Genomic DNA, 54063 nt, shown 5'->3' with positions numbered 1-54063 from the left:
GAGATCCGCAGCATCTTGCGGTTCCGCATCTCCTTCGCCGTGTAGATATAGGGCACGATGGCGATGGGCGTGATGTCGATCCGCGCCAGTTCGGACGGGCGGCGGATGGTCTTGTTCATCAGTTCCAGCAGGATGATGAAGCCGAGCCCGGCGCCCACGCCGCCGACGGCGCCGGCCATCAGGATCATCGGCCGGTTGGGGCTGATCGGCCGCTCGGGCAGGGTCGCCTGTTCGACCACCTCGAACCGCTCCGCCTGCTGCTTGAGCTCGAGCTGCTCGCCGGTGGCGGCGGAGGCGAGCTTGGCGCGGGCGGCGGCGAATTCCTCGCGCAGGCCGTCATATTCGCGGTTCAGCGTGCGCAGGGCCATCTCGATGTTCGGCGTCTCGGCGATCGAGGAGGCGAGCTGGTCGATCTCGGTCGACAGCTCGGCGATCTGGCTGTCCAGCTCCTCGACCCGCTTGTCGATCATCGCCCGCTCGCGCTCCATCGGCGTGGTCGGGGCCGGGACCGCGCCCTCGGCGACGGCCTTCTCGGCGGCGGCGCGCTGCTCCTCGACCAGCCCCTCCAGCGCGGCGATGCGCGAATCGAGGGCCCGGATCTCGGGGTGGTTCTCGGACAGGATCGCCCGGCGCAGGGCGCGGGCGCGCCTGACCTCGGCCAGGGTCTTCTCCTCCGGCGTCATCTGCGCCTCGGGCTTGGTCTGGCTGGAGATCGCGGCCACCAGCAGCTCGCGCTGGTTCAGAAGCGACGCGCGCTCGCGCTGCTGCAGCTGGCGGGCCTGGGTGAGCAGGCCGAGCCGGTCGCGGCGATAGTTGAGCGTTTCGGGCAGCTTGCCGGCGTTCTCGCGCTTGAAGCTGACGATGTCGAGTTCGAGCTTGGTCAGCTCGGCCTCGAGCCGCGCGACCTGCTGTTCGAAGAACTCCGACGTGCCCGCGGCGGTGGTGGTGCGCAGCTGGACGTTGCGCTCCAGGATCCGGGTGACGAATTCATTGGTCACGCGCGCGGCGACCTGGGCCGAGTTGGCCGAGAAGCTGATGGTGAAGGCCAGCGCGCCGCCGCCGCCGCGGCGGGTGGCGCCGAGGCGGGCCTGTTCGAACCGGGTCGACTTGCGCATCGCCTCGACCACGGTCGAGGGCGACATGCTGGCGCGCTGCGGGAAAACCTGGAAGTCCTCCTCGATGGCCAGCAGCGTGTCGCGGACCATCAGCTGCTTCTCGATGACCTTGATGCGTTCGACCGCGTCGACGGTGACCGTGGACTGGGCCAGCGCCGAGGGGATCTGCTGCGAGATCACGAGCATGGTGGCCGAGGCCTTGTAGACCGGCGGCAGCACCACGGCGACGCCCGCGGCGGCGCCGAAGCACAGCACCGCGGTCAGGATGAAGATGGGGAACCGTCTCAGGAAAATCGAGAACAGGAACCGAATGTCAAAATCGTTCTGCATGGTTTCGCTCCGGCGGGGCGGGCCTGTCGCGGCTCAGACCTTCCGCTCTCCCCAAATTCCATAAAACACGTTCTCATCCACCGTCCCGTCCGGCCCAGGCCCGCCTGGCGCGGTCCCGTCTTGCGGCGGCGCGCCGTCCGCGGCCGGGGCCCCGCCGGGCTGCGCCTGCGGCGCAGCGGGCGCGTCCGGCGCCGGGGGCTGCCCGGCCTGGTCGAGCGCGGCCTGGTCGGGCGCGGCCTGGTGCGCGGCGGCCTCGCCGGGCGCGGGTTTCGGCGCGCGCGGCCGGGCCTGGGGCGCGTTCGGCCCCAGCACCACGTCGGGGTCCGAGAACACGCCGAATTCGCGCCGGTCCTCGAGCACCTCGCGCACCACGCCGGCGTCGACCATGTCGAGCTCTTCGGCGAAGGCGTAGACCAGCGCGTAGTCGCACAGCTGGTTGATCAGCCGCGGCACCCCGCGGCAGGCGGCGTGGACCAGGATGCAGGCGTCCTCGTCGAACACCTGCCGCTCGGCCCCGGCGACGGTCAGCCGGTGGTCGATATAGCCCTTCGTCTCGCCCTCGTTCAGCGCGCGCAGGTGGAATTCCGACGCGATCCGCTGGGCGAACTGGCTCAGGTGCGGGCGGTGGACCAGCTCGCGCAGCTCGGGCTGGCCGACGAGGATCAGCTGCAGCAGCTCGTCCTTGTCGGCATTGATGTTGGAGAACATCCGCAGCTCTTCGAGCGTCTCTTCCTGCAGGTTCTGCGCCTCGTCGAAGATCAGCGCGGTGCGGCGGCCCTGGCGGTATTCGTCGACCAGGAAGTCCTGGAACTGGCGGAAGGCCTGCACGTAGGTGGCGCCCTGCGGCACGTCCTGGCCGAGCGACATCATCACCCAGTGCAGCAGCTCGCCCCGCCCGCCGGTGGCGTTGGAGATCAGGCCGATCGAGTATTCGTCGGGGATCTCGGACAGCAGGCGGCGCAGCAGGGTGGTCTTGCCCGCCCCGACCTCGCCGGTGATGACGGTGATCGGCGCGTGGCTGGCGATGCCGTATTCAAGCATCGTGTAGGCCTTGGAATGCGGCCGGGCCCAGAACAGGAACTCCGGGTCGGGCACCAGCGTGAAGGGGCGTTCCTTCAGGCCGAAATGCTCCAGGTACATGCGGGAAAGATCACGCATGGCGCCGCTCCGCGTCGTTGGCGGAAATCTGGGGCGCGTCCGGAAGATGCGGTTCGCGGTTCAAGACGGTCCGTTTCCTGTCGTTCTGGGCGGGGCGCGCACGCCCCGGCACGGCGGCCGCGCGCGGCGGCCGGAAGGGGCGCCGCCGCCCGGGTCCGGGCGGCGGCGGTCGTTCGTCAGTCCTGCGCGGCGCCCCTGGCGGCCGCGGCGCCTTCGCGGGTCTGGCCGGCGCGGATCTTCTCCACCCGGGCCATGGCGTCGCGGGCCTTGTCCTGGCCGGGGAACGGGTCTTCCTCGGCGATGGCGATGGCCTTGGACAGGTAGTCGAAGGCGCGGTCGGTCTGGCCCATCGCCTCGTAGACGACGCCGGTGTGGAACTGGACCACGCCGTTCCTGGGCAGCTTCTCGGCCGCGCTCTGCAGGTGCGGGATCGCCTGTTCGTTCTTGCCCTGCAGGTGCAGCAGCCAGCCGTAGGTGTCCTGCATGTAGGGGTTGCCGGCGTTCTGGAACCGGCGGGCGATGTTGACCGCGCGCTCCACCGCCTCGGGGTCGTCGGCGCGGTGTTCGGCCAGCATCGAGGCGAGGTTGTTGGCGACGATGGCGCTGTCCGAGCGGCGGGCGTAGAGCGTCTCGTAGGTCTCGATCGCGCCGTCGATGTCGCCGGCGGCCTCGAGGCGCATGGCGAGCGCGAGGCGCAGGTTGTCGTTGCCGGTCTCTTCCAGCCCGCTGCGGATCTGGTCGAGCGCGGCGGCCTCGTCGCCCTTGCGCTGGTAGATGGTGGCGAGGCTGGCATAGGCGATGCCGGTCTCGGGCGATTTCTCGATCACCTCGAGGAACGACGCCTCGGCCTCGTCCAGCATCCCGCGGGCGGCCTGGAGCGAGCCGAGCAGCACGAGGCCCGCGGGGTTGCCCGGGTTCTCGGCGATGAACTGGTCGAGATACTGCTGCGCCTCGTCGACCTGGCCCGAGGCGATGTAGGTGCGCACGAGCGAGAGCATCGCGCCGACATCCTTGCCGCCGGACTGTTCGACCGCGCCCGAGAGCACGTCGATCGACTGGGTGAACATCTTCTGGCCGACCAGCGAGGCGGCCAGCAGGCGGTCGGCCGCCGGGTCCTCGGGGTTGGCGCGGCGCAGCTCCTCGCCGATGCGCTGGACCTCGCGCCAGTCCTCCTTCGCCAGGCGGCGCTGCGCGTAGGCGATCTTGAAGTCGCGGTTGTCGGGCTTGGCCTGGAGCGCGTCGCGCAGCAGGCTCTCGACCACCTCGGTCTTCCCTTCGGACAGCAGCTCCTGCACGTAGCGCATGGTCGCCTGGGGGTCGTATTTCGACACGGTCGCGGCCTGCGCGAGGCGCTCCATCGCCAGCTCGCGGTTGCCCGCGCGCTCATAGGCGGTGGCGAGCAGCTGCAGCAGGCGCACGTCCTCGGGGGCGCTGTCGAGCGCGGCGCGCAGGTCCTCGATGGCGAGGTCCGGGCGGTCCGCCTCGATGAAGCGGGCGGCGCGGATGCCCAGCGCGTCGACGTTGCGCGGGTCCTTCGACAGGACGTAGTCGATCTCGTCGAAGGCTTCCTCGCGCCGGTCGTTGCGGATCAGGAAGCGCGCGATCTCGATGCGGGCCTTGTAGCCGTCCTCGGTGTCGCCGGACTGCGAGGCGACCTCGCGCAGACGGTCGACCGCGCTGGCCTCGTCGCCGTCGCCCATGTCCAGCGCCGCGACGGCGAACTGGTACTCGGCATGCGGATGGTCGCTCGCGATTCGGGCCACCAGCTCCTCGCGCGCGGCGTCGCGGCCCTTCACCGAGGCCAGGAAGCGGGCGAGGTCGAGCGTCCAGGTCGGCTCCTCGGGGTTGTTGTCGGCGAGGGCGCGGAACTGGGCCTCGGCCTCGTCCGTATTGCCCTGGCCCATGTGCCACTGGGCCAGCGAGGTGCGGAACTGGTTGGTTTCGGGGAACATCTCGACCAGCGACTTGAGCTGGTCGCCGATGGCGTCCGAATCCTGCAGCTGCTCGGCGATGCCGAGCTTGACCACGTTCAGCGACAGGTCGTCGGGGTTCAGCGCGATGCCGGCGTCGACCTCCTCCATCGCCTTGCGCAGGTCGCCGCCATCCATGGCGTAGGCGACCTTGACGAGGCGGGCGGTGACGTTGTCGGGCGCCTCGAGCAGCACGCCGTCGGCGCGCTCCAGCGCGCGGTCGGTCTCGCCGCGCTTGAATTCGACGGTGGCCATCATCGCCCGGGCGCGCGGGTTGTCGGGCGCGAGCTTCATGGCGACGTCGATGTGCCGCTCGGCATCCTCGGCGCGGTTGGCCAGCAGGAAGATCTCGCCCAGGTCGAGGCGGGCGGGCACGAAGGTGTCGTCGATGTCGACGACGGCCAGCAGCTGGCCCACGGCGCCGCGGATATTCTCGGTGCGGCGCAGGGACTTGGCGAAAGCGTAACGCGCCTGCAGATGCTCCTTGTTGAGCTTCAGCGCGTTGCGGAATTCGAGCTGCGCCTTGATGTCCGCGCCCTGTTCGACCAGGTCGACGCCGCGGAAGTAATGCGCGTCGGCGCGTTCTTCGGCCGTGTCGAAGGCCATGAGCGCCAGCGCCGAGACGCCGGCGATGAACCCGATGCGGATCCGAGACTTGATGGTCATGGTTTTTTCACCCCAACGGCCGCGGGCCGGCGCTCGCGCCATGCAAGCTGCCAGGTCAGCGGCCCTGAACTCTCCTGCGGGCGCCACGCGACGCAGGGTCCTCCTTAATGCGCGACGCGGGCGCCGCACGACGATGCCAGGCCCCCCGAGCAGCCCGACCCCACATTTCACTCGGAGAATATAGTGGCAAAAAGATGATGGCGTAACCTCGGTTTGCGACGCGCGACGGGCCGCCGCAAGGCGCTGCCGGCATTCACGAAACGTACAGATGCGAACGCCCCGCCCCCGGGCCGCGCCAGCGGTCGGGACGGGGCGTCGCCAAGGGCCGAAGATCAAGTTCCCGCGATCACCCTGCGTTCGAGAGGAGCAGCCCGGCGGACGCGCCGGCGCCGACGCCGCCGCTCTGCAGCATGGTCAGCGCCGCCATGCCCCGCGTGGTCGCGTTCGGGCCGCTTTCAGCGGCGGTGCGCGCCAGGAACCGCGTCAGCGCCTTCTCCACCACCTCCGGGTCGTTGAACCCGGCGAGCGAGGACGTGCCGGACATGTCCCGCATCCGGTCCTTCATCTCGTCGCGCTGGCGATCGATATCCAGTTTTCCGAATTCCGTCGGCAGGCCGAAGGCCTTCTCCAGGACCGCGCGCACCGGGCGGTCGCCCAGCGCCTCGAACCAGGTGTAGCCGTCCGGCTGGGCGCCGTTGGCGTAGCGGGAGATCTCGCGGCGGAAGTTCAGGGCGAGGCGCAGGGAATCGTCGCTTTCGCCCACCGCGAGGTCGAACTGGCGGTCGAGATATTGTTTCGCGATCTTGTCGCCGAAGCCGATATAGCCGGTCTTGGCCCCGAGCAGGTCGCCATAGCCGAACCCGGCCGAGAACCGCTTCCAGCGCGGGTCGACCATCTTCACGGCGATCGAATTGGGGTCGGTGGAACCGTCTTCGAGGGCGCGCTGGATCAGGGCCTTCTTGAAGGCCTCCTCCTCGAGCCCGAAGGCGCCGAGCGCGACCTTGAGCAGCCGGGGATCGGAGACCAGCTTCTCGGCCGTGTCGGCCGAGGCGATGTTGTCCTTGAAATACTGGATGTCGCGCGCGATCTGCGGCGAGGTTTCGAAAGCGGCGCGCTGCGTCGCTTCCGTTCGTTGCAGGAGTTTCCAGCCCCCGATGCCCGAGAGCGGAACCGAGGGCTGAAAGCTCATTGTGCAGCCTCCGCAGCTTGCATGAGGCGCTGTTCGCGCCCGAGAAGCGCGCGCAGGGCCTTGAGGGTGGGGTACCAGCGATCCTCGGCCAGCGCCTCGGTCGCCTCGGTCAGTCGCCTGCGGCTGTCCGGGTCGGTGAAGACCTGGCTCAGCTGCTCGATCCCGGTGAGAAGCTGCCCGCGCGCCTCGGTCGGCTCGGCTTCGCCGGCGAGAACGAGCTGGGCGATGTAGCAGACGCGGCGCACCGGGGTGTTCGCCTCGTCCGGGTGGATCGCGTCGCGCAACCTCAGGACGTTGGCGTCCGGGGTGACGATGTTCAGCCGCGCGCGCCTGGGGCCGTTTTCGACCACCACGCCGTTGAGCATGAACCTTTCGCCCGGACAGAGTTTGAGAATGAGTCCGGGCATCAGGCGGCGCCTCCGTCGGTCGCCCCGGCGCGAAGGCCCTTCATGATCGCGGTGTTGATGTCGATCAGGGGGCGAACCTTGGCGTCGCCGGACAACACCTTGCGCGAATGCACCCGGGTGAACTCGGCGAGGTAGAAGATCCGGGCGCGAAGCTGTTGGGGAAGTTCGTTGTCGTCGCTGGCCACGTCCGCGGCGAGCAGGGTCCAGAGGCGCAGGTTGTCGTGCAGCGCCTCGGCCAGGGCGGCGAATCCGCCGGTGGTGTCCTCATTCGCGGCATCGGCGGCGCAGAGGCGGCGCGTCGCTTCGGCGAACGCGCGGTATTCGGTCTGTCGGGAGTCGTGAAGGGCGACCTGTGCGTCGCCATAACCTGTCGTGGCGAGAGCAGCGCTGTTCATCTCGTGTCCTTCGCATCGGCGACGCCTGGGCGATCCGGATCACGGGCCATTTCAGGCCTCCGGCGCGCAGGCGGGCGACTATCCTGGCCGTCCTGCGCCTTTCTGGGCGCCTGGCCGGCCGTCGGTGCCCGGGGCGCCCGCAAGGGCGCCCCGGACTGTCACATCACCGGAACAGCGACAGGACGTTCTGCGGCGCCTGGTTGGCGATCGAGAGCGCCTGGACGCCCAGCTGCTGCTGCACCTGCAGCGACTGGAGGCGAGCCGAGGCTTCCTCGAGATCCGCATCGACCAGCGCGCCGATGCCCGACTTCAGCGAGTCGGACAGCTTGCCGACGAAGTCCGACTGGATCTCGATCCGGCCCTGGACCGAACCGAACGCGGCGGCCGCGTCGATCGAGGTCTGGAGCAGGTTCTCGACGGTGCCGAGCGCGGTCTGGGCGCCGGAAGCGGTGGACACGTCCACGTTCGCCAGCGCGGTCAGGCCGCCGGTGCCGCGGGTCGCCGAGGAGGCGAACGCCACGTCTTCGTTGGTGTTGTTGGTGATCACCAGCTCGGTCGCGGTGGTGTCGACATCCAGGGTGAAGTCGTTGGTGTCGAGACCGGCCGAGATCAGGGCGTTCTTCATGCCCGCGGCCACGGCTTCGAGGGTGTCGCCTTCCTTGATGGTGTAGACGCCCTCGACCGAACCGACCGACAGGCGCAGCTCGTCGCCGGCCACCATGCCCGCATCGACGGTGGTGTCGACGCCGGCGGTGTCCGCACGCTCGGCCGCCGTCGCCGCGGCGGCGCCGGAGGTGTCGAGGAACTGCAGCGGGTTGAAGGTGATCGAGTCGTTGGTGCCGCCGTCGTTGGCGTCGATCACACCCGCGGTGCCGTTGTCGGTGCCGACCGTGACCGCGGCGGCGGTCAGGGTGGTGCCGGTGGTCAGCGACAGGTTCTGCGCGTCCACGCCGATCGAGGAGGAGGTCACCGAGCCCGAGCTGTCACGGTCGAGCGAGGCGAGCACGTCCACGCCGGTGTTGCCGTTCGTGTTCGTGGTCGACACGTCGCCGTTGATCAGGTTCAGGCCGTTGAACTGGGCGGCGCCGACCACCGAGGTGATCTGGTCGCGCAGCGCGACGATGTCCTGCTGGATCTTCGCACGGTCGACGTTGTCTTCCTGCGCGGCGACGATCTTGCCCTTCACCTCGGTGAGCAGGTCGGTCACGGTCTCAGCGGCCTGTCGGGCCACGGCGACGGTCGAGGAGCCGAGCGAGAGCGACTCGGAGATGCCCTTGAAGCCCTTCACGTCCGACTGCATGACGGACGAGATGGCCCAGACGGCCGAGTTGTCCTTGGCGGACCCGACCTTCTTACCGGTCGAGATCTGGCCCTGGACGTTGTCGAGACCCTTGTTGATGGACTTCAGGGTCTGCAGCGCCACCATGGCGCCGTTGTTGGTCAGGATGCTGGCCATTAGATTTACTTTCCAGTTGGTTGCGACGCTTTGCGCCGCGCTGTCATGGATGACGTGCGGGGGGTCCGCCCCGACGTCGCACCGGCATTTCTGACGCCTGCGGCCGCTCCGTTTTCGGGGATGGCCGCGCCGACGCCCCTTTCGGCGTCGCAAGGAGGAGAATGGCCCCGAATCCATAAGAGGGCGTTACCGGGGCCCCTTCTTCGCGTCCCGTACGCGGCCAATTTTATGCGTCTCCCTCCGCACCGCCCGCCCGCGCGCCCGAAAGCGCCTTCGCCAGCCGCTCGAAACTCTCCTCGCAGCCCAGCGGCGCGGGCGCGGCCATGAAGGCGTCGAGCGCGGGCTGCACCCGCACCGCGGCGTCCGCCTCGGGGTCGGCGCCGGTCTTGAACAGCCCCGCCTGGATCATCGGCAGCACCGACTCGTAGGCGGCGGTCAGGCGGCGCGCCTCCCGGATCAGCTGATTCTCGGCCGGGGAGGCGACGCCGGGCAGCACGCGGCTGACGCTGCGCCGCAGGTCGATGGCCGGGAATCGCCCGCGCTCGGCGATCTCGCGGTCGAGGATGAAGTGCCCGTCGAGGATGCCGCGCGCCATGTCCGCGATCGGCTCCTCCATGTCCGATCCGGCGACCAGCACCGTGAACACCGCGGTGATGTCGCCGGCGGGGCCGGACGGCCCCGGCCCGGCGCGCTCGGCCAGCGCGGCGATCAGGTGGGCGGTCGAGGGCGGGTGGGCGCGCAGGCTCGGCGGCTCCCCGGCCGTCAGCGCGATCTCGCGATGCGCCTCGGCGAATCGGGTCAGGCTGTCGAAGAGCAGCAGCACCTGCTTGCCCTGGTCGCGGAAGTGCTCGGCCGCCGCCATCGCCGTCCAGGCCGCGCGCCGCTTCACCAGGGGCGATTCGTCAGAGGTCGCGGTCACGATCACCGACCGCTTGCGCCCTTCTTTTCCCAGCGCATTCTCGGCGAATTCGCGCAATTCCCGCCCGCGTTCGCCGATCAGCGCCAGCACCACGACCTCCGTTTCCATGTCGCGGGCGAGCTGCGCGAGCAGCGTCGACTTGCCGACGCCGGAGCCGGCGAAGAGGCCGACTCGTTGCCCGCGCGCGAGGGGAAGGACGGTGTCGAGCGCCGACTGCCCGGTCGCCAGCCGCCCGCCCAGCGCCCGCCGCGTGGCGGCCTGGGGGGCGGGGCGCCGGAGGGGGATCGCTGCCGCGCCCTGCGCCAGCGGACGCCCGTCGATGGGCCGCCCGAAGGCGTCGACCATCCGGCCTATCCACTTGTCGCACGGGCGCAATCCGGGATCCGAGCGCAGCCAGGCGCGGTCCCCGAGGCCCACCCCCTCGGCCGGCGCATAGGTCATCGCCACGGCCATCCCGTCGCGCAGCGCGACGATCTCTCCCTCCAGCGGTCCGCGCCCGCGGCGCTCGACTTCGATGAGGTCCCCGAGCCGGGCCCGCGGCGCCAGTCCGCCCAGCGTCAGCGACGCGCCGTCCGCCGCCCGGACCGACCCGCCGCGACGCGATGCGGCGACTCCTTTCAGCTCCGCTACCAACCTGTCCACCTGCGGCATCACGACCTCCTGATCGATGGCGCCGGATCGCCCGGCGCTTACGATCTCTCAACCATGCCCGGGTTAACTCGTCGTTGCGGACCGAACGGAGGAGAACCCCCGGCCATGATGCAGGGCATCGACATCCTGAAGCTTGCCAACGGCCTTGCCGCCCATGCCGGGCGGCGTCAGTCCGTGATCTCGGAGAACGTCGCCAACGCGGACACCCCGGGCTATCGCGCCCGGGACCTGACCCCGTTCGAGCAGACCTTCGCCGCCCAACAGGCCCGGGGGGAATCGCCCGGGCCCTCCTTCGTGCCGCGCGCCACCCGCGCCGGTCATTTCCGCCCGGACGCCGAATCGGTCGCCGGGGTCTCCGCCGAGACCCGGCACATCACCGCGGTCGGCGCCGCGTCGCCCAATGGCAACACCGTCTCGCTGGAGGACCAGATCGGGCGGGCCGCCGAAACCAAGATCCAGCACGACCTGGCCCTCGGGGTCTGGCGCAGCGCGATGAACATCATGCGCGCCTCGCTCGGCTCCGGCGGATCGCGCTGAGAATCGCACACGCTCCAGAATGGATAGGGGGAGAATCCCTTGTCGGACCTTACCAGATCGATGGGCGCGGCCGCGTCCGGGATGCAGGCGCAATCCGCGCGCCTTCGCCTTTCCGCCGAGAACGTGGCCAACGCCGACACGCCGGGCTACCGCCGCAAGACGGTGCCCTTCCTGCAGGTGGCGCAGCCCGACGGCGGCGTCGTGCAGGCGGGACGGGTGATCCTCGACCGCCGCGACCTGCCGCAGGTCTATGACCCCGCGCACCCGATGGCGAACGAGGAGGGCTTCTACGAAGGCTCGACCGTCGACCTGATGGTGGAGCTCGCGGACGCCCGCGAAGCCCAGCGCAGCTACGAAGCCAACCTGAAAATGCTCGACCAGGCCCGTTCGATGACGGCGAGCCTGATCGACCTCATGCGCCGCTGACGCCGCGCTTTCGACTGAAGGAGAACCTTCATGGACCTCAGTGCCTCCCTCGCATCCCGCCTTTACGGCAACCTGCAGACGGCGGTTCAGCCGAAACCGGACATGCCCGCGCCGGAAACGCGCGAGGGCCGCTCGCCGCTCGGCGCCGCCGCCCTGTCCTTCGTCGACACGCTCAAGAACGCCGAGGCGACCGCCGAGGCGGGGCTGGTCGGCGAGGCGGAGCCGCAATCGGTGGTCATGGCCCTCGCCAACGCGGAGTTCGCCGTCCAGACGGCGGTGACGATGCGCGACAAGGTGGTGGAGGCCTACCAGGAAATCCTCCGCATGCCGGTCTGAGGCCGCGCCATGACCGAGGGCGAGCTGATGGACGTGCTGCGGGAGTCGATGTGGGTCGGCTTCCTCGTGGCCCTGCCGATCCTCACCGTCGCGCTGGTGATCGGCGTCGGCATCGGCCTGTTCCAGGCGCTCACCTCGATCCAGGAGCTGACGCTGACCTTCGTCCCCAAGCTCGGGGCCATCGGCGTCGCCTACTGGATCACCATGGGCTACATGGCCGAGGCGCTCGTGGCGCTGTGGCGGGACCGGATCATCCCGATCATCGCGGGGGGGGGCTGACCATGCGCGCCCTCGCCCGTCCCCGCCGCCTCCCCGCCGCGCTGCGCCTCGCGCCGCTGCTGATGATCCTGCTCGCCGCCGGTTTCGAGGCGCGCGCGAGCGAGAGCGCGACGCCCTCGGACGCCGCGCTGTGCGACGAGGCCGCCCGCCACGCGGCGGCCGAAGCCGGCATGCCGCTGGAGATCCTGCGCGCCATCTCGCTGGCCGAGACCGGCGGCGGGCTTGGCGGGCGGCTGCGGCCCTGGCCCTGGACCACCAACGTGGAGGGGGTCGGCAAGTGGCACCCGACCCGCGCGGCGGCGATCGCCCATATCCGCAAGCGCCACGCCGAGGGCGCGCGCAGCTATGACGTGGGCTGCTTCCAGATCAATCGCCGCTGGCATGGCGAGGCGTTCAACTCGCTCGAAGAGATGTTCGACCCGCTCGCCGGCGCCCGTTACGCCGCGCGTTTCCTGACCGCGCTGCACGAGGAGGCGGGCGACTGGAACCGCGCCGCCGGCTGGTACCATTCGCGCACGCCCGCGCTGGCCGGGAAATACCGCGCGCGGGTGCAGCGGATCCTCGCCGCCCTGCCCGACGCCCCCGCCGCCGCGGGCATGGTGTTCGGCACGGGCCGCGCGCCCGCCGCGGCGCGTCCCGCCGCGCCGCCCGCGCCCTCGCCCGGCGGCGTGCGCCTCGCCTTCGGCGGCGCGCAGGACGGCGGCGCGCTGCTGCGCCGGGCCCTGCCGCTGATCGTCGCCCTCGTGGCCGGCCAGGGCGGCGGCGGAAGCGGCGCGGCGCTGGGCCAGGACAGCCCGCCGCCCGAAACGCCCCCCGCCAGGCCCCTCTTCGACTGAAACAAGCGCCGCGCAAGCGGCCGCCCTGCCGACAGGACCCGCCCCTTGGACCGCGCCGCTTCGCCGATGCAACGCTTCTCGATCTCCGCCCTCTGGCAGCCCACGGTGCTGCTGGCCCTCGCCCTGATGGCGGTCATCGTGATGATGATCCTGCCGATGCCCTCCTGGGTGCTGGACGTGGGCCTGGCCGCCAGCTTCTGCCTGGCGATCCTGATCTTCACCAACACCCTGTTCATCGAGCGGCCGCTGGACTTCAGCTCCTTCCCCATGGTGCTGCTCGCGACGCTGATGCTGCGCCTGTCGCTCAACGTCTCCTCGACCAAGCTGATCATCGGCTCGGGACACGAAGGCACCGGCGCCGCGGGCCAGGTGATCGAGGGCTTCGCCATGTTCATCATGGGCGGCTCGGTGTTCCTCGGCCTCGTCGTGTTCGGCGTGCTGATGATCGTGAACTTCATCGTGATCACGAAGGGCGCGGGCCGCATGGCCGAGGTCGGGGCCCGCTTCGCCCTGGACGGGATGCCGGGCAAGCAGCTGGCCATCGACAGCGACATGGCCGCGGGCGCGATCACCCACGAGGAAGCGCGGGCGCGGCGGAAGGTCGAGCAGGAGGAGACGACCTTCTTCGGCTCGCTCGACGGCGCGTCGAAATTCGTGAAGGGGGACGCGATCGCGGGCCTCCTGATCACGCTTCTGAACCTGCTGATGGGCCTCGCCATGGGCGTGCTGGTCCATGACATGCCGGTGGGCGAGGCGTTCGAGACCTACGCCATCCTCACCGTCGGCGACGGGCTGGTCACCCAGATCCCCGCCGTCGTCATCTCCATCGCCGCGGCGCTGCTGCTGTCCAAGGGCGGCGCGCTCGGCTCGGCCGACACCTCGCTCTTCTCCCAGCTCGGCGGCTACCCGGCCGCGCTGTTCACCGTCGCCGGGCTGATGGCGGTGTTCTCGCTCGCCCCCGGCCTGCCGTTCCTGCCCTTCGTGCTGGGGGCCGCGATGCTCGCCGCCGCGGGCTGGCTGACCATGAAGCAGAGGCGCGAGGCCGCCATCGCCGAGGCCGCCGCCGCCCTGCCCTCGGCCGAGGCGGCGCCGAGCCGCAAGACCCTCGGCGACATGCTCGATCTCGACGAGATCCACGTGGAGTTCGCCGAGGACCTGATCGACATCGCGATGGACGAGGGGGCCGGGATCGGCGCGCGCATCCAGAACATGCGCAACCACATCGCCTCCTCCTACGGCATCGTGATCCCCGAGATCCGGCTGACCGACAGCGCCACGCTCAGTCCCGGCGAATACGCGATCCGGGTGCAGGGGGTGGAGGCCGCCCGCGCGCGGGTGGAGCCGAACAACGTGCTGGTGCTCCTCTCCGACGGCGCCGGCGCCGCGGCGGCCGCCCCCGAGGGGCGCGACGTGTCCGAGCCGGTCTACGGCGCCCCCGCCCGCTGGGTGTCGCGCGACCGGCAGGAGGACGCGGCGCTGCTGGGCCTGCCGGTGATCACCCCGACCGAGGTGATCGCGACGCACCTGCTCGAGACGATCAAGGAAAACTTCGCCCGCCTCTTCTCGCGCCGCGCGCTGCGCAAGCTGCTGGAGGAGTTCGTGACCGTCTCCGACATCTCGCGCGCCGAGGCGAACCGGCGCATCCTGGACGAGTTCATCCCCGACAAGGTGACCCCCGACCTGCTGCAGCAGGTGCTGCGGCTGCTCCTCGAAGAACGCGTCTCGGTGCGCAACCTGCCGCTGATCCTCGAGGCGATCGCCGAGGCGCGGCCCGTGTTCAACGCGCCCGAGCCGATCGCCGAGCATGTCCGCCGCCGCCTCGGCTTCCAGCTGGTCTCGGAGGTCGCCGAGGCCGACGGCGCGGTGCCGCTGATCCAGCTGCGCCCGGAGTGGGAGCGCCTGTTCCAGGAGCACGAGACCGGCGACGGCGAGGGCTATGACGTCGCCCTGCCCCCCTCGGAATTCAACCGCTTCGCCAACGCGGTGGCCGAGAAGGTCGCCGCGGCGGCGGCCGAGGGGCGCTACCCCGCCGTCGTCGCCTCGGCCCGCCGCCGCCGCTTCGTGCGCACCGTGCTGGCGGCCAAGGGGGTGCGCAACCCGGTCCTCTCGTTCGAGGAGATCGGCAGCCGGGTGAAGCCCGCCATCGTCGGGGCCGCCTGATGGGCGAGATCTCGGAGGCCCTGCTGCGCCTCGCGCGCTTCGGCGACGCGCCGATCTGGGCGGCGATCCTGGTCTTCGCCCGGGTCGGCGCCGCGGCCTTCCTGATTCCCGGCTTCTCCAACCGGATGATCCCGCAGCGGGTGCGCCTGGTGGGTGCGCTGGCGCTGACCGTGCTGGTGGCCCCCGCGGCCTGGCCGCATGTCTCGGCCCTGCCGCTCGAAGGGGCGGCGATCACCACGCTGGGCGGGTTCCTCGCCGCCGAATCCATCGTCGGGCTGATGATCGGGATCGGGCTGCGGCTGATGATCATGGCGCTTCAGCTCGCCGGTTCCATCGCCGCGCAGTCGACCTCGGTCGCGCAGATCTTCGGCGCCGGGGTCACGCCCGACCCGATGCCCGCCATCGGCAACATGCTGGTGCTCGCCGCCCTCGCGCTGGCCTTCAGCCAGGGGCTGCACGTCAAGGCGGTGGTGGCGATGGTGCGCAGCTATGACATCGCGCCCGCGGGCGTGCTGCCCGGCGCGCCCGAGGCCGCCGCCTGGGGGCTTGAACGGGCGTCGAGCGCCTTCGCCCTCGCCTTCTCGCTCTCGGCCCCGTTCGTCGCCGCGGCCTTCGCCTACAACGTCGCGCTCGGCGCCATCAACCGGGCCATGCCGCAGCTGATGGTGGCCTTCGTCGGCGCCCCCGCGATCACCGCGGGCGCGCTGCTGCTGCTGGCCGTGTCGGGTCCGCACATCCTGCTGTTCTGGGCCGACGTGATGACCGACGCGCTGGCCGATCCGCTGGGGCCCGCGCCATGAGCCAGGGCGGACAGGACGAAGCGGCCGAGAAATCACATGAGCCGACGCCGCAGAAGCTGCAGGAGGCGCGGCGCAAGGGCGACGTCGCCAAGTCCGCGGATCTCGGCGCCGCGGCGGCCTACCTGGGGATGCTCGCCGCCGTCTACGGGATGGGCGAGGACGCGATCCGCGGGCTGGCCGAGGGGCTGACCATCTTCCTCTCCGGCCCCGATCTGCTCGAGGGGCGGATCATCGGCCAGGGCGGCGCGGGGCTGTCCGCCTCGATCATCGGCAAGGCCCTCGCGCCGCTGACGCCGCTGTTCCTGATCCCGGCGCTGGCCGTCATCGCCGCCTACGTGGCCCAGAACGCGGTCGCGCCGTCGCTGACCAAGATCGAGCCGAAGCTGAACCGCCTCAGCCTGATCGCCAACGCCAAGAACAAGTTCGGGCCGACCGGCCTGGTCGAATTCCTGAAGACCTTCATCAAGATGACCGCGGTGACCATCGCGCTGTCGATCTACCTCTCGGCCGAATCCGACCATTTCGCGGGCATGTTCGCGGCCCCCGCCCGCGCCGTGCCGGGCGAGATCATGAAGATCGGCGCCGGGCTGCTCGCCGTCATCTGCGTGATCGCCGCCGCCGTCGGCGCGGGCGACGCCGTCTGGCAGAACTTCAACCACAGGCGCAAGCTGCGGATGTCGGACCAGGAGATGAAGGACGAGATCAAGAAATCCGAGGGCGACCCCTACATGAAGGGCGAGCGCCAGCGCCGCGGGCGCGAGATCGCGACCAACCGCATGATCGCCGAGGTGCCCAATGCCGACGTGGTGATCGTGAACCCCGAACACTACGCGGTCGCGCTGAAATGGTCCCGCGACCGCAAGCGCGCCCCGATCTGCATCGCCAAGGGGGTGGACGAGGTCGCCGCCCGGATCCGCGAGGCGGCGATCGAGGCGGGGGTGCCGATCCACCGCGACCCGCCCTGCGCCCGCGCCCTCCACGCCGATGTCGAGGTGGGCGAGGAGATCCGCCCCGACCACTACGCCGCCGTCGCCGCCGCGATCCGCTTCGCCGACGCGATCCGCGCCAAGGCCCGTTCGAAAGGCTGGTGAGCCGATGCCGCCCCCCTCCCTCAAGGCGCTCAGGGCGCTGCAATCCCTCGCCGACCTGCGCTGGCAGCAGGAACGCCGCCGCCTCGCCGAGGCGCAGGCCGTCACCGGCGCGCGCCAGGCCGCGGTCGACGCGCTCGGCGCCAGGCGCGAGGCGGAGCGGGACGCGATCCGGGACGGGACCCCGAACCTCCAGCTCGCCGCCGCCGCCGCCCGGTTCGAGGGCTGGGCGAAGTCGCGCAACCGCACCCTGCTGGCCGCGACGCGGCAGGCCGAGGAGGCCGAGCAGCTGGCCCGCGACCGCGCGGCCGAGGAATTCGGCCGCCTGCGCGCGCTCGAACATGTCGCGAAACGCGCGAAGCGGGAGGCCGACCGCCTGCGCCGCGCCGCGCAGGAGCGCGACGGCCAACCCGAGAGCTGAGGCGGGGTGCAGGGCGGGCCGGATGCGCAGGCGCCCCCGCAGGGGGCGGCGGCGCGATGGGCCGCGCAAGCCCCCGCCCGTTGACGCCGCGCGCCGGGAGGCGCCACCCTGCGCGCATGACCGACATGCCCACACCCCAGGACCGCGCCCGGGCCGAGGCCGAGGCCGAAACCCCCGGCGGCTGGACCGGCGGCTGCTTCTGCGGCGCCGTGCGCTACGCCGTCTCGCCGCCCGGACGCTTCGCCCAGTCCTGCCATTGCTCGCGCTGCCGCAAGGCGTTCTCCGGCGCCGGCTCCGCCATCGCCTTCATCGCCCCGGACGCGCTGCGCTGGACGGCGGGCGAGGCGCTGCTCACCCGCTACGGGCCGCGGCCGGACGAGGGGCTCGCCTTCTGCAGCCGCTGCGGCTCCACGCTGGCCGGGTATCACCACGGCGAAGCCGTTTGCGTCACGCTCGGCACGCTGGACGGCGATCCCGGCATCGGGATCGCGCGGCACATCTTCTGCGCCTCGAAAGCGTCATGGGATGAGATCGGGGGCGGCGCGCCCCGGTTCGCGGAGGGGCCGGATTAACCCTCGGCCGCGGCCCGCGCCTCGAGCACGTCGAAGGGAACCCCCGGCTCGGTCTTGGCGTTGCGGATCACCAAGGAGGTCTTCACCGAGGCCACCTTGGGGGCCGCCGTCAGCTGCTCGGTCAGGAAGCTCTGGAAGCTCGACAGGTCCGGCGCGACGCATTTCAGGATGAAGTCGATCTCGCCGTTCAGCATGTGGCACTCGCGGACCAGCGGCCAGCTGCGGGCCAGCGCCTCGAAGGCCGACAGGTCGACCTCGGCCTGGCTCGACAGCCCGACCATCGCGAAGACGGTCACCTCGAAGCCCAGCTCGCGCGCATTGACGCGGGCGTGGTAGCCCTCGATATAGCCCGTCTCCTCCAGCGTGCGCACCCGGCGCAGGCAGGGCGGGGCCGAGATGCCGACGCGGCGCGACAGCTCGACGTTGGTCATGCGGCCGTCGGCCTGCAGCTCCGCCAGGATCTTGCGGTCGATCGGGTCGAGCTTGGAGCCGGCCATGAGAGCGTGAAGCCTCCGCGACGAAAACGGGTCTTGAAATGGAACCCCGCCGCGGGCCACGCCGGGCGGACCCGTTTCTTCTAGATGCGCCCTCGGCGGGTTTCAAGGAAATATTATTGCGCGAGCGCGCAAGATGTGGAAATCGAACCGTCATGATCCCCCTTGCGCCCCCCAAGCTGATCCGCGTCGTCACCGACGGCCGCCCGGGCAACGAGAACCCGGCCCTAGGCCTGGCCGAGGCGCTCGCCGCGCGGACCGGCGCGACGGTCGAGACGGCGCGCATCACCCTGCGTCCCGGCCTCTCGGCCCTGCCCGCGGCGATCTGGGCGCGCAGGCTGGGGCCGGGCTGGCCGTTCTCGGGCCTCTCGCGCGGGGCCGAGGGGCTGCGCGACCCGGCCGACCTGGTGATCGGCGCCGGGCGGCGCAGCGCGCCGATCGTGGCGGCCCTGCGCGGGCCGGGCCGCGCGGCGATCCAGCTGATGAACCCGCAGATGCCGCTGGCGCGCTTCGACGCGGTGATCGCGCCCGAACATGACGGGCTGCGCGGGGCCAACGTGATGTCCTCGCTGGGCTCGCTCACCCGCCTCTCGGCCGCGAGGACCGCCGCGGCCGCCGCCGCCCTGCCCCCGGAATGGCGGCCCGAGGGCCCGACCCTCGCCGCCATGATCGGCGGGCCCAGCGGGGCGGCGACGTTCACCGACGCCGAGGCGGAGGCGCTCCTCTCCGCCCTCGCCCGCGCCCGGGCGCAGGGCTTCGCGCCGCTGCTGATCCCCTCGCGCCGCACGCCCCCCGCGCTGATCGACCGCCTGAAAGCCGCGTTCCCCGACGCGCCGATCCACACCGGGGACGGCCCGAACCCCTATCCCGGCGTGCTCGGCGTCGCCGCGGCCGCGCTGGTCACCGCCGACAGCGTCAACATGTGCTCCGAGGCCGCCTCCACCGGCCTGCCCCTCTTCATCCTCCCCGTCCCCGGCCTGTCGCCCAAGCTGCAACGGTTCCACGCGGCCCTCGCGGCCCGCACCGGCGCCCGCGCGCCCGACGATTTCACCGCCGCCTGGACCTATCCGCCGCTGGACGAGGCGGGGCGGATCGCGGACGCCCTCCTCGCCCGCGCGTGATCGCCCCCTTTCGGCCCGGCCCCGCGCGGCCTATATCTGCGCGCCGAGCGCCGCCCTGAAATTCCCCGGAGACCGACCATGTCCGAGCCCCGCCACACCCGCGTCCTCATCATCGGCTCCGGCCCCGCCGGCTACACCGCCGGCATCTACGCCTCGCGCGCCATGCTCAAGCCCGTGCTGATCCGCGGGATGCAGCCCGGCGGCCAGCTGACCATCACCACCGAGGTCGAGAACTGGCCCGGTGATGTCGAGGTGCAGGGCCCGGCGCTGATGGAGCGGATGGAGGCCCATGCCAAGGCGATGGAGGCCGAGGTGGTGGACGACATCGTCACCTCGCTCGACCTCTCGAAACGGCCCTTCACGGCGACCACCGACAGCGGCCAGGCCTGGACCGCCGACGCGGTGATCCTGGCGACCGGCGCCCAGGCCCGCTGGCTGGGCCTGCCCTCCGAGCAGAAATTCCAGGGCTTCGGCGTCTCGGCCTGCGCCACCTGCGACGGGTTCTTCTATCGCGGCAAGCCGATCGTCGTGGTCGGCGGCGGCAACACCGCGGTGGAGGAGGCGCTGTTCCTCACCAACTTCGCCTCCAAGGTCACGCTCGTGCATCGCCGCGACAGCCTGCGCGCCGAGAAGATCCTGCAGAACCGCCTGATGAAGAACCCGAAGGTGGAGATCGTCTGGAACCACGCCGTCGACGAGGTGCTGGGCGCCGAGGACCCGATGGGCGTCACCGGCGTGCGGGTGAAGGATGTGAACACCGGCGCCACGCAGGACATCCCCTGCGACGGCTTCTTCGTCGCCATCGGCCACGCGCCCGCGTCCGAGCTGGTCAAGGACCAGCTTGAGACCCATCACGGCGGCTATGTGAAGGTGCAGCCCGGGACCACCGCGACCTCGATCCCCGGCGTCTTCGCCGCGGGCGACGTGACCGACCATGTCTACCGCCAGGCCGTCACCTCGGCCGGGATGGGCTGCATGGCGGCGCTGGACGTGGAACGGTTCCTGGCGGCCGAGGAGGACGCCGCCGAAGCGGCGGAATGAAACGCGGGGCGCGGGCGGCTCAGGCCGCCTGCGCCGCCAGCAGGATCCCCACGGCGGCGGAGATCGCGACGCCGAGGGGGTACTGCTTCTCCTCGGGGTTCAGCGACACCCAGTGCGGGCTGCGCCCCGACTTGCGCCATCCATAGCGCAGCGCTTTCATCGCGGCGAAGAGCAGCACCAGCCCGAGGCAGAGCAGCATCAGCGCCAGCGTGCGCCATTCGGGCGGGATGAAGGGCGCGGCGGCGGCGGCGAGCTTCATGTCCCCGCCGCCCATGCCCGCGAACACCGCCAGCGCCAGCCCCACGGCCAGCACCACCAGCGCCTGCACGACGCGCACCAGCGCCTCGTCCGGCGCCAGGAACAGCGGCGCCCAGACGACGAACAGCCCGATCAGCGCGAAATGCACCTCGTCCGGGATCTCCATCCGCTTCAGGTCGGTCAGCGCCGCCCAGGCCAGCGGCCCGAGCGCCAGCAGCGCGACCCAGGGCGCGGCGGCGGCGTCCAGGAACGGCACGCCCGTCAGCCCTTCGCGGCCTTAAGCGCGGCGAGCTTGTCCGCCGCCGGGCCCCAGTGGCGCGGATGCGTTTCGACCGAGCGTTCGAGCAGGTTGATCGCCACCTCCCGGTCGCCCTGGCGCAGGGCGACCATGGCCACGTTGTGCAGCAGGATCGCGCGCTCCTCCTCGGTCAGCGCCAGCACCGGCAGGGTGTAGCGGCGGCGCAGCGCGAAGGAGAGGGCGAGGTTGTTCTTCGCCTCGAACAGCGTCGCGTCATGGTCGAGCGCGTCGCGGAACGCGGTCTCGGCCGCCGGGTAATCGCCGCGGGCCAGCAGCGACACGCCGATATTGTTGAGGATCGGCGCCGGGTTCGGGGCCATCTGGCGCGCCATCTCGTAATGCACGTCGGCGGCGGGCCAGTCCTGGCGCTGGTCGGCGATCATCCCGCGCAGCTGCTGTTCGCGCATGCTGGTGAACCCGGCGGGCAGCGCGTTCAGCGCCGCCTCGGCCTTGTCCCAGTCGTTCAGCCGCGCCTGCGAGGCGGCGAGCAGGACCCGCCCCTCGGAGGTGATCGCGCCGTCCGCGGCCAGCCCGTCGAACACCTGCACCGCCTCGGCGTTCTGGCGGTCGCGGACCAGCGCGCGGGCATAGCCCTGGCGCAGGCTGACATTGGTCGGATCGCGCCCCAGCGCGCGGCGGAAATAGTCCACCGAGGCGGCGCTGTCGGCGAGGGTCAGCATCACCTCGCTCAGGTTGTTCTCGGTCACGGGGTCGAGCTGCACGCTCCCCGGCCCGTCGCCCGGGCCCGCGGGGTCGGCCCCGACGCCGCCCGGCTGTTCGCAGGCGGCGAGAGCGAGCAGGGCCGCGAACAGGGCGGCGCCGCGGGCGGGGGCGGGTGCGAATCGGGTCATTGGTCGCCTTCGTCCTCGGTCAGCGTGTATCGGTTCGCGCCGGCGGCGGTGACGGGGCGCAGGGCGCGCCCGTACCGCTCGGCGTCGATCTCCTGCGCCAGGCGCAGGAAATCGAGGTTGCGCGCCACTTCCCGCGCCAGGCGGGTGTCGGCGGCGGCGGGGTCGCGCGCGATCAGCCGCGCCGCGATGCGCAGCTCGCGCTCGGCATCCGCATAGAGGCGCGCCTCGTGCAGCAGCACCCCGAGATTGTTGCGGATCATCGGGTCTTCGGGCCAGCGCTGCGCGGCCTTTTCCAGCACCCTTCGGGCCTGTCCGTAGCGGCCGAGTCCGCGCAGGGCGGCGACGGTCCCGAGGATGTTGCGCCGCTCGACCCCGCGCTGCACCAGGTCGCGGCGATAGGCGGTCAGCGCCGGGTCGTATTCGCGCTGGCGCAGCAGCCCGGCGGCGACGTCGGCCCAGCCGAGGCCGGGCGGCAGCGGCGCGTCGAGCGCGGGGTGGCGGCGCATGCCGGGGGAGAAGACGGGCCGCGGCTCGAATGTCGCGGGGAGCGCGGCCTGCGCGCCCTCGGCGACGGGTCCGTCCCCGAGCGCGACGGCGGCGAGCGCCTCGGCGGTCCCGGCGACGGGGCTGGCGAGGGGCGCAGGGGCGGGGGACTCCGGGGCCGCGGCGGGCGCGGCGTCGGCCGCCTGCGGGTCGGCGGGTGCGGCCTCGGCGACCTGGGCGTCGGCGGGCGGCGCGCCTGCGGGCGCGGCGGCATCCGGCGCGGGGGCCTCGATCCGCGCGCCGGTGGCGGCGTCGTACCGCTCCTCGGTCACGGTCAGCGGCGCGACGGTGCGCGGCGCATCGCCCCCGGCCGCGGCGGCGCCCGCGGTCGGCGCCCCGGGGGACGCCGCGCGGGCCTGCGCGTCGGCGCCGAGCGGGACGGTGGCCTCCGAGACCTGCATCGGCGAGACGAGCCGCGGCGCGTCGGCATCGACGTCGCCCGCCTCGGCGGCGCGGCGCCCGGCTTTCTCCAGCGCCCGGCGCAGCGCGGCCCGGGGATCGTCGGGGATGGGCGGGGCGTCGGCGCCCGGCGCGGCCGCCTGCGTCGCCTCGGCGGCAGGCTGCGCCGGGACCGCCGCCGCCTGCGCTTCCGGGACCGCCGAGAACGGCGCCGGGTCGGCATCGCTGACGGTATAGCCGAGGGCGGCGTAGCGGCGGGCGAGCTCCGCGGGAGACGCGGTGAGCCAGTCCTGCTCGGTCGCCGCCCCGGCCGCCGCCGCAGCCGCGGGCGGCGCCTCGGCGGGCGGAGACGCGCCGGTTCCGGCGGCGAGGCCCGGGGCCCCGCCCCCGACCGGCTGGCACCCGGCGAGGGCCAGCGCGGCGACGGCGCCGAGCGCCGCCGCGGCGGGGCGGCGGCGACCCATCAGAAGCCCGACAGGGTGTTGACGATGTCGACCAGAGACGGGCCGATCAGGATCAGCAGCAGCGGCGGCACCGTGAAGAACATGGTCCCGAGCGTCAGCTTGGTCGGCAGCACGTTCGCCTTCTCCTCGGCCCGCATGACGCGCTTGTCGCGCATCTCGGCCGCGTAGACGCGCAGCGCCTCGGCCACCGACGTACCGAAGCTGGCCGACTGCACCAGCACGGTGACGAAGGAGGACACGTCGTTCACCCCCGCCCGCTGGGCGAAGTCGCGCAGCACCGTGGCGCGGTCCTTGCCCGCGCGCATCTCGTTGGAGACGATCTGGAATTCCTCGGCCAGCACCGGGTGGGCGTGGCGGATCTCGCTCGAGACGCGCATCAGCGACTGGTCCAGCGACTGGCCCGCCTCGACGCAGATCAGCATCAGGTCGAGCGCGTCGGGGAAGCCGTTGGTGATCTCCTGCTGGCGCTCCTGCTGGCGGCGGGCGACCCAGTAGGTGGGGATGTAGTAGCCCGCGGCGATGCCGAGGCCGCAGATCATCATGAACTTGGAGCTGGCCGTCGGCACCCCGGTCAGCGTCAGGTACAGGAAGCACAGGATCAGCAGCACCAGCGCGCCGCCGGCGCGGGCGAGGTTGTACATCCGCACCGCGCGGCGGCCGCGATAGCCCGCCTGCATCAGCTTCAGGCGCGCGGCGCCGAATTCCTTCTCGTCCTTCGGCTCCAGCGCCGCGGCGATGCTGTCGAGGCGGCCGGGCCCGGATTCGGTGCGCAGCGCGCGGCCCGTCGGCTGGCCCTGCCCCGAGCGCATGGCCCGCAGGTCGGCGACCGGGCTGGCCAGCCGCTCCAGCGGGTCCTTGCGGCGCGAGAGCAGCAGCGGCAGCGCGGCGGCGAGCACGATCACCGCCAGCGCCGCGAAGGCGTAGAGCGGGCCGAGCGGGCCGAAGGCCGTCTCCAGCCATTCGAAGCCCCGGTCGGCGAAGGCCTGCACCGCCTCGCCGAAGGTGGCGGGCGGCGGCGGCGGGGCCGCGGCCTCGGCCGCCGGGGGCGGCGTGACCGTGATGGCGGGCGCGGGGGCGCCGCCCGAGGCCGGGGCGCCGGGCGCGAGGCCCTGGCCCGGGGCGGGGGCGCCGCCCGGAAGCGGCGCGGCGGGCGCCTGCGGCGCGGCGGGGGCCGTCTGTGCGGCTGCGGAAGAGACCATGGAGCCGGCTCAGACCTTGATGTTGACCATGATGCGCATGAAGATGACGTTGATCACCAGCATGATCGCCACGGCGATGACGGCGGGCACGAACATCGGGTGGTCGACCACCCCGTCATAGTAGTTCGGCCGGATCACCTGCACGACCGCGAGGGCGAGCAGCGGGAAGATCGACAGGAACATCCCCGACCAGCGCGCCTCGGCGGTGATCGCGTTGATCTTGCGGAACAGCTTGAAGCGGCCGCGGACGACCGAGGACAGGCCCTCGAGGATCTCGGCCAGGTTGCCGCCCGACTGGGCCTGGATCATCACCGCCACGGCGAGGAAGCGCAGGTCCTGCACCGGCACCCGCTCGGCCATCGCCTCGAGGCTGTCGGTCACGTCCATGCCGAAGGTGGTCTCGTCCGCGATGATGCCGAATTCCGACCCGATCGGGTCCGGCATCTCCGAGGCCACGATGGCGATGGCCGAGGAAAACGGGTGGCCGACGCGCAGCGAGCGCACCATCAGCTCCACCGCGTCGGGCAGCTGTTCCTCGAACAGCGCGACGCGCTTTTTCGCGAGGCCCCGCAGCCAGGTGAACAGCACGCCGTAGCCCATGACCAGCGAGATCACGATCCGCACCTCGAGCGCGGCCGAGGTGAACATGGTCATCGCCACGAAGGCGATGGCCGAGCACAGGATCATGATCAGCGTCAGCACGGTCGGCGACCAGGGCAGGTTCGCATGGGCCGCCTTTTCGAACAGCGGCGACATGATCGGGACCGAGGACAGGCCGAGGTGCTGCTCGTGCTCTTTCCTCAGCTGGGTCAGAACCTCTTCCGCGTCGGCGCCCTTTTCGAGGAGCGCGAGGCGGCGGTTGACCTTGCTGTCGAGGGTCGCGGACTTGCCGAAGGCCAGCAGGTACAGGCCCTTCACCACCAGCAGCACGCCGATGAAGATGATGACGAAGATAAGCGGCTCGAACGTCATGGCTCAGGTCATCCTGCGGTTGGGCGAATAGATGTCGGCCGGCAGGTCATAGCCCCACTGCTTGAACCGCTCGGAATAGGCGCTGCGGATGCCGGTGGCGGCGAAATGGCCGATGATCTTGCCATCCTCGGTCACGCCCTCGCGCACGAAGCGGAACACCTCGTGCATCGCCACGACCTCGCCCTCCATCCCGGTGATCTCGGAGATCGAGACCATGCGGCGGGTGCCGTCCGAGAGGCGCGAGACCTGGACGATGACGTTGACCGCCGAGGCGATCTGCGCGCGGGTGGCGCGCAGGGGCAGCTCGAACCCCGCCATCAGCATCATGTTCTCGATGCGGCCCACGGCGTCGCGCGGGTTGTTGGCGTGGATGGTGGTCATCGAGCCTTCGTGGCCGGTGTTCATCGCCTGCAGCATGTCCATGACCTCGGCGCCGCGGGTCTCGCCCACGATGATGCGGTCGGGACGCATGCGCAGCGCGTTGCGCAGCAGGGTGGACTGGCTGACCTCGCCCTTGCCCTCGACGTTCGGGGGGCGGGATTCCATCCGCGCGATATGGGTCTGCTGAAGCTGAAGCTCGGCCGTGTCCTCGATCGTCGCGATGCGGTCGTAATTGTCGATGAAGGACGAGATGGCGTTGAGCGTGGTGGTCTTGCCCGAGCCCGTACCGCCGGAGACCAGCACGTTGAGGCGGGTGGCGACGGCGGCCTGCAGGTAGGCGGCCATTTCCTCGGTGAAGGCGCCGAATTTCAGAAGCTTGTCGATCGACAGCTTCTCCTTGGCGAATTTGCGGATCGAGAGGAGCGAGCCGTCCACGGCGCAGGGCGGGACCAGCGCGTTGACGCGGCTGCCGTCCTTGAGGCGGGCGTCCACCCAGGGCTGGGATTCGTCGACGCGGCGGCCGACCGCGGACACGATCTTGTCGATGACGCGCAGGAGGTGCTTCTCGTCCTTGAAGCGCACGTCGGTCAGCTGCAGCTTGCCCGCGCGCTCCACGAAGACCTGGTTGGGGCCGTTCACCAGGATATCCGAGACGGTGTCGTCCTTCAGCAGCGGTTCGAGCGGGCCGAGGCCGGTGACCTCGTCCATCAGCTCGCTGGTCAGCGTCTCCGCCTCGGCGGCCGACAGGACCACGCCCATGTCGCGCAGGCCCTCGCGGGCGATGGCGGCGATCTCGCGGCGCAGCTCGGCCTCCGGCACCCGGTCGATGACGGCGAGGTTCAGCGTCTCGAGCAGGCGGCGGTGCAGGTCGACCTTGATGTTCAGAAGCCGGTTGCGGCGCTTGGCCTCGCGGACGGCTTCGGCCTCGTCCACCGTGGGTTCAGGCGCGGCGGAGCGCACCAGCTTGGGCGAGGGCGGCGGGGCGTCGGGCTCCAGCGCCGGGGGCGGCGGGGCCTTCAGCGCGTCCTTGCCGGAAGCGGGCTTCTGGTACTTGCGGAACATGTAAGACCCCCTTCCTCAGGCGTTCAAAGTTCGGCGGAGCGGCGCTCGGCGGCCGCGTCCTTCATCGACTGGGCGACCTTGCGGATCTCCTTGCGCAGGGCGTTGCCGCGGCTGAAGACCTCGAGCGGCTGGCCATGGTCGCAGGCCTGCAGCACCTGCTTGCCGCCGTCGGGCAGCATCACCGCGAACTCGATCCCGAGGCTTTCGGCCATCCGCTTCATGCGGCCCCGGCCGGTGACGTCGGTGAAGCCGGGCGAATGGTTCATCACGAACTCGAGCTTCTCGAGCGGCAGGTCCTCGGACTTGAGGATGCGCAGGAAGCGCAGGGTGTTCTGGGCGCTGCGCATGTCCATCTGGGTCAGGCAGAAGAAGGTCTCGGCCTTGGACAGCACGGTCTCGGTCCAGGTGGTCAGCGTGTGCGGCAGGTCGACGATGACGAAGTCGAAGGCGGCCGTGGCGGCGTCGAGCAGCGCGGCCAGCTCGTCCGAGGTCACCGCGTCGATGGGCAGCGCGTCGGTCGGCGAGGTCATGACATGCATGCGCCGGTCATAGAGGGTGAAGGCGCCGGCCATCGTCTCGCGGTCGATGCCGTCCGAGGTGCCGGCGCTGGCCAGCAGCTCCATCAGGCTCTCCTGCCGGGGCAGGTCGAGATAGGTGGCGACCGAGCCGAACTGGAAGTCGAGGTCGATCAGGGCGACGCGCATGTGGTCGCCCTTGGTCAGCAGCGCCAGCTCCCACGCCAGGTTGACGGCGAAGCAGGTGCCGCCGGCGCCGCCGGACATGGAGTAGACGGGCAGGACCATGCCGCGGCGGCCCGGGCCGCGCCCGCCGCCCGAGACGGCGCCGCCCCCGGCGCCGCGTTCGCGCAGGCGCTGGATCGACTGGACCAGCTCGCCCGGCGGGGCGGGATAGGGCAGGAAGTCATCGGCCCCCGCGCGCATCAGGGTGTGCATGGCGGCGGGGCCCGCTTCCTTGACCAGCAGGATCACGGGGATGCGGGCGGCGCGCCCGGCGCCGATGACGGCGGCGAAGCCGGCGATTCGGTCGGGGTCGGAGCTGTCGACGCAGACGATGACGTGGCCGAGGGCGGACTGCGCCCCGTCGGAGATCATGGAGATGGCGGCGTCCGGCTTCACGACGGACCAGACGCCGTCGCCGCATTCAGCGTCGAGATCAGCCGGAAGCGCGTCGAACGTCGCGAAATCGTCGGCGACGACGATCGCTTCAACGGGTTTCGACCTCAGTCTCGGAAGCTGCATGACATGCACCTCGGTTCAGCGGACGCCGTCCGCAACGGCATGCGAACGATAGGAAACGCAGGGTCGACATCGCGCCGCCGATGTCGACCGGTCCATGACGCACCCGCGAAGATGATATGGAGTGGGGCGCCGGTCAATTGGACATGAATAAGCGCTGGGGACCAACGACAGGTGAACGGCCCGCCCCTTGCGCGAAAGGGCCGCGCCCCCGGGCGGGGGCGCGGCCCGGTCAGGCTCAGCCGCCGACGCGCGCCGCGCCGGCGCCCTCGGTCCGGTCGCCGATATAGCGCCGGTAGGCCGCGGCCGCGCGGCGGCCGTTCATGCCCGGCCCGCTGAAGCCGCGCTCGAACCCGGCGACATTGGTCACCGTGCGGCGGTTGCGGCGCTCGCGCTCGTCGGTCTCGACCAGCAGCTCCCGCTCGCCGCGGCTTTCCACGGCGTCGAGGCGGGTGCGCGCGACGCCCTTCTTGCCGAGATAGGCGACGACGGCGCGGGCGCGGCGCAGGCCGATCCGGCTGTTGTAGCCATCGGGGCCCACGGCGTCGGCATGGCCGATGACGCGCATGCGCACCGAGGGGTTCAGCTGCAGCCACTGGGCCTGGAGGTCGAGCACCCGGCGGGCTTCGGCGTCGAGGCGCGCGCTGTCGAAGTCGAAGGTGACCGTGTCGGGCGTCGAGGCGCGGAACCGGGCCTGGGTCGCGATCATCTTCTGGCTGTTATAGCCGTTCGCGGCCTGGGCGATGAAGTTGGCGGACTGGACCTCGCTGCCCGCCATGGACTGCAGACCGGCGCGTTCGGCGCAGCCCGAGAGGGCGAGGGCGCAGGCGGCGAGAGCGGGAAAGAGGATACGCATCTTCACTGGTCTCACTCCATCACGTAGCCGTAGGCGCCCTGGAAGTTCTGCCCGGCGACGTCCATGTCGCGCTCGGAACCCTGGAGACGGTTGAACAGGAACAGGTCCGCCTCGTTCGGGATCTTCACCCGGTCGATCGGCGCGGCCAGCGCGTCGGCGGTGGTCGGCGACACGATATGGGCGCTGACGATCAGCACCAGTTCGGTCTGGTTCGAGGTATAGCCCGAGGAGCGGAACAGCGAGCCGAGCACCGGCACGTCGCCGACCCACGGCACCTTGGAGGCGTTGTCGCGGAAGTCGTCCTGGAGCAGGCCGGCGATGGCGAAGCTCTGGCCGTCCTTCAGCTCGACCGTGGTCTTGGCGCGGCGCACCGACAGGCCGCGGAACACGATGCCGTTATTGGGCGAGGTGACGGCGGCGCTGTCGTCGAGCGCCGAGGATTCGGCCTCGAGCTGCAGGTTGATCAGCCCGTCGTCGAGCACGGTCGGCGTGAAGCCGAGCGAGACGCCGAAGTTCTTGTACTCCACCGTCGTGGTGGTGGCGCCGTTGGTGGTGGCGCTGCTGACCGGGATCGGGAACTCGCCGCCCGCCAGGAAGGTGGCGGCGTCGCCCGAAAGGGTGACGAGGGTCGGCTCGGCCAGGATGCGGGCCAGGTTCTCGGACTGCAGCGCCTCGATCAGCACCGAGGCGGCGAAGCCGCTGGTGGACCAGCCGAGGGAGATGCCGGTGTTGTTGCCGACCACGCCGCCGCCGCCGATCGCTGTGCCGGTCAGGTTGCCGCTGTTGAACCCGAGGCTCCAGGTGAAGCCGAGCGACTTGGAGGCGCTGCGCTGCACCTCGGCGAAGCGGACCTTCATCATCACCTGCTGCGAGCCGCCGACCGTCATCATGTTGGACACGCGGCCCGGCAGGAAGCGGTTGGCCAGTTCCATCGCGGTCTGGATACGCCCGGCGCTGGACAGCGCGCCGGACAGCACGAGGCCGTCGGCGGCGGTGCGCGTCTCGATGCGCTCGCCCGGGAGGATCTGCGCGAACAGGTCCTTGAGCTCGCTCAGGTCGGGGGTCACCTTGATGGTGACGTTGGCGATCAGGCGGCCGTTCTCACCCAGGAGGGTCAGCGTGGTGCGGCCGGACTGCTTGCCGAGAATATAGATGGACGTGTTGGACACCGCGCCCACGTCGGCGATGCCGGGGTTCGCGACCGAGACCTCGGTGAAGGGCTGGATCGCCTCGAGGACCACCGCGCGGTTGGTCTCCACCGAAATGTCCTGGGTCGCGGCGCCCCGGGCCATTCGCAAAACGCCGTCCTGGGCGCGCGCGGCGCCTCCGGACATCATGGTCGCCGCGATTGCGGCGGCGACGCAAAGAATACGCAACAGAGTCATTGCTTGCTCCCCGACCTCCTCCGGTGGCGGGCGCCGAGGGGGCGCGCCGCAGCGGAGTTGGAGCGTGCCCCGGCGGTCCCTGCATGGCAAGCCCGGCGCGGATCGCAAGCCCTTAGACTTTCAGGAAAACGAGAGCGAGGGGGGCATTTGCGCCACAGTCTCGGGCGCGGTGTTCATGGGGCCTTCAGAGACGAACGCCCGCCGCGGGAAAGCGGCGGGCGGGGGCGTTCCCGGGGGGCGCGCGGGCCGGGTCGAATCGCCCCCCGGCGGGAGGCGGTCGATTCGGATCAGCGCTCGCCCTCGACCTGCTGGGTGCGGACCTGGTTGTTCTTGCGCACGCGCACGGTGGGGGCGGCCTTCGGGGCCTCGCGCACCGGGGCGTATTCGCCGAGAAGCTCCTGGCGGGACAGCGATTCGCCGCTGTAGACGTCCGAGCTGTCGAAGCCGCGCAGGGCGATGGTCAGCTTGCCCACGTTGCTGGCGAGGGTGAGCTGCTTGAGCTCGTCGGGCAGCACGCCGATGGTCACGGTGCTGGCGATGCGGGCGCGGATCCGGTCGACATCGGTGTCCTGGTCGACGGCGATCACCTCGACGTTCTGCAGCAGGAAGTAGGTGATCAGCCCCTCGTAGCGGTCATTGACCGTGAGGATGATGTCGATGCGGGTGCCGGGCAGGATGAAGCCGCCGACCGAGCTCGAGGCGTTCACCGGCAGGGTGTAGGCGAGCATCCCGCGGGGCAGCAGCGCGGCCACGGTGGCCTTTTCGCCGAAGCCGGAGACCTTCTGCGGCAGCAGCGGTTCGTGCGTTTCCATCCGGCGCAGGGCGTAGCGCAGCTTGCCGTCCTCAGGGACCACGTCCTCGAGCGAGGTGAAGGCGCCCTGGGGGACGGAATCGGCGGGCCACTTGATCATGCGCACGGATTCGGGGCCGATCTGTTCGCCGTAGGACAGCTGGCGCTTGGCCACGGCGACGTTGACGGTCGGCACGCGGATGACTTCGGGCTTCTGGTCCCGCAGGGCCGATTCCGCGCTCTTGAACTGTCCGTACATGTACCAGACGGCGCCGCCGGACAGGACCAGGCCGGCGATGAGCACGATAAGAGCGAAAAGACGCATCGAATGACCCCTGGATGAACGAAGAACCGCCCCTCGCTGGGCAGGAGGGGCGGTTCGAAATGCAACGCGCTCGTCAGAGCGTCAAGTGAAAGCGCCGCCCGCGTATACAGCGGGCCGCTGCGATCAGCCGCCGGACTTGGACTTGGCCGAGACGTTCGAGAAGGACAGCTCGTCGTTGATCGAGGAGATCATCTCGGTGATGCCGCCGTCGAGCGCGGAGATGGCGCCGATGGACAGGATCACGACGGCCGCGGTCAGGACGACCCAGTCGACGGTGACGGCGCCGGTTTTCTCGGCGAAGGCGGTGCGAATCTTGGTGATGATGCTCATTTCGGTTTCCCTCCGAACACAGCCGTTCACGGAGCAGGTGAGCGGCGAAGATGACCCAACGTTGGGTCGGACACGTCAGCCGTAAGGCATCGAAGCGAGGGGGTCGCCCAGCGCATCGTGTCGTCACCATGCCGGAACGCCCCCGGCCTTTCAACGATTCGATGCGGAAAAACCGACCTTTTCTCCGGGGCCTCTTGAGCGGACGAAAACTTTTAGTTTCGACCAACCGCGTCAAGCGGGGACGCGACCGGCGTTTTGCCGATCACAAGATGAATAGATCAGGAACGACTCGCGCCGCGCCCTGCGACAGATGTTCAGAATTGCCAGACGGACGAGGCATGCTTGATGAGCTCGTCGTTGATCTCGCCCACCATCGATTGCGATCCGTTGTAGATCGGTTCGATGATCAGCAGGAAGATGATGATGACGCCCGCCGTAAGCACCACGAAGTCCGCGGTGACGGCGCCGTCCTGTTGTTGCATCGGCCGCACGAGCGACCGGATATGGCTCATCAGCATGTTTGAACGCCCGTATTGAAACTGAACACGGAAAAGGTACGCAGGGTGACAGGATACCCGACTCGGCGCGTCGCCGGAAGGCGCCGCGGTTCATATACACACTCCGACAGCATGGCCAAACTATGAACATTCCGGGCGCCGCCTGCTTCATCCTCGCCCTCGCGGCCCTTTCGGGGGCCGCGCCGCCGGTTCAGGCGGCCGGCCTGCCGACCATCGGGGGACATGAACCGCGACTTTATCGCACGGTCAAGCCGCCCCGGCGCGGAAGCGGGCGAATCGTTCTGCCGACGATTTCCGAAGAAGACCCGGCCGCGGGCGGCGCATCCCTGCCCGGCTTCGTCGACCGGCCGCGGGGCGGGGCCGGGGCGGCGCGCTGGTTCTGGTCCGCCGCCGACCCGGCGCGCGGGGCGGCCGACCCGGGGCGGATGGCGCGGCTGCTCGACGACCTTTCGGACCAGTTCGGCCGCCTCGCCGGACCCGGCGCGGCGCGGGACGCGGCGCGGCGGGTGATGGCCGATCACGGCCCCGCCCTGCGCCAGGCCGCGCGCGAGGAGGGGCTGTCGCCCGCGCTCCTGCTCGCCGTCATCGCCGTCGAATCGGGCGGCCGCCCGACGGCGGTCAGCCCGAAGGGCGCGCAGGGGCTGATGCAGCTGATGCCCGCCACGGCCGCGCGCTTCGGCGTGACGGATGCGCTGAGCCCGGCGCAGAACATCGCCGGGGGCGCGAAGTACCTCAACTGGCTGCTGGAGCGGTTCGACGAGGACGCGCTGCTGGCCCTGGCCGCCTACAATGCCGGGGAAGGCGCGGTGGACCGCCATGACGGCGCGCCCCCCTATGCCGAGACGCGGGCCTATGTGCCGAAGGTGCTGGCCTGGTTCGGCGCGCTGCGCCCGCTCTGCGCCGCGCCGCCCGAGGGGCCGCGCGCGGCCTGCGAGCTGGGGCCCTTCGCGCCGGGCGACTCCAGCCCCGCGCCGGTGTCGCCGGACGGGTGAAACGGGGGCGAACGAAAAGGGGCGCCCCGAGGAGCGCCCCTTTCCCGTGCCGCAAGGGCGCCGGTCACTCGACCAGCGTCGCCTCGGTCACCGCCTTCACGTCCTCGAGGGTCACGCCGTCGGCGAGCTCGACGACCTTGATCCCGCCCTCGACCACGTCGAAGACGCCGAGCCCGGTGATGATGCGGTCCACCACGGCCTTGCCGGTCAGCGGCAGGGTGCATTCCTTCAGCAGCTTGGATTCGCCCTTCTTGTTGGCGTGATCCATGATCACCACCACGCGCTCCACGCCCGCCACCAGGTCCATGGCGCCGCCCATGCCCTTCACGAGCTTCTTGGGGATCATCCAGTTCGCAAGGTCGCCGTTCTCGGCGACTTCCATGGCGCCGAGGATGGCCATGTTGATCTTGCCGCCGCGGATCATTCCGAAGGACTGCGAGGACGAGAAGTAGGAGGTGCGGTCGAGCTCGGTGATCGTCTGCTTGCCGGCGTTGATCAGGTCGGCGTCGATCGTCTCCTCGGTCGGGAACGGGCCCATGCCGAGCATCCCGTTCTCCGACTGAAGGGTCACGTCGACGCCTTCGGGGATGTAGTTGGACACCAGGGTCGGGATGCCGATCCCGAGGTTCACGTACATGCCGTCCTGCAGCTCCTGCGCGGCGCGGGCGGCCATCTGGTTGCGGTCCCAGGGCATGATGATGCCTCCTTCATTGGGGTCGGGCGCGCGCGTCGGCGCTGCGGCCCGGAAACGGATGGATCAGGACGCGCCGGATCAGGACGCGAGCGTCCGCTTCTCGATGCGCTTCTCGAAATCGGCCTTCACGATGCGGTTCACGAAGATCCCCGGCAGGTGGATGTGATCGGGGTCGAGGCTGCCGGTCGGCACGATCTCCTCGACCTCCACCACCGCGATCTTGCCGCAGGTGATGGCGTCCGGGTTGAAGTTGCGCGCGGTCTTGCGGAACACGAGGTTGCCCGCCTCATCCGCCTTCCAGGCCTTGCCGATGGCCAGGTCCGCGAAGATCCCTTCCTCGAGCAGGTATTCCTCGCCGCGGAAGGTCTTCGTCTCCTTCCCCTCGGCGATCACCGTGCCGACGCCGGTCTTGGTGTAGAAGCCAGCGATCCCGGCGCCGCCGGCGCGCATCCGCTCGGCCAGCGTGCCCTGCGGGGCGAATTCCAGTTCCAGCTCGCCCGACAGGTACTGCTGCATGAAGGTGTCGTTCTCCCCGACATAGGAGGAGATCATCTTCTTCACCTGGCGGGTCTGCAGCAGCAGCCCGAGGCCGAAATCATCGACGCCCGCGTTGTTCGACGCGACGGTGAGGTTCTTGACCCCGCTGTCGCGGATCGCGGCGATCAGGTTCTCGGGGATGCCGCACAGGCCGAAGCCGCCGGCGGCGATCAGCATGTCGTCGGTCAGGATGCCGTCAAGCGCCTCGGCGGCGCTGGAGTAGACCTTGTTGGCCATGGGATATGGGCCCTCCTCATGATGCCGCCGCCTGCGCAGGCCCCGGGTCGGGGGCGCCGCCGCGGCTTCCGTCTGCCGCCTTTCGTCTTGGGACGGACGCCGTGTCATGTCAACGCGCACCCGCGCTGCGCCGCGAAAAGCCGCGCGACTCGCCCGAAATTGAACGCCCCGCGCGCAGTCGCCCCGCCGAATTCGGCCGCCGCCGTGAATTCCCGTTCCGCACTGCGACACCAGGCGCAAGACATTTTTCACGCTTTTTCGCCCAAGCCGCGGCGCCGAGGCGCGCGGCGGCCATTGCCCCTTAACCCCGCCGGGGCTACCCATGGGACGACGCTGAAAAGCAGGGAGGCGCAGCGCAATGCAGCTCAAGGATCCGTCGCTTCTGATCGGACAGGCCTATGTGAACGGCGAATGGATCGCCGCCGATTCCGGCAAGGAGTTCCCGGTGACCAACCCGGCCACCGGCGACGTGGTCGCCGAGGTCGCCGATTGCGGCGAGGCCGAGACGCGCCGCGCCATCGAGGCGGCCTATGCCGCGCAGAAATCCTATGCCCGCCTGACCGCCGCCGACCGGCAGTCGATGCTGATGTCGCTCTACAACGAGATGGTCGAGAACATCGACGATCTCGCCACCATCCTGACGCTGGAGATGGGCAAGCCCTGGGCCGAGGCGCGCGGCGAGATCATGTACGGCGCCAGCTTCATCAAGTGGTACGCCGAGGAAGCGCCGCGCATCTATGGCGACACCATCCCGGCCCCGGCGCCGGACAAGCGGCTGGTGGTCCTGAAACAGCCCATCGGCGTGGTCGCCTGCATCACGCCCTGGAACTTCCCCAACGCCATGATCACCCGCAAGATCGGCCCGGCCCTCGCCACCGGCTGCACCGTGGTGGTCAAACCGGCCAAGCAGACCCCCCTCTCGGCCTTCGCGCTGGCCGTGCTCGCCGAACGCGCGGGCTTTCCCGAGGGCGTGATCAACGTGGTCTGCGGGTCGTCCGCGTCGAAGATCGGGACCGAGATGTGCACCAACGACAAGGTGCGCAAGCTGACCTTCACCGGCTCGACCGAGGTCGGGCGCACGCTGATGCAGCAGTGCTCCCACGACATCAAGAAGCTGGGGCTGGAGCTTGGGGGCAACGCGCCCTTCATCGTGTTCGACGACGCCGATCTCGACGCGGCGGTCGCGGGCGCGCTGGGGTCCAAGTTCCGCAACGCGGGCCAGACCTGCATCTGCGCCAACCGCATCTACGTGCAGGCCGGCGTCTATGACGAATTCGCCGAGAAGCTGGCCGCCAAGGTCGGCGAGCTGGCCGTCGGGGACCCGTTCGGCGGGAACACCGCCATTGGCCCGCTGATCGACGAGGCCGGCCGCGCCAAGGCGCAGGAGCATGTCGACGACGCCCTCGCCAAGGGCGCGCAGATCGAGTTCGGCGGCTTCAAGCACGCGCTCGGCGGCACCTTCTTCACCCCGACCGTGCTGACCGGCGTGACGCAGGAGATGAAGGTCGCGAAGGAAGAGACCTTCGGCCCCGTCGCCCCGCTGTTCAGGTTCGAGACCGAGGACGAGGTGATCGGCTACGCCAACGACACCGAGTTCGGGCTGGCCTCGTATTTCTACAGCCGCGACATCGGCCGCTGCTGGCGCGTGGCCGAGGCGCTGGAATACGGCATCGTCGGGATCAATGACGGGCTGCCGTCCAACGCGGCGGCGCCCTTCGGCGGCTGGAAGCAGTCGGGCCTGGGGCGCGAGGGCTCCAAGTACGGCGCCGACGATTTCCTCGAGATCAAGTACCTGAGCATGGGCGGCATCGGCTGACCCGCCGAAGCCCGCGCGACAAGGCGCCCGCCGCGAGAGGATCGCGGCGGGCGTTTTGTTTGGGTCGGCGGGGAGGTCAGAGCGGCAGCGCCGTCAGTTTCCCGACGAAGCCCAAGATCTGGCCCATGGTCTCCAGCGCCTTGGAGACGGCGACGACGGCCTGCTTGATCTTCGCCACGTCCTTGGCGTTCTTCGCGATGTCGTCATTCGCCGCCTTGAGCTTGTCGCGCAGCGGCCCGAGCTTGTCCTCGTGCTTCTTCAGGCGCTGCAGACGCGCTCGGTCATAGGCGGCGACGGCGAGCTGCAACTGGCCGAAGAGCGCATCGGACTCCGGCGATCCCGCTTCCGCAATGGCATGCGCGGCGCCGATCTCGGCGAGGCTGCGCTCGAATTCCTCGAGCGTCGTCAGACTGGTCCCGGCGGCGCCGGCAGGTGGGGTCGTCATGGTTCAATCCCTTTCTTTCAGAGCGCAGGACGCGCCTTGCGGAACGCCTCCACGAGTTCGAGAAGCGCTTCGGCGTCGGCCTTGATGGCCGCGACATCGCGCACCCCGCCCTTCGCAAACTCCTCGTGCCGCTTGAGCAGGTCGCCGAGCTGCTTGGCGACCTTGTCGTACTGCTTGAGCAGAACGGCCTGGGCCTCCTGGTCTCGATACTTCGCGTACTCGATGAAATTCGCCCGCAACGCCGGATCTTTCGCAATCACGGCGCCCGGGTTCTTCACCGCCCCGACGCCGGCCAGCGCGGTCATTTCGACAGCAAGCGGAGAGGAATCCGCCAGGCCTTCCTCGTAAAGGGCGCGCACCAGGTTGCTGCGCGCGGAGGCGGAGGCGCGCATCGACGACACCATCGCCGCCCGCTCCAGCGCGACGAAGTTGATGAGTTCCGGCAGAACCGCGACGAACACGTCGTTGCTCGCCTTCAACGCCTTGGCCTGCTGCGCCTGCACCAGGAGCCCCAGCGCGCTGTTCACCGCGCCAAGCAGCGCGTCATCCTCGTCGACCTTCTTCAGTTCCGGCAGCCCCTTGTCGTAAAGCGGCTCCGCCGCGACGCGAAGCGCCTCGTACTGGGTCAGCAGGCCCGCGATGGACTCGGAGACGTCCTCGCGGGCGTTCAGATTGGCGAGCGCATCGAACGCGGCATAGGCCTTCACCAGCCGGCCATACGCCTGCTCACGCTCCTCCAGGGCCTTGGTGACCTGCTTGCTCTCGCTCGGAACGACGCCAAGCGTCTGACCGTTCTTCAGCAACGTCTGCGTGTTGTAGTAGATACGGATGGACTTGTGCGCGCCGGTCGCGGTCTGCGCCTGCGCAAGCAGCGCCTCAGAGGCCGCGACGCCCGCATCGCCCACCTTCTGCGCCGATTGGATGGTCTGCGCCCCACACCCCGCAAGCGCCGCGCACAGCACGGCGGCGACGATCGATCGTTTCATGGCGAACCTCCTGTTCCCCGCTTCACAGAGAGGTCAGGATTGCGACTCGTGCGGGCACGCTCATGATGCAAAAGGCCTATGCACCGGCGTTCTCGTCGAAATGATTGGACCCCGCACCCCGGAACGCCGCATGACCGACACCCTCTCCCCCGAAGACCGCCGCCGCGCGATGAAGGCCGTGAAGGGCGCGAACACTTCGCCCGAGCTGCGCCTGCGCCGGGCGCTGCACGCGCGGGGCTTCCGGTTTCGCCTGCACCGGCGGGACCTGCCCGGCACGCCCGACATCGTGCTGCCGGGGCGCGGGGCCGCGGTGTTCGTGCATGGCTGCTTCTGGCACCGCCATCCCGGGTGCCCGCGGGCCACCACGCCCGCCACGCGGCAGGACTACTGGCTGCCGAAATTCGCCCGCAACGAGGCCCGCGACGCCGAGGCCTGCGCCGCGCTGGCGGCGGGCGGCTGGCGCGTCGCAACGGTGTGGGAATGCGCGCTGACCGTGCGCCGGACCGATGCGACCGCCGACGCGCTCGCCGCCTGGCTGCGCGGCGACGGCGCGGCGCTCGAGCTGCCCGCGGCCCCGTTCCCGCCACGCGCGCATTGATCCCGGCCGCCTCCCGTGGCTCAATCCTGCGCATGCGCCCGTTCCGACATGCCCTGGCGACCCTCGCCCTGCTCTGCGCCCCCCTCGCCGCCCCGGCGCAGGAGACGCAGATCGAAGTGGACGTGGAACTCCTGCTGGCGGTCGACATCTCCCGCTCGATGGACCTGGAAGAGCTTCGGATCCAGCGCGCCGGCTACATCGCGGCGCTGCGCGACCCGCGGGTCCACGCGGCGATCACCCGCGGCCAGCTGGGGCGCGTGGCGCTGAGCTATGTCGAATGGGCCGGCGCCGGAAAGCGCGAGCAGGTGGCGAAATGGACCCTGGTCGACGGGGCCGAGGCGGCGGTGTCCTTCGCGGAATCGCTGACCTTCGCGCCGATCCAGGCGGCGACGGGCACCTCGATCTCGGACATCCTGCGCTGGGGCGCCGCCGACATGGACCGCAACGGGTTCCGCGGGCTGCGCCGGGTGATCGACGTCTCGGGCGACGGGCCGAACAACACCGGCCCCGCCGTCACCGCCATGCGCGACCGGGCGGTGGCGCAGGGCATCGCCATCAACGGGCTGCCGCTGATGATGAAGGCCTATGACGGGCCGTTCTCGCTGCGCGATCTCGACGTCTATTACGAGGATTGCGTGATCGGCGGGCACAACGCCTTCGTCCTGCCGGTCTGGGACATGGAGGATTTCGCCGAGACGATCCGGCGCAAGCTGATCCTCGAGATCGCGAACCTCGCCCCCCCGCAGCCGCCGCGGGTGATCCCCGCGCAGCTCGGCCTCGGGGCGCTGAACCCGCCGCAGCCGCGGGTCGACTGCCTGATCGGCGAGAAACTGCGCGAACGCTGGATGCGCGAGGGCGGCTGGGAGTGGTAGCTCACCCCTCCTCCCCGTGGTCGGTCTTGTCCCAGAAGGCCGGGGCCAGCGCCGCCTCCAGCGTCGCCTTCACCGCCGAGACGGACCCGAGCGGGAAGTAGAGCGGCAGGCCCAGCACCGCCCGCATCAGCCCCTTGCGCCCCGACAGCTTCACCGCCAGCGCGGCCGAGCCCACCGCCGCGATCTGCCCCAGCGCCAGCGCGCCGAACAGCACCGCGCCGAACGCGCCCTGGAACCAGTCCGCCTCCCACGGGGCGCCGACGAACAGCCACCACAGCCAAACGGTCCAGAACAGCGGCAGCCCCAGGAAGGCCGCCGCCGACCCGAGGAAATGCGCCTGGAACCCGAGGAACCCGCGCAGCCCGAGGTCCCGCGCCAGCCGCACGGGGCGGCGCATATGCGCCAGCCAGGTCATCAGGTAGCCCTTCTGCCAGCGCGAGCGTTGCCGGATCCACGCCAGGGGCCGCTTCGTCGCCGCCTCGCGCGTTTCCGAATCCACCAGCCCCGTGACATAGCCCGCGCGCGCCAGGCGGATGCCCAGGTCCGCGTCCTCGGTCACGTTATGCGCGTCCCAGGCCCCGATCCGCTCCAGCGCCCAGCGGCGGAAGAACACGGACGTGCCGCCGAGCGGGATCGGGAAGCCCATCCGCACCATCCCCGGCAGCACCAGCGTGAACCAGGTGACGTATTCCACCGCGAAGCTGCGCGCGATCCAGCCGTCCTGCAGGTTGTGGAAGGCCAGCCGCGCCTGCACGCAGGCCAGCCGCCCGGAGCCCTGCGCGAAAGCCTCGGCCACCTTGCGCAGCTGGTCCGGCTCGGGCCGGTCCTCGGCGTCGTAGATGCCGACGATCTCCCCCGTGCAGAAATCGAGCGCGTGGTTCAGCGCCCGCGGCTTGGTCTTCGGCCCGCCCTCGGGCGTGATCACGACCTTGAGCCACGGCGGCAGCGGCACGGCGTCGAGCGCGGCGAGGGTCTCCCCATCCTCCGGCTCCAGCGCGAACACCGCTTCGAGCTTCTCGGGCGGGTGCTCAAGCTTCGCCAGCGCCTGCACCAGCGGCGCGACCATCCCCGGTTCGCGGTAGAGGGGGATCAGCAGCGAGATCCGCGGCAGCGTCGCGGCGGCGGCGGCGGAGCGCGGCAGCGCCCGGTCCGGGTCGCGCAGCGCGCAGGCGGGGGGCCGCGGGGCGCCGCCGAGCGCCGAGGCGCAGACCGCGATCCGCAGGCACAGGTTCACCAGGTTGAACAGCAGCGCGGCCCCGAACAGCGCCGGCAGCGCCACCCCCGGCGCCAGCAGCAGCGCGGCGGCGGCCCCGGCCAGCCCGGCGCCGACCATGGCGCGGGCGGCAGGGGCGGTCAGGGCCTCGGCGCTCAGCGCCCTTGGCGTACGGCGGCGGGCGCGCAGGGCCCGCCGCTCGGGATGCGCGATCTGCAGGAACCGGTCGAACCCGGCCCGGGACGTGGCGGCGATGCCCGGCTCGGCCCCTTTCGGCAGGCGGAAGGCCCGGCGCAGCGGCCCCATCCGGGCGGGCAGCGCATCCGGGTCGGCGGCGACCAGCAGCAGCGTTCCATCCGCGTCGCGCCAGGGCACGGCGCGGAACCGCAGCGCGGCGTCGAGCAGGTGCGGCGGGAAATCGGCGGGGTCCGGCGGGTCGCGCTCCAGGTCCACGAAGGGCAGGCCGAGCTGTTCGGCCACCGCCAGCGCGACGGCGCCTTCCTCGGCATGGCCATGGGCGGTGAGAATCTCGCCGAGCCGCGCGCGGCCCGGGCCCTGGGCGGCCTGGCGGCGCAGGCTGGCGGCCAGCGCGGCGTGGTCGACCTCGCCCCGCGCCAGCAGGATCTCGCCGATTCGGCGCCTGGGCGCGGAGGGGTCCCCATACACGCCCCGCCCCGCGCGCGGGACCGCCGGGCGGGGCGCAACGCTCCGCACCGCGGCGACGTGTCCGCCGCCCGCGCTATCCCTGGGCCTGTCGCCCGACACCGAATCCTCCGCACCTTGATCGCCGGAGCGACAGGGTGCGGGGATCTAGTTACCGATGGATTAACTTAAAATCCGCGCCTTCAGACCATCGAGGCGACGAAGCGCTCGAACAGGTAGAAGCTGTCCTGCGGGCCGGGGCTCGCCTCGGGGTGATGCTGCACCGAGAAGACCGGGCGCCCTTCCATGGCGATGCCGCAATTGGACCCGTCGAACAGCGAGACATGGGTCTCGATCACGCCCTCGGGCAGGGTCTGCGCATCCACCGCGAAGCCATGGTTCATGGAGGTGATCTCGACCTTGCCGGTCGCCAGCTCCTTCACCGGGTGGTTCGCGCCGTGATGGCCGTGGGACATCTTGACGGTCTTGGCGCCGAGCGCGAGGGCCAGCATCTGGTGGCCGAGGCAGATGCCGAACACCGGGATGTTCGCCGCGAGCACGCCCTTGATCATCGGCACGGCGTATTCGCCGGTCGCCGCGGGATCGCCGGGGCCGTTCGAGAGGAACACGCCCTCGGGGTTCAGGGCCAGCACCTCTTCCGCCGTCGCGGTGGCGGGCAGCACGGTGACGTCCGCGCCGGCCGAGGCGAGGCAGCGCAGGATGTTGCGCTTGGCGCCGAAATCGACCGCCACGACGCGCCGCCCAGGGGTCTCGCGCTTCGGATAGCCGTCGGGCCAGGCCCAGCGCATCTCGTCCCAGCGATAGGACTGGGTGCAGGAGACTTCCTTGGCCAGGTCCAGCCCCTCGAGGCCCGCGAAGGCGCGGGCCTTCTCGATCAGCGCGGGCACGTCGAAATTCCCGTCCTCGCGGTATTCCACGGCGCAATGCGGCGCGCCGTTCATGCGGATCGCGCGGGTCAGCCGCCGGGTGTCGATGCCGCCGATGGCGATCCGGCCCTTGCGGGCGAGCCATTCGGACAGCGTCTCGGCCGAGCGCCAGTTCGACGGCTCGGTCGGGTCCCATTTCACCACCATCCCAAGGGCGACCGGGTCGGCGGTCTCGTCATCCTCGGCATTGGCGCCGGTATTGCCGATATGGGGGAAGGTGAAGGTCACCACCTGGCCCGCATAGGACGGGTCGGTCATGATCTCCTGGTAGCCGGTCATGGCCGTGTTGAAGCACAGTTCGCCGGAGGCGACGCCCTCGGCGCCGAAGCCGCGGCCCATGAACACGGTGCCGTCGGCAAGCGCGAGGCAGGCGGTCGGGCGGGCGGACGCGATCCCCGTGGGCGGGGTGGCGGCGGCCTTGGTCTGGGCGTCGGACATGCGCGCGGCTCCTGACTGGCGGATATGAGGGGGGCCTTGAGGCCGCGGCAACCTAGTGAGCGGCGCGGCGCGGGTCAAGCGCGCTGTCTGCCTGCAAATTAACCATGCACGATCAAAAACTTGCCGCAATTAACGGATCGTTGGCGACTCAGTGCGCTTTATGTATGGTCGCCGGACGTGCCCCCTGCGGGGCCCTGCACAGGAAGGCTACATGCGTAACCGCATCAAGGCCGCGCTCGAGGATGCGCTTGAAAGCGACGACCGAACCCGGGTCGCCACGTTGCGCCTCATCTGCGCCGCCATCAAGGACCGGGACATGGCCGCCCGGGGGGCCGATGACGGGCCCGACTGCATGACGGACCCCGAGCTCGTCCAGATCCTCTCCCAGATGATTTCGCAGCGCGAGGAAAGCGCCCAGCGGTACGAGGAATCGGGCCGCATCGAGGACGCGCGCCGCGAGCACGAGGAAATCGAGGTGATCCGGGAGTTCCTGCCCCGCCCGCTCTCCGAGGAGGAGGCGCGCAAGGCCATTTCCGAGGCGATCGCCGAGACCAAGGCGAAGTCGATCCGCGACATGGGCGCGGTGATGGGCACGCTGAAGTCGCGCTATCGCGGGCGGATGGACTTTTGCAAGGCGGGGGCGGAGATCCGCAGCGCCCTGGGCTGAGGCCCCGGCGCGGACCTCCCGCCCGGCGCGCCCCCGCGAACGCCCCAAAGGAAACATGTCGACGCCGCGCCCGGCTTTCCCCGGGCGCGGCGTCCGCTTTTGCGCGCGCCATGCGCGGCCCGCCCCGGCGCCGCACGCGCCCGGCCGCGGCCGCCGCGCCGGCGCCCGGCCCGCCGCGGGCGCAGCCGCCGGGGCGCGGCCCGCTCAGCCCGCCGCGGCCCGCTTCGGGCGGCGCGCGCCCCGGGCGGCCGCGGCCAGCCGGCGCACGCCGTCATGGCCCGGGCGCTCGGCCTCGAGCGCATCGGCGGCGGCGAGGGCCGCCTCCGCGTCCCCGGCCCGCAGCAGCAGGCGCCCGCGCAGCAGCCGCAGCCGCAGCGCCCCGTCCTCGGTCGCCTCGCGCGCCGCCTCCTCCAGCGCCGCGGCGGCGGCGCGGCAGCTATCGGTCGGCGCGGCGCGGGCCCCGAGCAGCGCCTCCGCCCAGGCCCGGGCCAGCCCCGGCGCCGCGGGCCACAGCGCGGCGGCGCGGGCGAAGGCGGGCCAGGCCTCCTCCTCGCGCCCCTCGGCCAGCGCGAGGCGCGCGGCCAGGCCCGCGATCTCCGCCTCCTTCCAGCACAGCGCGTCATGGGTGACGGCCATCAGCGCGGCCGCGTCGGCGGGCGGGTCGGCCTCGCGCGGCCAGCGCGGGGGCGGGGGGAACAGCGTCTCCCGCTCCGGCAACCACTCGGCCCGCAGCGCCTCGTTCGCCTTCTCGAACATCGCCATGAACCGCGCGGCGGCGGCGCGGGCGGGCCGGGCGCCGCCGCCCGCATGGCGCTCGGCCAGCCGCCCGATATCGATCCGCTCGCCCGCGCCGCGGCCGTAACGGTCGGGCGCGATCTCGGCCAGCCGCGCCAGCCAGGACTGCATTTCCGGGCGCAGCGCCCGGTTCCGCCGCGGCGGGCGCGCCAGCCCGTCGGTCGCCCCGAGGCCCATCGCCGCGAAGGCGTCCTCGACGATGTCGCCGCCGACCAGCTCGCCGCGCGCGAAGATCCGCAGCGTGATCGCGTCGCGCCCGAAAGCCGCCTTCGCCTCCTTCATCACGCGCGCATAGCGGAAGGCCCGGCGCGGGTTGGCCGGGAACACCGGCGCCTCGGCATCCGCCTTGCCGTCCCGCGCCCGGGTGCTGGCGATCGAGACCGCGAACTCGTCCTGCCGCCGGATCCAGGCGAAGACCTCCAGCCGCCCGGCCTGTTCGGCGGCGAAGTTGCGCAGCGCCTCCAGCATCGGGGGGCCGTCCGGCAGGCTCCAGAAAAACTCCGAGGACAGCGCCAGCGTGTCGGGCGGGGGCCGCCCCTCGGCCGCCGCCTCGGCCAGCGCGGCGCGCAGTTCCTGCGCATAGGCCGCGCGCAGGACGTCCCAGAGCGCGGCGCGATCCGCCGTCCCCGTCGCCTCCAGCGCCGCCGAAAGTTGCGGCGAGGGGCCGGGATGCAGCGCGGCTGCGAGGCGCACGTGGCTGCGCCCGCCGAAACAGGCGGGGTAGAGAATCCCCCGGGCGCGCAGGACCCGCCGGTTGGCCGCGAGGACGTCCTGCAGCGAGGTGGTGCCGGTCTTGGGCGCGCCGATATGGATCAGGCAACGGGCGAAACGGTGCATGCGCGTATCTGAGCCAAGCAGGGTTTAGAGGTGGTTAACCACCCCCGCGCCGCCACCCCTGTGACCTTGCCGCAGCAGGACGGGCGCCGCGCGCAGGCCCCACGGGCGCGTGTCTTGCCCGGATTCCGCCCCCCGCGGTAGATTGTCGCCATGCTGCGCCGCACCATCCCCGCCCTGATCCTCGCCGCCGTCGCGGCCGCCCTGCCCGGCGGCGCGCGGGCGCAGGCGTCCGGCTGCGCGGACCCGTCGGGGGCGGTGGAGGCGGCGACGGCGTTCTCCGCCCTCTCGCCCGCCGAATCGGAGCTGGCCGAGGAGCGTTTCGGCGCCGAGTTCGCCGAGGCCCGCGCCCGCGGCCGGGACCCCGGGGCGCTGTTCGCCTTCGCGCGCTGCGAGTTGAACGGCATCGCCCCGCCCGAGCTGGTCGCGGTCGGCCGCGCCCCGGCCACCTGCGCCGGGACCGGCGCCGGGGGGCCCTGCGGGCTGTGGGTGCTGTCGCGCACCGAGGAGGGCTGGCTGCAGATCCTGGAGACGGTGGGCGCGCCGCGCCTCGCCGCCTCGTCCACCCGCGGCTGGACCGACATCCTGGCCGGCGCCGGGCCGCGCCCGACCGTCTTCAAGTTCGACGGCGACGTCTACGCGTCCGACCTCGGCGACGACGCGGTGACGCTGGACGGGCTCGAGGAATACGGCGCCGCGCTGGACGGCGCGCTGCAGGTGGTGTGGTTCGGCCTCGGCGACGACATCCCCGAGGCGGCGGGCCGCGTGTTCCTGTGGTTCTGGGAACATGCCGCGGTGACCGAGGATGGCGGGCTGCAGGCGCTGCCGGACGAATTCCGCGTCGGCCTTGCGCCGATCATCCCCGACGCGGCCCCGGCGGTGGCGATCCAGGGAACCTCGGCCCGGTTCTGCTCGGCCGAGGGCTGCGCGCACTGGATCTACCGGCCCTCGGGCGACTCGGCCGCGCCGCGGCTGGCGGCGAAGTTCCGGGCCTTCGACCTGAACCTCGCCGATTCGGGGGCGTTCGGGCACCGCGACCTGGTGGTGAACGGCATCGCCGGCCCGCAGGTCTGGCGCCATGACGGGACCGGCTACGTGCACTCGCCCGTCACCCGCCCGGTGCGCCCGGGCGAGGCGGCGGCGCTGGAGGACTGAGGCCCCCGGCGCCGCGCGGGCCCGGTCAGACCTCGCGGAACATGTCCGCCTGGGGGTCGAGCGCGTGCAGCTTGCCCGAGCCGATGTCCATCCACGCGCCATGGAGCGAGACGAGACCGTCGCGCACCGCCTCGGCCACGAAGGGAAAGCCCATCAGGTTCTCGAGCGAATGGCGCACGCCGTGCTGCTCGAGCGTCTCGAGCTTCTGCTCGCGGCTGCCGCCCTGTTCGGCGACCTTCTCATAGGCGGGGCGCAGGATGTCCATCCAGCGGCCGACGAAGCTGTCGCCCTCGTCCAGCTCCGGCGCGGCGCCCGAGCACATGTCATGGCAGGCGGCGACGCCGCCGCAGCCCGAATGGCCGACGACGACGATATGCGCCACTTTCAGCGCCCGGACGGCGTATTCGATCGCCGCCGAGGTGCCGTGGTGGTTGTGGTCGGGCGAGTAGGGCGGGATCAGGTTGGCGACGTTGCGCACGACGAACAGGTCGCCCGGCTCGGCGCCGAACATGGCGACGGCGTCGACGCGGCTGTCGCAGCAGCTGATGATCATCGAGCGGGGGCGCTGGCCGTCCTGCGCGAGGCGGGCGTACCAGGTGGCGTTCTCGGCGAAGCGGTTGACGCGCCAGGCGCGGTACCGGTCGGCCAGATAGGACGGCAGGGCTGCGCCGCTGGGCTTGGCGGCGGCTTTGATGTCGTCGGACCCGGTCATTCTGGGCGCTCCCCTCGTTCGTTGCAGACCGGGGAGACTAGGTATGTCGCAGCGCAGCGCGGGGCAAGCCTTTCCGAAGCCGCGCGTCGACCCGCCCGCCCGTGGGACCGCTTCGCCCGCGCGGCGCGGCGGGCGGGGCGCGGGCGAGGACGGGCGCTAGAGGAACCGCTGCGCGATGCGGTGGACGGCGCGATTGCGGCTGAGGAACCGGCCGAGCGGGTTCTTCACGAAGAAATTCGACATGAAGGCCATGACGCCCATGATCCGGTGCTCCCGCGCCTGGCGCACCCAGGGCGGCTCTGCCGCGGCGGGCACGTCGCCGGGCCGGTGGCCGGAGGCATGGCCCGGGATGTGGTAATTCTCGTTCGGGCCGTTGGCGTTGAGGAAAGCGGCGATCTCGGCCCCGAAGCGGTTGAAATAGTCGGCGTGCTTGGCGGCGATCTTCTCGTAGTTCACCTCCCACAATCCCCGTTTCGAGCGGAAGATCGAGGCGTCGCGGATGCGGTAGCGGAAGAGGGGCGCGGGCAGCATCGCCCCGCGCAGCCCCGCGGCCATCAGAGAGATCACCGATTCCCAGTCGTCGAGGAACATGCGCAGGGAGGGGTCGTGGCGCCCGGCCTCGAGGAAGGCGGCGCGCCAGTACACCAGGCCCTGGCAGTTGGTCATGTTGAAGATCAGCTGGCTCGGCGGCTCGGGGTTCCAGGTGGACCAGACGCGGATCGTCTCGCCGCTCTCGTCCCGGAAATCCTCGTTCCAGCAGCCGACGAAGGCGAGGTTGTCATAGCCTTCGAGCACCGCGACGGCACGGCGGTAATAGTCGGGCTGCACCACGTCGTCGGCGTCGAGCAGCGCCATCAGCGCGCCGCTCGCCGCCTCGGCGCCGCGGTTGCGGGCGGCGGCGACGCCGCGGTTGGGCCCGCGCAGCAGCTGCAGGGTGCGGCCGGGAGGCCAGTTCTCCGCCTCCCGCTCGATCCGCGCGAGGGCGTCGAGGCTGGCCGGGTCGGTCGAGCCGTCGTCGACCAGCACCACCTCGATCTCGGGCCAGTCGGCGCAGAGCACGCTGACCAGCGTCTCGTCGATGTATTTTCCCATGTTGTAGAAGGGGATGACGACCGACAGCCGCCCCTCGGCCCCGCGTTCGCGCAGGGGGCGCACGTCGCGGGCGGGCCCGGCGATGAAGGGGAACAGGCGGCGGGGGGCGTTGCGGGCCTGGAGCTCCTCGACCAGCTCGGCCTTCTGCGCCAGCACGGCCGCGGGATCGCAGGCGGCGCGCACCGCCTCGCGCGCGGCGCGGCCCATGGCGGCGCGGGCCTCCGGCGGCATCTCGGCGGCGCGGCGCAGGGCGGCGACGCCCGCCTGCGCGTCCGAGAGGTCGGCGGTGATGGCGGACACCCCGTTCTCGACGATCTCGAGATGCCCGCCCTGGTCATGCAGGATCGTCACCCGGCCCGCGGCCATGCTCTCGAGCGCCGAATAGGGGAAATTGTCGAACAGCGACGGGTGGACCTGGGCGATGGCGTCCGCGGTCTCCACGTCGATGCGCACGCGCGGGACGGGCCCCGGCAGGCGCAGGCGGCCCGCGGCGATCTCCCGGGCGTAGCGGTCCTCCAGGTGCGCGCGCATCGAGCGGCCGGCGGCGGCGAAATCGGTGTCGCCGCCATAGAGGGTCAGCGGCGCGTCCAGCCCCTGCGCCCAGGCGTCCCGGAACAGGGCCGGCAGCCGCTCCGCCCCCTTCCAGTAGGCGAGGCGCGAGGCCATGAAGAACCCGCCCTTCGGCGGCGCATCGGCCTGGATCGGCCCCGCGGGGACGGCCATCGGGTTGCGGATCACCTGGGCGCCGAGGGGCTTGCCGAGATCCGCCTCGATCCGGTCGACCAGCGCGCGGCTGGGGCTGACCACCGCGTCGGCGGCGAGCAGGCTGAATTTCTCCATCACCCCCTGCCAGTAGACGGGCAGGCGGTGGGTCGGCTGGTCGTTGAGCCGGTCGATCAGGTAGGTCGGCGTGTGCGCCAGCGTGATGACCGGCGTGTCGGCGAAGGCCGGGTCGCCCGTCAGCCGCCGTTGCAGCAGCATGTAGCCGATGCCGAACCCGTCCGGGACCTCGACCGCGTCGAACGGCCCGTGATCGCGGATGATCCGCGCCGCGCGGTCGGCGAAATCGACCGAGACCGCGGGCCAGTGCCCGAACCAGTCGTATTCGCGCCGCGTCCCCGCGGCGAAGCGGTGGACCTGCACCCCGGGCAGGAATTCCTTGCGCCCCGCGCGGTGCGGCGCGTCGAGCGCGAGCACGTGCACCTCGTCCCCCCGTGCGCTGTGCGCCGCGCAGACCTGGGCCATGTAGGTGGACAGGCCGCCGCCGAAGCCGGGCGGAAACTCGAACGTCAGGTAAAGAATGCGCATGGCCGCTCCGGGCTGTCGAATGCGCCGCGCTTCAGGCGGCCCGGGGCAGTTTCCGGGCGGCGGATTTAAGCGAGGTTAACCCCCTTCGGGCGGGCCGCGGGGGCGGGTGAAAATCGCTCTTGCACCGGGTCCGCGAATCTATATAAACCGCCCTCACGCAACGGATCGCGGGCGTAGCTCAGGGGTAGAGCACAACCTTGCCAAGGTTGGGGTCGTGAGTTCGAATCTCATCGCCCGCTCCATTGCGACACCAAAAGGCCGGCCCCTCGGGGCCGGCCTTTTGCGTTTCCGGCGGCGCGCGGCGTCAGGCCGGGACGGCCGCGGCAGGCGCCCTGCCCCGGCGCAGATACGCCTCGGCGATCAACAGGTTGGGGACCCAGCAGCTCCAGGCGATCCAGGTCGCGGCGGCGTCGTAGTCCTGCCCCAGCGCCATCGCGACCGGCAGCTGCAGGCGCAGCGACAGCGCCGCCATGGTCAGCGCCGCGGCGCGGATCATCCAGGCCCGGTGGGCGGCGAGATCGCGGCGCAGCGCCGTCGCGACCCCCAGCCCGGCGCAGGCGATCCACAGCGCCCCGAGCAGCCCGAAGCCGAAGGCCGCCGACGGCCCGGCCGCGACATGCGCCGCCAGCCAGATTCCCGAGACGCCGCCGACCGTCATGCAGGCCGCCGCGAGGCGCCCGCTCCAGCGGTGCAGCCCCGGGCGCCGCGCCCGCAGCCGCGCCGAGAGCTGCAGCGGCAGCAGCCCAAGCGCCACCGCCGCCAGCGTCACGTGGGCGTAGAAGGCGGGCGCGCGGGCGGCGACGTGATGGGTGAAATGCGGGGCCGCCTCCGCGATCGGGAAGGCCAGGTAACGGACCGAGGCCAGCGCCACCAGCGGCGCGGTCAGCCACAGGCACCAGCGCCCGAGGGCGGAACGGGAGAAGCCGGCGCGGCGGCGCGGGGGGAACGGCGTCATGGCGGGAACCTCCGGGTTGGGAATCGCTTTACACTGTCAAGTTGCTTGACACTGTAAAGCTGACCCGCGCCCCGGATCAAGCCTGGATTGACAGTGTAAAGCCGGCGCCCCCAGATGGGCCCATGACCGACGCTTCGACCGCCCGCCCCAGCCTGCGCGACACGCTGATCGATTCGGCCTGCGCCCTTCTTGCCGAGGGCGGGCGCGAGGCGCTGACCCTGCGCCGCTGCGCCGCCCGCGCGGGGGTGTCCCACGCAGCGCCCGCGCACCATTTCGACGGGCTGGACGGGCTGCTGGTCGCGGTGGCGGGCCGCGGCTTCGAACGCTTCGCCGACGCGCTGGAATCGGCGGCGGCCGAGATCCCCGAAACCGACCCGCGCGGGCGGCTGCGGGCGCTGGTGCGCGGCTACATGGCCTTCGCGCAGGACCACTCGGGCCTGTTCAGCCTGATGTTCCGCAAGGCCGAGCGCCCGGCGACCTACGACCCGGCGGTGAAGGCGGCGGCCGACCGCTCCTGGATCGCGCTGGAAAGCGCCTGCGCCCCCTTCGCGCGGTCCGAGCGGGAGCTGCGCACGATGTCGATGCAGGTGTGGTCGCTGGCCCATGGCTACGCCTTCCTGGCCGAGGCCGGGCAGGTCGATCCGGCCGCCGAGGATGGCGGCGGCTTCGCGGCGGTGACCGCCCTTCTCGATCAGATCGGAAATCCGCCGAACAGCGCTTGACGCCCCCCGCGGCCCCCTTTATATCCCCGCTCCACGCAACGGGGCGCGGGCGTAGCTCAGGGGTAGAGCACAACCTTGCCAAGGTTGGGGTCGTGAGTTCGAATCTCATCGCCCGCTCCATTGCGAAACAGGGCCGCGTCCTTCGGGACGCGGCCTTTTTCGTTTCCGCCTCCCCCCGCGCCCACGCCGCGCGGGACGACGCCGCGGCAGGACGCAACGTCATGCCCCGGCCCGACGCCCGCCGCCTTTTCCTCGCCGCAATGCAGGGCCCACCATGGGATGTCGACGTTCGCGTCAACGTCCAATGCATCATGACGTCTGGGAGGACACCGCCATGATCCGAACCGCCTGCGCCGGCGCGCTTGTCGCCGCGGCGCTCGCCGCCCCCGCCTTCGCCGCCGACCCCGTGCATGGCCTGTGGAAGACCGAGGCCAATGACGCGGGGCGCTACCTGCATGTCCGCGTCGGCCCGTGCGAGGCCGATCCCGCGCTGACCTGCGGGGTGATCGACAGCGCCCATGGCGGCGCGGATGACAGCATCGTCGGCCGCAGGATGATCCACGACATGAAACCCGAGGGCGGCGGCAAGTACGATGACGGCAAGATCTGGGCCCCGGATGACGACAAGACCTACTCGGCCAACATGGAGCTGGACGGCGCCGACCTGCTGAAGGTCGAGGGCTGCGTCTTCATCATCTGCCGCGGGCAGGACTGGACCCGGGTGAAGTGACGCCCGGCCCTCGCCGCCCCGTCAGAGCGGCGATTCGATGATCGTCACCCGGGCCGCGTCGAAGGCGATGCGGCCCGCGAGGCGCTCGGCCCCCGGGACGGGGTCCTCGTAAACCCAGGCGATCTCGGGGGCCGAACCATCGGCGAGGTCGCGATACCGCGCCGCCCCCTTGATCGGACAGCGCGTGCGTTTCTCCGCCGGGGCCAGCGGCGCGGCGATGTCCGCGGCGGGCAGGTAGAGGACCGGGTCGTAGAGGTCCCGCCCGCATTCCAGCACCCGAAGCGCGTCCTCGCTGCGCGCCAGCAGGACGTCCCCGAGCCGGATCTCCACCCGCTTCCCCGCCGGGCGCACGCGCATGTAATGCGCCCGGTTCTCGGGGTTCATGACGGTGAAGCTCTCGGTCACGGGCGCACCATCGCTTCGACCAGCGCGCAGCGGCCCGCCTCGGCGGCCTCGAGGGCGCGGGACAGGGCGGCGGGCAGGTCCTCGGCCCGGTCCACCCGCTCGGCATGGGCGCGGCTGGCCTCGGCGATCTTCACGAGGTCCGGGACGGGCGAGAGCGAGGTCAGCGGCATGGTGTTGGCCGAGGCCGCGGCCCCGCCCGGGTACATCCCGGCGACCGACTGGCGCACGGCGCCCCATTCCTCGTTGTTCACGACGACGATCACCAGCGCGATGCCCAGCGCCTCGGCGATCTGGTGGCAGGCGGCGGGGTTGGCGAACAGGTAGCTGCCATCCCCCATCGTCGCCACCACCGTGCGCCCCGGATCGGCGAGCTTCATCCCCAGCCCCGCCGGGAAGGCCCAGCCGAGGCCGCCGGAATGCGGCTCCTGCCGCCAGGAGCCATGCGCCTCCAGCGCCAGCGGGTCCAGCGGCACGCCGAGCTCCGACAGCACCGTGGCGCGGCGGCCTTCGAGGGCCTCGCCAAGCCGCAGGGCGACATGGGCCTTGGTCATGCGCGGCCCGTCCTCGGCCCCCGCGCCCGCCTCGGCCTCGGCGCGGATGGCGGCGCGGCGAGCCGCCGTTTCCTTGCCGATGCGCTCGCGGCGCGCGGTTGCGGCATCGCCCGGCGCATGGGCGGACAGCGCGTCTTCCAGCGCCGCCAGCCCGTCCTCGGTCTTGCAGGAGAGCGCCAGGTGGGCGGCGAAGTTGCGCACCGGCTGGCGGGCATAGAGCGGATCGGGCCCCATCTGCACCACCACCGCCGCGGGGCTGAGCGGGTGCATGTCCGGCCCCCAGGGCGCGAGGGCGTCGAGCACCAGCACCAGGTCCGCCTCCGCCAGCCACGGCGCCGGGTCGCCGCCCACATTCATCGGGTGGGAATCCGCCAGCGGCAGCGCGTTGCACCACCAGCGGCAGACCGGCAGGCCCCAGCCTTCGGCGATGCGGGCGAGCGCGGCGAAGCCCTCCTCCGTCCCGCAGCCGCGCTGCGCGACGATCACCGGGCGCTCGGCCGCGGCGATCAGCTCGGCCAGCCGGGCGAATCCCGCCGGGTCCGGCCCGGCGCGGGTCGCGGTCATCGAGGGCGGGGCCGAGAGGTCCAGCTGCGGGACCTCCTCGCACAGCACCTCGCGCGGCAGGGACAGGTAGGTCGGACCCTGCGGCTCGGACAGCGATATGGCGGCGGCGCGGTCGAGCATCTCTCCGATCATCTCGGGGATGCGAAGCTCATAATCCCACTTGGAAATCTCGCGCACCAGGGCGTGCTGGTCCCGCATCTCCTGCCCCCAGCCGATGGGCACGGTGCGGGCGCCGAAGCGGCCCTGTTCCGTCGTCGGCGTGCGGCCCGACATCAGCACCATCGGCGTGCGGTCCATCGCGGCGTTGATCGCCCCCGCCGCGCCGTTCGCAAGGCCCACATTGGTGTGCAGCATCACCGCCTGCAGCCCGCCGGTCGCGTAGTGCATCCCCATGGCCATCCCCAGCGCGGCATGTTCATGCGGGCAGGTGACGGCCACCGGCAGGTCCTCGCCCGCCGCGGCGGCGCGGGCCAGCCCCTCGATGATCGGCGGGAAATCCGTGCCCGAGTTCACGAAGACATGGGAGACGCCGAGCGCCTTGAGCCGGGCGAAGATCGCGCCCCCGGCGGTGACGCCCTGCGCGCCCTTGGTGTCCGAGCCGTCCATCCGGCGTCCCTCCTGCCCTGCGCCGTCTGCCGCGGCGCTGATGATGATTAGTCAACACGTTGGCCCGCGGCGGCGGGAAGGGCAAGCGGGCGCGGCGGGGCGCAAAGGGCGGGACGCAGAGACGGCGGCCCCCCGGCGCCCCCGGTTCAGCGGCCGCGCAGGGCGCCCCGGGGGCCTGAAACGCGACGGGGGGGGGGGGGGGGGGGGGGGGGGGGGGGTGAGGGGGGGGGGGGGGGGGGGGGGGGGGGGGGGGGGGGGGGGGGGGGGGGGGGGGGGGGGGGGGGGGGGGGGGGGGG

Annotated in this window: 53 protein-coding genes and 2 tRNA genes (1 of these 55 only partly in view); 22 read left to right on the top strand and 33 right to left on the bottom strand. The window is 71.5% G+C overall.

The features are described from left to right. The 8 genes from ACQ5SO_RS11165 to ACQ5SO_RS11130 all read right to left on the bottom strand — a co-directional run. Positions 1–1445, bottom strand: partial view of a GumC family protein gene (locus tag ACQ5SO_RS11165; protein WP_430941677.1) — the 5' portion only. It extends 151 nt beyond the left edge of the window; 1445 of the gene's 1596 nt are visible here — the first part of the coding sequence; the start codon lies at positions 1443–1445; the stop codon falls past the left edge of the window. 33 nt (positions 1446–1478) lie between these two features. Next, the gene (locus ACQ5SO_RS11160; protein ID WP_430941676.1) at positions 1479–2603 is read right to left on the bottom strand and encodes an ExeA family protein; all 1125 of its coding nucleotides are present in this window, start codon (positions 2601–2603) and stop codon (positions 1479–1481) included. A gap of 176 nt (positions 2604–2779) precedes the next feature. Further along, on the bottom strand, positions 2780–5239 hold the full coding sequence (locus ACQ5SO_RS11155; protein WP_430941675.1) for a tetratricopeptide repeat protein: 2460 nt from the start codon (positions 5237–5239) through the stop codon (positions 2780–2782). Positions 5240–5585: 346 nt separating this feature from the next. Next, on the bottom strand, positions 5586–6428 hold the full coding sequence (locus tag ACQ5SO_RS11150) for a DUF1217 domain-containing protein (protein WP_430941674.1): 843 nt from the start codon (positions 6426–6428) through the stop codon (positions 5586–5588). Continuing rightward, positions 6425–6835: a flagellar biosynthesis repressor FlbT gene (gene flbT / locus ACQ5SO_RS11145; RefSeq protein WP_430941673.1), complete on the bottom strand. Its 411-nt coding sequence runs from the start codon at positions 6833–6835 to the stop codon at positions 6425–6427. The genes ACQ5SO_RS11150 and flbT overlap by 4 nt, the downstream gene beginning before the upstream one ends. After that, a complete protein-coding gene (gene flaF, locus ACQ5SO_RS11140; RefSeq protein WP_430941672.1) occupies positions 6835–7230 on the bottom strand; it encodes a flagellar biosynthesis regulator FlaF in 396 nt (131 codons plus the stop codon). Before flaF ends, flbT begins: the two co-directional genes overlap by 1 nt. 163 nt (positions 7231–7393) lie before the next feature. Further along, entirely contained in the window at positions 7394–8686 is a 1293-nt protein-coding gene (locus ACQ5SO_RS11135; RefSeq protein WP_430941671.1) for a flagellin, read from the bottom strand. Positions 8687–8912: 226 nt separating this feature from the next. Then, positions 8913–10259 carry a FliI/YscN family ATPase gene (locus ACQ5SO_RS11130; RefSeq protein ID WP_430941670.1) on the bottom strand — a complete coding sequence of 449 codons (1347 nt, stop codon included), beginning with the start codon at positions 10257–10259 and terminating at the stop codon, positions 8913–8915. A gap of 102 nt (positions 10260–10361) precedes the next feature. Between ACQ5SO_RS11130 and ACQ5SO_RS11125 the strand changes: the two genes are divergently transcribed. From ACQ5SO_RS11125 to ACQ5SO_RS11080, 10 genes are all read left to right on the top strand, one after another. Next, entirely contained in the window at positions 10362–10793 is a 432-nt protein-coding gene (locus ACQ5SO_RS11125) for a FlgB family protein (protein WP_430941669.1), read from the top strand. Positions 10794–10832: 39 nt separating this feature from the next. Continuing rightward, complete coding sequence (flgC, locus tag ACQ5SO_RS11120; RefSeq protein WP_430941668.1) at positions 10833–11219, top strand: flagellar basal body rod protein FlgC; 387 nt, start codon at positions 10833–10835, stop codon at positions 11217–11219. Between the two features lie 30 nt (positions 11220–11249). Beyond that, positions 11250–11555 (top strand): flagellar hook-basal body complex protein FliE, encoded by a 306-nt coding sequence (fliE, locus tag ACQ5SO_RS11115; RefSeq protein WP_430941667.1) that lies wholly within the window; start codon positions 11250–11252, stop codon positions 11553–11555. A 9-nt stretch (positions 11556–11564) separates the two neighbouring features. Beyond that, entirely contained in the window at positions 11565–11834 is a 270-nt protein-coding gene (locus ACQ5SO_RS11110) for a flagellar biosynthetic protein FliQ (protein WP_430941666.1), read from the top strand. 2 nt (positions 11835–11836) lie between these two features. Next, a complete protein-coding gene (locus tag ACQ5SO_RS11105; RefSeq protein ID WP_430941665.1) occupies positions 11837–12670 on the top strand; it encodes a lytic transglycosylase domain-containing protein in 834 nt (277 codons plus the stop codon). Between the two features lie 66 nt (positions 12671–12736). Beyond that, positions 12737–14830, top strand: a complete 2094-nt coding sequence (gene flhA, locus ACQ5SO_RS11100) for a flagellar biosynthesis protein FlhA (RefSeq protein WP_430941696.1) — start codon at positions 12737–12739, stop codon at positions 14828–14830. Next, a complete protein-coding gene (locus ACQ5SO_RS11095) occupies positions 14830–15630 on the top strand; it encodes a flagellar biosynthetic protein FliR (protein WP_430941664.1) in 801 nt (266 codons plus the stop codon). The genes flhA and ACQ5SO_RS11095 overlap by 1 nt, the downstream gene beginning before the upstream one ends. Beyond that, on the top strand, positions 15627–16721 hold the full coding sequence (flhB, locus tag ACQ5SO_RS11090; RefSeq protein WP_430941663.1) for a flagellar type III secretion system protein FlhB: 1095 nt from the start codon (positions 15627–15629) through the stop codon (positions 16719–16721). Before ACQ5SO_RS11095 ends, flhB begins: the two co-directional genes overlap by 4 nt. 4 nt (positions 16722–16725) lie before the next feature. Next, on the top strand, positions 16726–17139 hold the full coding sequence (locus ACQ5SO_RS11085) for a hypothetical protein (RefSeq protein WP_430941662.1): 414 nt from the start codon (positions 16726–16728) through the stop codon (positions 17137–17139). Between the two features lie 116 nt (positions 17140–17255). Next, the gene (locus ACQ5SO_RS11080) at positions 17256–17711 is read left to right on the top strand and encodes a GFA family protein (RefSeq protein ID WP_430941661.1); all 456 of its coding nucleotides are present in this window, start codon (positions 17256–17258) and stop codon (positions 17709–17711) included. On the opposite strand, the gene ACQ5SO_RS11075 is transcribed toward ACQ5SO_RS11080, so the two are convergent. Then, a complete protein-coding gene (locus ACQ5SO_RS11075; protein ID WP_430941660.1) occupies positions 17708–18208 on the bottom strand; it encodes an Lrp/AsnC family transcriptional regulator in 501 nt (166 codons plus the stop codon). The genes ACQ5SO_RS11080 and ACQ5SO_RS11075 overlap by 4 nt on opposite strands. Before the next feature lie 152 nt (positions 18209–18360). Between ACQ5SO_RS11075 and ACQ5SO_RS11070 the strand changes: the two genes are divergently transcribed. Continuing rightward, positions 18361–19326 (top strand): mitochondrial fission ELM1 family protein, encoded by a 966-nt coding sequence (locus ACQ5SO_RS11070; RefSeq protein WP_430941659.1) that lies wholly within the window; start codon positions 18361–18363, stop codon positions 19324–19326. Between the two features lie 78 nt (positions 19327–19404). Beyond that, positions 19405–20367 carry a thioredoxin-disulfide reductase gene (trxB, locus tag ACQ5SO_RS11065; RefSeq protein ID WP_430941658.1) on the top strand — a complete coding sequence of 321 codons (963 nt, stop codon included), beginning with the start codon at positions 19405–19407 and terminating at the stop codon, positions 20365–20367. 19 nt (positions 20368–20386) lie between these two features. Here the strand turns inward: trxB and ACQ5SO_RS11060 are convergent, their stop codons facing one another. The 12 genes from ACQ5SO_RS11060 to ACQ5SO_RS11005 form a co-directional block, all read right to left on the bottom strand. Continuing rightward, positions 20387–20881, bottom strand: coding sequence for a prepilin peptidase (locus tag ACQ5SO_RS11060; RefSeq protein ID WP_430941657.1), 495 nt, complete (start codon positions 20879–20881; stop codon positions 20387–20389). A gap of 5 nt (positions 20882–20886) precedes the next feature. After that, positions 20887–21774, bottom strand: a complete 888-nt coding sequence (locus tag ACQ5SO_RS11055; protein ID WP_430941656.1) for a tetratricopeptide repeat protein — start codon at positions 21772–21774, stop codon at positions 20887–20889. Continuing rightward, complete coding sequence (locus ACQ5SO_RS11050; protein WP_430941655.1) at positions 21771–23180, bottom strand: hypothetical protein; 1410 nt, start codon at positions 23178–23180, stop codon at positions 21771–21773. The genes ACQ5SO_RS11055 and ACQ5SO_RS11050 overlap by 4 nt, the downstream gene beginning before the upstream one ends. Next, on the bottom strand, positions 23180–24379 hold the full coding sequence (locus ACQ5SO_RS11045) for a type II secretion system F family protein (RefSeq protein ID WP_430941654.1): 1200 nt from the start codon (positions 24377–24379) through the stop codon (positions 23180–23182). Before ACQ5SO_RS11045 ends, ACQ5SO_RS11050 begins: the two co-directional genes overlap by 1 nt. Before the next feature lie 9 nt (positions 24380–24388). Next, the gene (locus tag ACQ5SO_RS11040) at positions 24389–25351 is read right to left on the bottom strand and encodes a type II secretion system F family protein (protein ID WP_430941653.1); all 963 of its coding nucleotides are present in this window, start codon (positions 25349–25351) and stop codon (positions 24389–24391) included. A 3-nt stretch (positions 25352–25354) separates the two neighbouring features. Next, complete coding sequence (locus ACQ5SO_RS11035) at positions 25355–26794, bottom strand: ATPase, T2SS/T4P/T4SS family (protein WP_430941652.1); 1440 nt, start codon at positions 26792–26794, stop codon at positions 25355–25357. Positions 26795–26817: 23 nt separating this feature from the next. Then, entirely contained in the window at positions 26818–28053 is a 1236-nt protein-coding gene (locus tag ACQ5SO_RS11030) for an AAA family ATPase (protein ID WP_430941651.1), read from the bottom strand. Positions 28054–28288: 235 nt separating this feature from the next. Beyond that, positions 28289–28906, bottom strand: a complete 618-nt coding sequence (locus ACQ5SO_RS11025) for an OmpA family protein (RefSeq protein ID WP_430941650.1) — start codon at positions 28904–28906, stop codon at positions 28289–28291. A gap of 11 nt (positions 28907–28917) precedes the next feature. After that, on the bottom strand, positions 28918–30291 hold the full coding sequence (locus ACQ5SO_RS11020) for a type II and III secretion system protein family protein (protein ID WP_430941649.1): 1374 nt from the start codon (positions 30289–30291) through the stop codon (positions 28918–28920). A 287-nt stretch (positions 30292–30578) separates the two neighbouring features. Beyond that, positions 30579–31406, bottom strand: coding sequence for a Flp pilus assembly protein CpaB (gene cpaB, locus ACQ5SO_RS11015; RefSeq protein ID WP_430941648.1), 828 nt, complete (start codon positions 31404–31406; stop codon positions 30579–30581). 123 nt (positions 31407–31529) lie between these two features. Beyond that, positions 31530–31736 (bottom strand): hypothetical protein, encoded by a 207-nt coding sequence (locus ACQ5SO_RS11010; protein ID WP_430941647.1) that lies wholly within the window; start codon positions 31734–31736, stop codon positions 31530–31532. Between the two features lie 314 nt (positions 31737–32050). Next, positions 32051–32254 carry a hypothetical protein gene (locus tag ACQ5SO_RS11005; protein ID WP_430941646.1) on the bottom strand — a complete coding sequence of 68 codons (204 nt, stop codon included), beginning with the start codon at positions 32252–32254 and terminating at the stop codon, positions 32051–32053. Positions 32255–32376: 122 nt separating this feature from the next. On the opposite strand from ACQ5SO_RS11005, the gene ACQ5SO_RS11000 reads away from it, so the two are divergent. Then, the gene (locus ACQ5SO_RS11000) at positions 32377–33246 is read left to right on the top strand and encodes a lytic transglycosylase domain-containing protein (RefSeq protein WP_430941645.1); all 870 of its coding nucleotides are present in this window, start codon (positions 32377–32379) and stop codon (positions 33244–33246) included. A 64-nt stretch (positions 33247–33310) separates the two neighbouring features. Here the strand turns inward: ACQ5SO_RS11000 and ACQ5SO_RS10995 are convergent, their stop codons facing one another. Together ACQ5SO_RS10995 and ACQ5SO_RS10990 are read right to left on the bottom strand one after the other, a co-directional pair. Further along, on the bottom strand, positions 33311–33940 hold the full coding sequence (locus tag ACQ5SO_RS10995) for a CoA transferase subunit B (protein ID WP_430941644.1): 630 nt from the start codon (positions 33938–33940) through the stop codon (positions 33311–33313). Positions 33941–34018: 78 nt separating this feature from the next. Further along, positions 34019–34714: a CoA transferase subunit A gene (locus tag ACQ5SO_RS10990; RefSeq protein ID WP_430941643.1), complete on the bottom strand. Its 696-nt coding sequence runs from the start codon at positions 34712–34714 to the stop codon at positions 34019–34021. A gap of 358 nt (positions 34715–35072) precedes the next feature. Here ACQ5SO_RS10990 and ACQ5SO_RS10985 point away from each other — a divergent pair, with 358 nt between their 5' ends. Then, entirely contained in the window at positions 35073–36530 is a 1458-nt protein-coding gene (locus tag ACQ5SO_RS10985) for an NAD-dependent succinate-semialdehyde dehydrogenase (RefSeq protein ID WP_430941642.1), read from the top strand. A gap of 76 nt (positions 36531–36606) precedes the next feature. Here the strand turns inward: ACQ5SO_RS10985 and ACQ5SO_RS10980 are convergent, their stop codons facing one another. Beyond that, positions 36607–36975, bottom strand: a complete 369-nt coding sequence (locus ACQ5SO_RS10980) for a hypothetical protein (RefSeq protein WP_430941641.1) — start codon at positions 36973–36975, stop codon at positions 36607–36609. Positions 36976–36992: 17 nt separating this feature from the next. Then, complete coding sequence (locus ACQ5SO_RS10975) at positions 36993–37961, bottom strand: hypothetical protein (RefSeq protein ID WP_430941640.1); 969 nt, start codon at positions 37959–37961, stop codon at positions 36993–36995. A 130-nt stretch (positions 37962–38091) separates the two neighbouring features. Here ACQ5SO_RS10975 and ACQ5SO_RS10970 point away from each other — a divergent pair, with 130 nt between their 5' ends. Next, positions 38092–38559: a very short patch repair endonuclease gene (locus ACQ5SO_RS10970; protein ID WP_430941639.1), complete on the top strand. Its 468-nt coding sequence runs from the start codon at positions 38092–38094 to the stop codon at positions 38557–38559. A 32-nt stretch (positions 38560–38591) separates the two neighbouring features. After that, positions 38592–39431, top strand: a complete 840-nt coding sequence (locus ACQ5SO_RS10965) for a DUF1194 domain-containing protein (RefSeq protein WP_430941638.1) — start codon at positions 38592–38594, stop codon at positions 39429–39431. Position 39432: 1 nt separating this feature from the next. Here the strand turns inward: ACQ5SO_RS10965 and ACQ5SO_RS10960 are convergent, their stop codons facing one another. Beyond that, positions 39433–41310, bottom strand: a complete 1878-nt coding sequence (locus ACQ5SO_RS10960) for a glycosyltransferase (RefSeq protein ID WP_430941637.1) — start codon at positions 41308–41310, stop codon at positions 39433–39435. Between the two features lie 179 nt (positions 41311–41489). After that, positions 41490–42671 carry a glutamine-hydrolyzing carbamoyl-phosphate synthase small subunit gene (gene carA, locus ACQ5SO_RS10955; RefSeq protein ID WP_430941636.1) on the bottom strand — a complete coding sequence of 394 codons (1182 nt, stop codon included), beginning with the start codon at positions 42669–42671 and terminating at the stop codon, positions 41490–41492. Positions 42672–42882: 211 nt separating this feature from the next. Between carA and ACQ5SO_RS10950 the strand changes: the two genes are divergently transcribed. Further along, positions 42883–43338, top strand: a complete 456-nt coding sequence (locus ACQ5SO_RS10950; RefSeq protein ID WP_430941635.1) for a GatB/YqeY domain-containing protein — start codon at positions 42883–42885, stop codon at positions 43336–43338. A 204-nt stretch (positions 43339–43542) separates the two neighbouring features. Here the strand turns inward: ACQ5SO_RS10950 and ACQ5SO_RS10945 are convergent, their stop codons facing one another. Continuing rightward, positions 43543–44970: a hypothetical protein gene (locus ACQ5SO_RS10945; RefSeq protein ID WP_430941634.1), complete on the bottom strand. Its 1428-nt coding sequence runs from the start codon at positions 44968–44970 to the stop codon at positions 43543–43545. Between the two features lie 150 nt (positions 44971–45120). Here ACQ5SO_RS10945 and ACQ5SO_RS10940 point away from each other — a divergent pair, with 150 nt between their 5' ends. After that, complete coding sequence (locus ACQ5SO_RS10940) at positions 45121–46122, top strand: hypothetical protein (RefSeq protein WP_430941633.1); 1002 nt, start codon at positions 45121–45123, stop codon at positions 46120–46122. Positions 46123–46147: 25 nt separating this feature from the next. Here ACQ5SO_RS10940 and ACQ5SO_RS10935 read toward each other — a convergent pair whose 3' ends face one another. Together ACQ5SO_RS10935 and ACQ5SO_RS10930 are read right to left on the bottom strand one after the other, a co-directional pair. Continuing rightward, positions 46148–46834 (bottom strand): carbonic anhydrase, encoded by a 687-nt coding sequence (locus ACQ5SO_RS10935; RefSeq protein WP_430941632.1) that lies wholly within the window; start codon positions 46832–46834, stop codon positions 46148–46150. 156 nt (positions 46835–46990) lie between these two features. After that, entirely contained in the window at positions 46991–49234 is a 2244-nt protein-coding gene (locus tag ACQ5SO_RS10930) for a glycosyltransferase (RefSeq protein WP_430941631.1), read from the bottom strand. 167 nt (positions 49235–49401) lie between these two features. Here ACQ5SO_RS10930 and ACQ5SO_RS10925 point away from each other — a divergent pair. Continuing rightward, positions 49402–49476 (top strand) — tRNA-Gly (locus ACQ5SO_RS10925). Positions 49477–49538: 62 nt separating this feature from the next. On the opposite strand, the gene ACQ5SO_RS10920 is transcribed toward ACQ5SO_RS10925, so the two are convergent. Then, the gene (locus ACQ5SO_RS10920; RefSeq protein ID WP_430941630.1) at positions 49539–50189 is read right to left on the bottom strand and encodes a DUF2306 domain-containing protein; all 651 of its coding nucleotides are present in this window, start codon (positions 50187–50189) and stop codon (positions 49539–49541) included. 122 nt (positions 50190–50311) lie between these two features. On the opposite strand from ACQ5SO_RS10920, the gene ACQ5SO_RS10915 reads away from it, so the two are divergent. The 3 genes from ACQ5SO_RS10915 (at position 50312) to ACQ5SO_RS10905 (ending at position 51641) form a co-directional block, all read left to right on the top strand. Next, positions 50312–50911 (top strand): TetR/AcrR family transcriptional regulator, encoded by a 600-nt coding sequence (locus ACQ5SO_RS10915; RefSeq protein WP_430941629.1) that lies wholly within the window; start codon positions 50312–50314, stop codon positions 50909–50911. 45 nt (positions 50912–50956) lie between these two features. Beyond that, positions 50957–51031 (top strand) — tRNA-Gly (locus tag ACQ5SO_RS10910). A gap of 214 nt (positions 51032–51245) precedes the next feature. After that, on the top strand, positions 51246–51641 hold the full coding sequence (locus ACQ5SO_RS10905) for a DUF2147 domain-containing protein (RefSeq protein ID WP_430941628.1): 396 nt from the start codon (positions 51246–51248) through the stop codon (positions 51639–51641). 21 nt (positions 51642–51662) lie between these two features. Here the strand turns inward: ACQ5SO_RS10905 and ACQ5SO_RS10900 are convergent, their stop codons facing one another. Both ACQ5SO_RS10900 and ACQ5SO_RS10895 read right to left on the bottom strand, forming a co-directional pair. Continuing rightward, entirely contained in the window at positions 51663–52046 is a 384-nt protein-coding gene (locus ACQ5SO_RS10900; protein ID WP_430941627.1) for a DUF427 domain-containing protein, read from the bottom strand. Next, positions 52043–53767 (bottom strand): thiamine pyrophosphate-requiring protein, encoded by a 1725-nt coding sequence (locus ACQ5SO_RS10895; protein WP_430941626.1) that lies wholly within the window; start codon positions 53765–53767, stop codon positions 52043–52045. Before ACQ5SO_RS10895 ends, ACQ5SO_RS10900 begins: the two co-directional genes overlap by 4 nt. Positions 53768–54063 lie beyond the last annotated feature (296 nt).

Origin of the sequence: Rhodovulum sp. DZ06 (genome assembly GCF_050586345.1) — a bacterium.
Lineage (GTDB): Bacteria > Pseudomonadota > Alphaproteobacteria > Rhodobacterales > Rhodobacteraceae > JBOCEF01.
This window is presented reverse-complemented; position numbering and strand designations above follow the sequence as displayed.

Excerpts from the sequence above, each read along its gene's own strand:
- ACQ5SO_RS11160 (WP_430941676.1), bottom strand. The coding sequence starts at position 2,603 with ATGCGTGATCTTTCCCGCATGTACCTGGAGCATTTCGGCCTGAAGGAA.
- ACQ5SO_RS11155 (WP_430941675.1), bottom strand. The coding sequence starts at position 5,239 with ATGACCATCAAGTCTCGGATCCGCATCGGGTTCATCGCCGGCGTCTCG.
- ACQ5SO_RS11150 (WP_430941674.1), bottom strand. The coding sequence starts at position 6,428 with ATGAGCTTTCAGCCCTCGGTTCCGCTCTCGGGCATCGGGGGCTGGAAA.
- flbT (WP_430941673.1), bottom strand. The coding sequence starts at position 6,835 with ATGCCCGGACTCATTCTCAAACTCTGTCCGGGCGAAAGGTTCATGCTC.
- flaF (WP_430941672.1), bottom strand. The coding sequence starts at position 7,230 with ATGAACAGCGCTGCTCTCGCCACGACAGGTTATGGCGACGCACAGGTC.
- ACQ5SO_RS11135 (WP_430941671.1), bottom strand. The coding sequence starts at position 8,686 with ATGGCCAGCATCCTGACCAACAACGGCGCCATGGTGGCGCTGCAGACC.
- ACQ5SO_RS11125 (WP_430941669.1), top strand. The coding sequence starts at position 10,362 with ATGATGCAGGGCATCGACATCCTGAAGCTTGCCAACGGCCTTGCCGCC.
- fliE (WP_430941667.1), top strand. The coding sequence starts at position 11,250 with ATGGACCTCAGTGCCTCCCTCGCATCCCGCCTTTACGGCAACCTGCAG.
- ACQ5SO_RS11110 (WP_430941666.1), top strand. The coding sequence starts at position 11,565 with ATGACCGAGGGCGAGCTGATGGACGTGCTGCGGGAGTCGATGTGGGTC.
- ACQ5SO_RS11105 (WP_430941665.1), top strand. The coding sequence starts at position 11,837 with ATGCGCGCCCTCGCCCGTCCCCGCCGCCTCCCCGCCGCGCTGCGCCTC.
- flhA (WP_430941696.1), top strand. The coding sequence starts at position 12,737 with ATGCAACGCTTCTCGATCTCCGCCCTCTGGCAGCCCACGGTGCTGCTG.
- ACQ5SO_RS11095 (WP_430941664.1), top strand. The coding sequence starts at position 14,830 with ATGGGCGAGATCTCGGAGGCCCTGCTGCGCCTCGCGCGCTTCGGCGAC.
- flhB (WP_430941663.1), top strand. The coding sequence starts at position 15,627 with ATGAGCCAGGGCGGACAGGACGAAGCGGCCGAGAAATCACATGAGCCG.
- ACQ5SO_RS11085 (WP_430941662.1), top strand. The coding sequence starts at position 16,726 with ATGCCGCCCCCCTCCCTCAAGGCGCTCAGGGCGCTGCAATCCCTCGCC.
- ACQ5SO_RS11080 (WP_430941661.1), top strand. The coding sequence starts at position 17,256 with ATGACCGACATGCCCACACCCCAGGACCGCGCCCGGGCCGAGGCCGAG.
- ACQ5SO_RS11075 (WP_430941660.1), bottom strand. The coding sequence starts at position 18,208 with ATGGCCGGCTCCAAGCTCGACCCGATCGACCGCAAGATCCTGGCGGAG.
- ACQ5SO_RS11070 (WP_430941659.1), top strand. The coding sequence starts at position 18,361 with ATGATCCCCCTTGCGCCCCCCAAGCTGATCCGCGTCGTCACCGACGGC.
- trxB (WP_430941658.1), top strand. The coding sequence starts at position 19,405 with ATGTCCGAGCCCCGCCACACCCGCGTCCTCATCATCGGCTCCGGCCCC.
- ACQ5SO_RS11055 (WP_430941656.1), bottom strand. The coding sequence starts at position 21,774 with ATGACCCGATTCGCACCCGCCCCCGCCCGCGGCGCCGCCCTGTTCGCG.
- ACQ5SO_RS11050 (WP_430941655.1), bottom strand. The coding sequence starts at position 23,180 with ATGGGTCGCCGCCGCCCCGCCGCGGCGGCGCTCGGCGCCGTCGCCGCG.
- ACQ5SO_RS11045 (WP_430941654.1), bottom strand. The coding sequence starts at position 24,379 with ATGGTCTCTTCCGCAGCCGCACAGACGGCCCCCGCCGCGCCGCAGGCG.
- ACQ5SO_RS11040 (WP_430941653.1), bottom strand. The coding sequence starts at position 25,351 with ATGACGTTCGAGCCGCTTATCTTCGTCATCATCTTCATCGGCGTGCTG.
- ACQ5SO_RS11035 (WP_430941652.1), bottom strand. The coding sequence starts at position 26,794 with ATGTTCCGCAAGTACCAGAAGCCCGCTTCCGGCAAGGACGCGCTGAAG.
- ACQ5SO_RS11030 (WP_430941651.1), bottom strand. The coding sequence starts at position 28,053 with ATGCAGCTTCCGAGACTGAGGTCGAAACCCGTTGAAGCGATCGTCGTC.
- ACQ5SO_RS11025 (WP_430941650.1), bottom strand. The coding sequence starts at position 28,906 with ATGCGTATCCTCTTTCCCGCTCTCGCCGCCTGCGCCCTCGCCCTCTCG.
- ACQ5SO_RS11020 (WP_430941649.1), bottom strand. The coding sequence starts at position 30,291 with ATGACTCTGTTGCGTATTCTTTGCGTCGCCGCCGCAATCGCGGCGACC.
- cpaB (WP_430941648.1), bottom strand. The coding sequence starts at position 31,406 with ATGCGTCTTTTCGCTCTTATCGTGCTCATCGCCGGCCTGGTCCTGTCC.
- ACQ5SO_RS11010 (WP_430941647.1), bottom strand. The coding sequence starts at position 31,736 with ATGAGCATCATCACCAAGATTCGCACCGCCTTCGCCGAGAAAACCGGC.
- ACQ5SO_RS11005 (WP_430941646.1), bottom strand. The coding sequence starts at position 32,254 with ATGCTGATGAGCCATATCCGGTCGCTCGTGCGGCCGATGCAACAACAG.
- ACQ5SO_RS11000 (WP_430941645.1), top strand. The coding sequence starts at position 32,377 with ATGAACATTCCGGGCGCCGCCTGCTTCATCCTCGCCCTCGCGGCCCTT.
- ACQ5SO_RS10995 (WP_430941644.1), bottom strand. The coding sequence starts at position 33,940 with ATGCCCTGGGACCGCAACCAGATGGCCGCCCGCGCCGCGCAGGAGCTG.
- ACQ5SO_RS10990 (WP_430941643.1), bottom strand. The coding sequence starts at position 34,714 with ATGGCCAACAAGGTCTACTCCAGCGCCGCCGAGGCGCTTGACGGCATC.
- ACQ5SO_RS10985 (WP_430941642.1), top strand. The coding sequence starts at position 35,073 with ATGCAGCTCAAGGATCCGTCGCTTCTGATCGGACAGGCCTATGTGAAC.
- ACQ5SO_RS10980 (WP_430941641.1), bottom strand. The coding sequence starts at position 36,975 with ATGACGACCCCACCTGCCGGCGCCGCCGGGACCAGTCTGACGACGCTC.
- ACQ5SO_RS10975 (WP_430941640.1), bottom strand. The coding sequence starts at position 37,961 with ATGAAACGATCGATCGTCGCCGCCGTGCTGTGCGCGGCGCTTGCGGGG.
- ACQ5SO_RS10970 (WP_430941639.1), top strand. The coding sequence starts at position 38,092 with ATGACCGACACCCTCTCCCCCGAAGACCGCCGCCGCGCGATGAAGGCC.
- ACQ5SO_RS10965 (WP_430941638.1), top strand. The coding sequence starts at position 38,592 with ATGCGCCCGTTCCGACATGCCCTGGCGACCCTCGCCCTGCTCTGCGCC.
- carA (WP_430941636.1), bottom strand. The coding sequence starts at position 42,671 with ATGTCCGACGCCCAGACCAAGGCCGCCGCCACCCCGCCCACGGGGATC.
- ACQ5SO_RS10950 (WP_430941635.1), top strand. The coding sequence starts at position 42,883 with ATGCGTAACCGCATCAAGGCCGCGCTCGAGGATGCGCTTGAAAGCGAC.
- ACQ5SO_RS10945 (WP_430941634.1), bottom strand. The coding sequence starts at position 44,970 with ATGCACCGTTTCGCCCGTTGCCTGATCCATATCGGCGCGCCCAAGACC.
- ACQ5SO_RS10940 (WP_430941633.1), top strand. The coding sequence starts at position 45,121 with ATGCTGCGCCGCACCATCCCCGCCCTGATCCTCGCCGCCGTCGCGGCC.
- ACQ5SO_RS10935 (WP_430941632.1), bottom strand. The coding sequence starts at position 46,834 with ATGACCGGGTCCGACGACATCAAAGCCGCCGCCAAGCCCAGCGGCGCA.
- ACQ5SO_RS10930 (WP_430941631.1), bottom strand. The coding sequence starts at position 49,234 with ATGCGCATTCTTTACCTGACGTTCGAGTTTCCGCCCGGCTTCGGCGGC.
- ACQ5SO_RS10920 (WP_430941630.1), bottom strand. The coding sequence starts at position 50,189 with ATGACGCCGTTCCCCCCGCGCCGCCGCGCCGGCTTCTCCCGTTCCGCC.
- ACQ5SO_RS10915 (WP_430941629.1), top strand. The coding sequence starts at position 50,312 with ATGACCGACGCTTCGACCGCCCGCCCCAGCCTGCGCGACACGCTGATC.
- ACQ5SO_RS10905 (WP_430941628.1), top strand. The coding sequence starts at position 51,246 with ATGATCCGAACCGCCTGCGCCGGCGCGCTTGTCGCCGCGGCGCTCGCC.
- ACQ5SO_RS10895 (WP_430941626.1), bottom strand. The coding sequence starts at position 53,767 with ATGGACGGCTCGGACACCAAGGGCGCGCAGGGCGTCACCGCCGGGGGC.